We start from the raw sequence: 55728 nt of genomic DNA on the forward strand, positions 1-55728 counted from the left end.
TCTTTTCGACCTTGATGCCGGGCGTGTCGAGCGGAACCAGGATCTGCGACTGCTGCTGATGCTTCGCGGCCTTCGGATCGGTCTTGCCCATCAGGATCGCGATCTTGCAGCGGGGATCGCCGACGCCCGACGACCACCATTTGCGGCCGTTGATGACGTAATGGTCGCCGTCCTTCTCGATCCGCGTCTCGATATTGGTCGCGTCCGACGAAGCCACGGCAGGTTCCGTCATCAGGAAGGCGGAGCGGATCTCGCCGTCCATCAGCGGACGCAGCCATTTCTTCTTCTGCTCCTTGGAGCCGTAGCGGATGAATACTTCCATGTTGCCGGTATCGGGTGCGGAGCAGTTGAAGACCTCCGATGCCCAGGAGATGCGACCCATCTCCTCCGACAGCAGCGCATATTCGAGGTTGGTCAATCCCGCGCCGTGGAATTCGTCGTCCTCGTGCGAGGACGGCGGCATGAACATGTTCCAGAGGCCTTCGGCCTTTGCCTTCTTTTTCAGCTCTTCGAGGATCGGGATCACCTTCCAGCGCGGCCCCTCTGCATCCTGCTTGTCGTAGATCGGCACCGCGGGACGGACGTGCGTCTTCATGAACGCCTGCACGCGCTCGAGCCATTCTTTCTGGCGGTCTGACATATTGAAGTCCATGGGACGCTCCTCACCTTCGGCTTCTGAATTGTTGGGCCGCACTGTCCGCCCGCCGCGCAGGCCCGGCAAGATGTTTTGCGGGTTCGCGGCTGACAGGCCGTCACGGGTTGAGCCGGAAACGCGGCACGCTCGCAAACGTGCATTGACTTTTCCGGCCCTTCAAACGATAGTTTCATACACACGTTTGAAATGCAACTCCCCAAACGGGGGCCAGATATGCCGAGCGATCAAACCCGATCCGCCATCCTCGCCGCCGCCGAACGGCTCTATGCCGACCGCGGCTTCGGCGACGTGACGCTGCGCGACATTGTTGCCGAAGCGAACGTCAACCTCGCGGCGGTGAATTATCATTTCGGCTCCAAGGACGAACTGATCGCCGAACTGTTCGTCACCCGCAGCCTTGCCACCAACCGCGAGCGACTGAACGAGTTGAAGGCCGCCGAGGAAAACGGCGGCGGCCGCGCGCCGATCGACCAGATCTTTCGCGCGCTGGTCGGGCCGACCTTACGCGGCTGCCTCGGTCCCGACCGCGAAGGCTCGACCGCGGCGCGGTTCATGATCCGCGCCTCGATCGAATCGGTGCCGCCGATCCGCCGCATCAAGAACCGCGAGGTCGATCATTTGCGGAAATTCATCGCCGCGATGCGCCGCGCGATGCCCGGCCGCGACGACGTCGACCTCTACTGGGGCCTGAATTTCGCGCTGGCGATGTCGCACCACACCATCCGCGAAAAAGAGCGGCTGACCAAACTGTCGGAGGGGCAATGCGACCTCAACGACGTCGCCGGGATTATCGACCGCGTGGTTTCGGTCTCGGTGATGGCGCTGGCGGCAAGCGAGACGCCGGCGAAGAAGGCGGCGGGGAAAGTGGCAGCGCGGTAGGTTCTGTCGTCCCGGCCTTGAGCCGGGACCCATAACCACAAATGTCGGTTGTTGAAAAAAGCCGTCGACCATCCAGCTAGACAATCTCGGCCGCGGCGTATGGGTCCCGGCTCAAGGCCGGGACGACGCAAGTTTATTTGCCCGTCGGGCCATTTCGCTCAGATCTCTTCCGGATCATGCCGCAGGCGGCATCTTGTCGAATTTTGGCAAGCCCGGATCGATGTGGTCCCAGGCGTCGCCGCGCCCGGCGTACGTCACCACCTGCGGCCGGTATCGGGTGGGATCGTCGAGGCTGGCGGCATGCACGGTGAAAATATCGGGCATGGCCGCAAACGTCAGATAGACCGGCGACCCGCAGGTCGGGCAGAAGGCGTGCGTCTTGACGTTGCCGCTGTCGCCGACGATGTCCCACTGTTTCGCGTCGCCGCTGAGTTTCACATCGTCGCGCGGCGCGAAGGTCAGATAGGATCCGTGCCCGGTGCCGCTGTTGCGCTGGCAATCGCGGCACTGGCAGTGATTCATGAAAACAGGTTCGGAAGGAATGGCATAACGGATCGCGCCGCAGGCGCAGCCGCCGGTATAGGCTTTACTCATGTATCGTTCCCTTCGAGAAATTTCGCAAAGCCTTCGCCATCAGCCGCAGCCAGGGCGCCGAGTGAAAGGCGCTCATCAGCAAATACATCGGGATCATGCCGCCCAGCGACGACGCGCCCGCGGCCGAACACAAAACATCGGGCGCGCCACCACCGGGCATCGCCGTCAGCAGCGCCATGGCGGCGAAGGTCGGCGCGGCCGCCAGCGACAGCCAGCGGTCCGCGCTTGCTTTGGGCCATTGCCGGCGCGGACCCATATCAGTCACGTCCTGCTGAAGACTCATGGCCGCACCTCTCCACACTAGCCGGCGCGTTTCCGGAACGCGGTCACGCCGGCGTCGGAGACCTCGACCCAGCGCTGGTCGGGCGCGGCGCCGGGAGTGTAGCTGTCGTGCCAGTTCCACCACTTGTACGGCGGGGTCTGCGGGTAACCCTCGGGCGATTCCTCCCACACTTCCTGGCGGCCGAGCGCGGTCATGTCGAGATAGCTCCAGGTGCTCCCCAACGCTTCATCGCCGCGGCTCTTGATGAAGTAGGTGCGGAAGACGCGGTCGCCGTCGCGGAAAAACGCGTTGGTGCCGTGCCACTCGCCGACGCCGAAGTCGGTGTCGAAACTATCGGTGACGGTGTACCACGGCATCTCCCAACCCATCCGCGCCTTGAGGCGCGCGATGTCCGTCTGCGGCGCGCGCGAGACGAAGGCGAGCGTGGTGTCGCGCGCGTTCAGATGCGCGAGGTGGGCCACCTGGTCGGCGACCATGGAGCAGCCGCGGCAGGCCTGCTCGGGCCAGCCGTGCACGCCGGGCTCGAAGAAGGCGCGGTAGACGATCAACTGGCGGCGGCCTTCGAACAGATCCCGCAAGCTCGCTTTGCCGCCAGGTCCATCGAACGCATAACTTTTTTCCACTTCCATCCACGGCATCCGCCGGCGCTCGGCGGCCATGGCGTCACGGGCACGGGTCAGGGCTTTCTCCTTCACCAGCAGTTCCTGGCGCGCAGCTTCCCACTGGTCCGCAGATACGACATTCAGCTTCATGACTAACCTCTTCGTTGCTTGGTTGATTGCAGACACGGATCGGCATTTGCCGAACCGGCATTCGCGTGTTGGCCCCTGCCCGCCAGAAATTGCGTCGGTCTTGGTAGCGGCGTCAGTCCTGCTCGCCGGCGATCTCGCCGACGCGTGGGACAACCTTCTTCCAGCCACCGCTCATGTTCTTGTAGGCGCCGTCGTTTCGCGGCAGCACGAAGCCGGAATGGACCATGCGAAGGCGCGTCCCCCGTTCGATCCGTTGGAGTGTCCAGGTCACGACGGTGTCGAGCAGCGAACCGTAGCCGACGTTGGACTCGTGCCCACCCTTCCAGGAGTAGACCAGGCGCTGGTGCGGAACGGCTTCGAGCACCTGGCAACGAATGACGCCATCCCAGGCGCCGGCCGCGGTGGTCTGATAGGTAAACTGCTTGCCCTGCACCGCTTCGAATCCGGTCGGCGTCATCTGCAGCCAGCGGCCGATCAGTTCGCCGGTCGTCAGCGCTTTCCAGATCGCCTCCGGCGCATGTGGGAGGTTCGCCTCGACCACGATCTCTTGAGCGGCGGACTCTTGGGTGTCGGACTGCAACGCGACGTTATTCATGGATCGATCTCCTTCAGAAGCGTGCGCAGGTTGGCGAACCGCTCGTGCCAGAACAGCGCATAGTGGCTCATCCAGTCGGCCAGCGGGGCGAGCCCCTCCGGCGCGGCGCGGTAATAAACGTTGCGGCCCTCGGGTCGTTCGGCGACGAGGCCGGCCTGCTTCAACGACTTGAGGTGCTGCGAGATCGCGCCCTGCGTCACGCCGCTGCCCTTTGTCAGTTCCGCCACGGTGATTTCATGCGCTCCGGCGACGCGCTCGAACAGCGCGCGCCGGGTCGGATCGGCAAGCGCACGCATGACGGCATTGATGGGAGCGGCTTCGATCATGGACAACCATTAGCCCGCGCTAATCCATTAGTCAACGCTAATTTATATCACGACTTCGTGGCTTTCGCGATTTCTTGGCCCTCGCCGGCGCATTCGCTCGCGAAACGAAAGAGTGTCTGACGAACGACGGATATTCGCGCGCAGGTCGAAGCAATCTAGTTTTGGGTCACACGAACCGGCAGCGCGGGGCCTTAAGGTGTTGGCCCGCTCAGACATCAAGACAGCATTACGGAGAGAGCCATGAGTGATCTCAAGGATGGAACCGGCACAACGGCTACCCCGAACCGGACGAGCGTCGACATGAAGCTCGAAGTCGTCGTCATCCCCGTCTCCGACGTCGATCGCGCAAAAGCGTTCTACGCCAAGCTCGGCTGGCGGCTGGACGCCGACTTTGCTTCCGGTGACGGCTGGCGCGTGATCCAGTTCACGCCGCCCGGCTCGAATACCTCGGTCATCTTCGGCAACAACGTCACGCCGGCGGCGCCCGGCTCCGCGCAGGGCCTGTACCTGATCGTGTCCGACATCGAAGCCGCCCGCAACGAACTGCGCGCCCGGGGTGTCGAGGTCGGCGACGTCTTTCATGGCGGAGGCGACGTGCACGCCGGCACCGACGAACCCTATATCGCCGGGCGACGCCGGGTCAGCGGCCGCGATCCCGCGCGCGGCAGCTACGGCTCCTACGCCTCGTTCCGCGATCCCGACGGCAACGGCTGGCTGTTCCAGGAAATCACGACCCGCCTGCCCGGCCGCGTCGAGGCAGACACCACCTTCAGTTCGTCGGCCGATCTTGCCGGTGCGCTCCGCCGCGCCGCCGCCGCGCATGGCGAGCACGAGAAGCGCAACGGTGGCGTGCACGACGGGAACTGGCCGGACTGGTACGCCGATTATATCGTCAAGGAGCAAGCCGGCGAGCCATTGCCGCAGTGAGCAGCGGCAGGACGCACCGGTACCGTTCGGAAACCAAGGGGAGTCGACATGAGCGATATGTTGATGAAGACGGCGCGGGTTCTGGCGATCGCGGCGCTGATGCTGGGCAGCGCTTCGGCGCTCGACGGCGCGCGGGCCCAGCCGGCGGGGATCACACGAACCGACCTGCAGCGGCATGATCTCAGCGTTCCCGGCCGCGAGGCGTTCCAGGTCCGCGTCGACTTTGCGCCGGGCGCAGCGTTCGGCCGCCACACCCATCCCGGCGAAGAGATTATCTACGTCCTCGAAGGCTCGCTGGAATACGAGATCGAGGGAAAGCCGCCGGCAACGCTCAGAGCTGGCGACGTTCTTTTCATCCCCGCGGGAACGATCCATGCGGCGAAAAACGTCGGCAGCGTCAAGGCCAGCGAGCTTGCGACCTATGTCCTCGAGAAGGGCAAGCCGGCGCTGACGCTCGTGAAGTGATCGCATCACGCCGGCACCGGCGCGGGCGATAGCTTCGGCACCGGGCGGAATGTCAGCGCGATGAAGAACGCGCCGAGGCCCATGATCCAGGAGCCGACATAAAGCCAAGTGTAGCTCGCAAAGGTGTCATAGATCAGCCCGCCGGCCAGCGGACCCATCGCCATGCCGAGGCTGCCGGCCATCGCGGTGCCGCCGATCACGGTGCCCATCATCCGCAGCGGAAAGTTTTCGCGGGCGAGCGCGGCATAGAGCGGCATGGTGCCGGCATAGATGAAGCCGAACAATGCTGCGACCGCGTAGAACGCCGCGAGCTCGCGCACGAAGACATAACCGAGTGCGCCGAACGCCTGCGCCAGCAAGCCCAGCACGAGCACGCGCTTGGCGCCGAAGCGATCCCCTAACAGGCCGAAGGCGATGCGGCCTCCCAGCCCGGCAAAACCCTCCAGGCTGTAAATGGTGACGGCCGCTACCAACGGAATGCCGCAACTGATGGCGTAGCTGACGGTGTGAATGATCGGACCCGAATGGGTGGCGCAGCAGAAGAAGTTGGTCAGCAGCAGGATGACGAATTGCGGCGAGCGCAGCGCCTGGCCGAGCGTCATCTCCGCCTGTGCCGGATCGTCTGACGGCACGGACGCCGCATGCGCAAGCGCCGGCGCGCGGCGCACCAGGAGCGAGACCGGGATCATGATGAGCGCGACGACCAGCGCCACGAGCTGCATCGAGGTGCGCCAGTCATGCTGCGAGACCAGCCAGGCGGCGAACGGCGCCATCGTCATCGGCGCCATGCCCATGCCGGCCGAGACCAGCGATACGGCAAGGCTGCGATGGGTATCGAACCAGCCGGTGACGGTCGCCATCATCGGCGCGAAGATCGCCGCACAGGAGACGCCGACCATCAGCCCGAAGATGAACTGAAACGCGGCCAGCGAGGTCGCCAGGCTAGCGAGCCCGAGGCTCGCGGCCAGCATCACCGAGCCTGATAACACCACCGGCAGCGGCCCGAACCGGTCGGACAAGGTGCCCCAGATCATGCTGGTGCAGGCCATCGCCAGAAAGCCGATCGTCATGGCGCTGGATACGCCGGTGACGGACCAGCCGGTATCCCGCGCGATCGGCTGCAAGAACACCGGCAGCGAGAACATGCCGCCGATCGCGACACAGCCGAGCAAGCCGCCGGCCGCGACGATCACCCAGCGATAGCGAGAGATGGTCATTCCTGGTCTCCATGCATCGTTCTGAATGCAAGACGAACGGGATCTGGTGGAACCGACAGGTCGAGGGCCGCGTAGCTCACTTTTTTTGCGGGCGGGCGCCGCTTTGTTTTGTGGGGCGACTTTTCCGGCCGCAGCGGCGATCGACAACGATTGACCGAATTTCAGGCGCGGGGCGCGGCAAGGACCAAATCCGCGCCCTCCAGAATGTAACCCGCATAACGGAAGTCGCGAATCCGGACAATGCGAGAGTCGCGCCATTCCACCTTCATCAGGTAGCTGGGCTGGGCATCGTCGGCCCGCGCGAAAACCGCCATCACCTCGCCGCCGTGTCCGCCATCAAGGTATGCCGGGACGAGGTGAAACTCCGGTATTTCCGCGTAAATTGTGAAGAACATACCCACGTCGGACCGCCCCTTGCGATCGGGATGCGTGGCCTGCGTCAGATGAACATCTTCGGCCAACAGAGCGCGCAAGCCGTCCCAGTCGCGCTGATTGAACAGCGCGGAAAACTGCGCGGAGCCCGCTGACGCGGGCTTCGCCAGGCGCGGCTTACCTGGCGCTGCGTTGAGCTCCGTCAGTCGGGTCCTGCCACGGCTGAGTGTCGCCTTCACCGAATTGACGCTGAGGTCGAGAAGTCCGGAGATTTCCTCGAGCGAGTGACCCAGCACATCTTTCAGGATCACCGCGCTGCGCTGGGCGATCGGCAGTTGGGTGAAGCGGGAGAGCGCGGTGGCAACCGCCTCCTGACGCATAAGGGCCTCGGCTGGATCCAATGTCAGGTCGTCCGCAACCTGGACCGCGGCTTCGATCGGTTCGCTCCGTCTCACGGCTTGGCTCCTGAGGTGATCGAGCGCGCGATTGTGAGCGATCCGAAACAGCCACGGCTTTAGTGGCGTCTCGGGGTCCAGGCCATCGGCGGCGACAAGCGCGCGGACAAGAACATCCTGCACGATGTCGTCGCCATCGAAGACGGAGCCCGCCAGCCGTGCGCAATAGCGGTGAAGCTCGGGGCGCAGCTCGGCCATGACCGCCTGAAGCCGCGCCCGACCGTCAACAGGCGAGATAGACATGTCGGACTTGTCTGCCTTCAATGTGTACTCCTGGGCGTACCTCATTCAAACAGCGGCCCCCTCAAGGATCGAGATGCCGGTGCCCCCCTTGAGGCCGAAGGCCAAGTCGGCCTCATACAAGGGGTTCGTCAACAGCGTGACGACGTACTCGCCGAATTGGCGCGGCGGCATCGGCGCGCCAAAGCGTGTGAAATATTGTTCGAGCGTGACGTTCGACTTGGCGCTATACGCCGCCGCCGCCGCGTCTCCCACGCCCGTTCCGGCGATGATCTGGCGCGGAACGACCGTCTGGAAGCGGATGCCGAGCTTGTTCTCCGTCGACACGCCGTTCGCGTAGTTCGCCATCAACCATAGCATGCGTTTCGCGCCCGCATAGCTGCCCGACAACGGCGAGCCCAACACTGCCGCGCCGCTCGATCCGACCAAGACACGGCTTCCCGGAGGGAGTGGCGTCGCCAACGCAGCCTGCAGCCAATGGAAGCCGGCCTTGACGTCGGTGTTCCAGGTTTTGCTGAACGTCTCCCATGACAGTTTGTCGAGAGCAGCCATCCTTGGCGGGGCTCCGGCGTTGAGAACCAGGATCGTCGGCCGCAACTCGGCAAGGATCCGGCCCGCTTCCCCGCGATCGGTGACGTCGGCGGCAATGGTTCCGACCCCAAGGCGCCTTGCGACGCTTTCAAGATCGCCGGCGGTGCGCGCGACGACGGTCACCCTGGCTCCGCGGTCGACGAGGGCTTCGACGATACCAAGGCCCAATCCGCGGCTGCCACCGGTCACGATAGCGGTTTGATTCTGCAAATCCATGATCGCACTCCCTGATCCGTTCTCAGCTAAGACGTTTGAGGGTTTCGAAAAGAGTCGCGGTCGGACCAAAAAAATCGCGCTTGAACGCGACTCTTTTCGCGAACCTCGAACGTCTTGATTGCAGCTCAAGGCGTGGCGGGCTTGGACAAGCCCTACAACAAAGGAAGTCCCATGAAACTCACTAAACGTACCGTCCTCATAACCGGCGGTTCCGCAGGCATCGGCCTTGCCTTCGCTCTCAAGTTCGCCGAACTCGGAAACGAAGTTATCGTGACCGGCCGGCGCCAGCCCGTGCTCGACCAGGTGAAGGCAAAGCACCCAAAGCTCCATACGATCCGGAGTGATGTCGCGGACTCCGCGCAGATTGCCGCCCTCGCTGCGAGGGTGAAGTCGGATTTCCCCGGGCTCGACGTGCTGGTGAACAACGCCGGCATCAGCCGTTACAGGAATCTCAAGGCCTCCACTGCCGACCTCTCCGAACTGATGGTCGAGATGGATGTCAACGTCGGCGGTGTGCTTCGCATGACCTCGGCATTCACTGACATGCTGACAGCCAACAAGGGCACCCTGATCAACATTTCCTCAGGCCTCGCCTTTGTGCCGCTGCCGTGCCTGCCCATCTACTGCGCGACCAAGGCCGCGATCCACTCCTACACCCAGTCACTCCGGTTCCAGTTTGAGGATTCGGGTGTGGAGATCATCGAGATCATGCCGCCCGCGGTGAAGACCGATATGACGGCGGATCTTTCCGAAGGCGATGGCATCACCCTGATCACGACCGACGAGTTGGTGAAGCTCTCGTTTGCGTCCCTCAGAACCGGTGCCCTCGAAATCCATCCGGGCCAATCCAGGCAGCTTGCATTGATGCGCCGCGTCGCCCCCGATTTCATCAATCGCCAGCTTTGGAAAGTCTCCAGGAAACTGGTGCCCGTCGAGGTGGGACAACGGGGATGACCACGATTGGCCGTTCCTTCGTGACAACGATCACGTCGGTCCCCCGGCAATGGCGCGCAGGATGATCGCGCGCGCCTCTCGGCCTTCCGGCGTCGGCATCCCCGCATAATTATGCGGCTGGCCCTGTCGCAGATGAAACTCGACCGGCACACCTGCCGCGCGCGCCTTTGCGGCCAGGTCGACGCTGTCGGGATAGAGAAGATCGAGCGTGCCGGAGAACACGATCATCGGCGCGAGGCCGCGGAAATCGCCGTTCAATGGACTGACATAGGGATGGGTGATATCGAGATCGCCCGCATAGAAATGCCCTGCTTCTTTGATACCCGGAATATCCTACCACGCCGACATGCTCTCGGATGAAGCGGTTGGAACCCTCGTCGACGAGGCCACGCGCCTCGTGGTCGGATATCTGCAATAGTCCCCCGGCGACAGAGACCATGACCATCCGCCCCATCGTCCGATATCCCGACCCCCGGCTTGCAGTTCCGGCGCAGCCCGTGACCGCGTTCGACGCCGCGCTGCGCGAGCTGGCGGCCGACCTGCTCGAGACCATGCACGCCGCGCCCGGCATCGGCATCACAGCGCCGCATATCGGCGTTTCGCTGCGGGTCGTGGTGCTCGACCTCGATCCCGTCAGCGGCGCAAGGACCTATGTCAATCCGGAGATCGTCTGGGCCTCGCCGGAGATGATCACGCATCAGGAAGGCAGCGTCTCGATGCCCGGCGTCAACGACGACATCCTGCGCCATGCCCGCGTCCGGATCAGCTATCGCGACATCGACGGCAACTTGCAGACAGAAGAATCGCAGGGCCTGCGCGCGGTGTGCCACCAGCACGAGATCGATCAGCTCAACGGGATGTTCTGGATCAAGCGGCTGTCGCGGCTGAAGCGCGAGCGGCTGATCAAGCGGTTCGAGAAGCTGTCGCGAGGATGAGGTGGTTGCCTGCCCAATCCGATCTCAAGACGCCGCGGCCTCTCCCGTGAAGACTCGCCCCACCTGGGCCCGAGAGCGCATCAACAGATAGAAGGCGGCGACGTGCGTGATCATCAGCACCGGCACGAAGATGATCGGGATCGCGTAGGCGGCGCCCAACTCCCCGGCCTTCGCCGGGAGGCCGACCTGGACCGCGTGGTAATAGTCGAGGATCAGGTCGACAAACCCGACGAGATTGAAGGCGACGACGAACAGCCAGAACAGCGGACGGATCCTGACCGTGAGAAGCGCCAGCATGGCCAGCACGCCGGTTGCAAAATCCCAGATGGCGGCGAACGCGGCGAAGCTGCCCGGCAGATTGGGGCCGACCACGCCCGGAAGCATGAAGACGAGCCCGAAGAAGCGGAAGCTGTGCAATGTAGCGATCGCACGTTGTGCTTCGAAATGGTCCATCGCCTTGAGCCGGGGCCAGATGTACGCGCCAAAGCAAAGCAGCCACGTGACATATCCGAAGACGAGATGGGTCTGGAACAGGATTTCGGTAGACATGTCAGCTCCTATCGCAGGATGATTCACGCGGCCTCGAACACCGCGGTCAGGATGCCAATCCGGCCTTCCATCAGATTTCGTCCGAGGTTGGCGGAAAGCTGTGCGAAGTCGGGCCCCATCACCACGCCAAGATTTGGCGAAGGCGGCGGCCCGGATGCGCGCAACCGTACGATCCAGGCCTTGGCTGCCTCGGAGTCGTCCTGCCATGCCAGCGCGCGGAAACCGGCCGGTTCGATCGCCTGGCGCGTCGCGGCGGCGGTCAGGAGGAAACTCGTTGCGGGCGTCCGCGCCCACGGCACGGGATAATGCGGCTCAGCGCCGTTGGATACGACGTCGTAAGTCGCGAACCTGCCACCCGTCTTCAACACGCGACGGATCTCGCGGTAGAGCCGCGCCCGGTCGGAGATGTTCATCGCCACATGCTGCAGCAACACCGCATCAAAGCGGCCGTCGTCAAATGGAAGCTCCAGCGCGCTGGCGGTCTGGAACGACACCTGCCCGCTCAGGTCTGCGCGCTCGGTCAGATAGCGCGCGGCATCAACAAACGGTTCGCTGAGGTCGACGCCCGTCACCCGGCAGCCATAGGTCGCAGCCAGAAAGCGCGCGGGTCCGCCGACGCCCGAGCCGACATCAAGAACCGACATGTCGGCGGTGATCCCGGCCAACTTCGCAAGCTCGGTGGTCGCAGCGAGCCCACGGGTGTGAAACTGGTCGAGGGCGCCCAGCTGCTCGGGCGTGAGCCGCCGATCCTCCGGTCCGAAGGCCATCAGCGCCGCTTTCAGCCGTTCGGTCAGGCCGGTCGCGCGATAGTGGTCGCGCACGCCATCAAGGACATCGGTCATTGCAAGGTTCCTCCTGGCCTTCAGGCTGTTGTCGCGGATCCTGAGCCCGACAACGGCCTGATTCCCTGTTGCGAGTTAGCTGTACGCCCGCTTCCCGCGATCGACTATTCGCGATAATGTCGATGGGTTATGAAGCAGAACTTCACAGTCAGGCAAGGCGCGCTCGACGGCGTCGAGGCGTTCCTGAGCGTTGCCCGGCACCGCAGTTTTCGCAAAGCGGCTGCGGAGCTCGGGGTAACGCCGTCGGCGATCAGCCAGGCGGTCCGCACGCTTGAGGCGCGCGTCGGCACAGCGCTCTTCATCCGCACGACGCGCAGTGTCGGGCTGAGCGAAGCCGGCGAACGATTTCTTTCACGCGCAAAACCCGCTTTCGAGGAGCTTGTCGCCGCAAGCGAGGTCGCGCGCGACCTTGGGCAGCGGCCGGCCGGACTGCTGCGCCTGACGGTGCCGCGAGCGGTGGTGCCGATCCTGCTGGAGCCGCTGATCGCAACCTTCTGCCAGGCCTATCCCGAAATCGAGGTGGAGATCGCCGCAAGCGCGGAGCTGGTCGACCTTGCGGCCGGAGGGTTCGATGCCGGCGTCCGGCTGGGCCAGTTCATCGCCGCGGACATGGTTGCGGTCCGGCTCTCGCCGCCCTTCCCTTTCGTGGTCGTCAGCAGCCCCGAATATCTGCGCCGGCGGGGAACGCCCGAGCGTATCGACGATCTGCGTCAGCATGCCTGCCTGCGCATGCGCCGCTCGAACGGGTCGATCGCGCCCTGGTCCTTTGTCAACGGCAACAAGCCGATCGAGGCGATGGTTTCGGGACCGCTGATCGCCCACGATTTTCCCACCATTCTTGCCGCCGCCGCGGAAGGAATGGGGCTTGCACAAGTGCCTGGACCGATCGCGGCCGGGTTGGTGGAAGCCGGCAAACTCGTGCGCGTGCTGGAGCCGTTCGCACCGACCGGACCGGGCGTATTTCTCTACTATCCCAGCCGCCATCAAACGATGCCGAAACTGCGGGCCTTCATCGATCATGTGAAGGGCCGCGCGGGCGCTGCCAACAAAACCCGAAGTCGCATGGATGACAAGCGAACACGCGGGACGAAAATGCGCTGACGTGTCGGGCGCGCCACCGCCCGTTCGTCCTTTGTGAAGGCGCACGCCGACCAGCTGGCGCATTTTGCCGCAGCAGACTGAACAACACCGGCGCCAAAACAAAGGAGAGCAACGATGAACAAGAACACGATCTGCCTGTGGTACAACCATGACGCCGAACAAGCCGCGCAGTTTTACGCCAGAACCTTCCCCGACAGCACCGTCGGCGCGGTGTTCCGAGCGCCATCCGATTTTCCGGGCGGCAAGGCGGGCAGCGTGCTGACGGTCGAGTTCACGGTGTGCGGCGTGCCGTGCATCGGGCTCAACGGCGGCGACATGTTCAAGCACAGCGAGGCGTTCTCGTTCCAGATCGCTACCGGCAACCAGGAAGAGACCGACCGCTACTGGAACGCGATCGTCGGTAACGGCGGCGCGGAGAGCGCGTGCGGCTGGTGCAAGGACAAATGGGGCCTGTCGTGGCAGATCACCCCGCGCGTGCTGACCGATGCGATGGCCAAGGGCGGCGACGTGGCGAAGCGCGCATTCGCAGCGATGCTGACGATGCGGAAGATCGACGTCGCGAAGATCGAGGCGGCGGTGCGTGGCTAGGCCTTGCTCCGAAATCAACCGTCATGCCCGGCCTTGTGCCGGGCATCCACGTCTTTACGGTCGCGGACAAATGAAGACGTGGATGGCCGGGACGAGCCCGGCCATGACGGAGAGATGGAGCTTCGCGCCGACCTGGGGCCAATCCACAAGCTAAGGCTGCCCCGCCGCCTTCAGGATCAAATTCGCGATCGTGTCCGGCTGCGAGATCAAGGCAAGGTGGCTGGCCTTCACCTCGATGGTGGTCGCGCCCATGCGCTTGGCCATGAAGCGCTCGAGATCCGGATTGATGGTGCGGTCGTCGGTGGAGACGGCATACCAGCTCGGCTTCGATCGCCAGGCCGCCTGCGTGGTCTTGCCTGACAGCAGCGCTTTCTGAAACGGCTGCTGGACCGCATACAAAACCTTCGCCTTGGCTTCCGGCAGATCGCCGGCGAAATCGCGCAAGAATGCCGCCTCGCTCAGGCGCCCCTCATCGCCGTCGAAGATGATCCCCGCCGTCGCGGGCGGCGTCGGAAAGGTCTTGGCCAGTGCCGTGTAATCCTCGCCGGCATCCGGCGCCCGCGCGGCCACATATACCAGCGCCGACACATTCGGATGCACCCCCGCCTCGGTGACGATCATCCCGGAAAAGGAATGCCCGACCAACACAGTCGGCCCGTCCTGCCGCGCCAGTACCCGCTCTGCCGCGGCCACCGCCTCAGGCAATGTCGTCAGCGGATTCTGCACGGCGGTGGCGTTGAGCCCCGCCGCCTGCAGGCGCGCGATCACCTCGGACCAGCATGACCCGTCGGCAAAGAGACCATGGACGAGGACGACGTTTCGCGCCTTCGGCGCGGACTGCGCCACGGCGCTGCGCAGGAACAGCGTGCTTGCGGCCGTCGCGGCTGCGATGCCCACGAAGGCGCGTCGGTTCATGGGATGCATCAGCGGGGAATCGTTGTTGCCGTCCATGAAATTCTCCTTTGTCGTGTCGAAGTGGATTACCCGCAAGGTTTGAGGTCGCAAGACAAGATGGCGGATTTTGGCTTTGCAAAACACAGGCGGCAGCATCTGCAGCACTTTACCGTGAGCGCCCCCCCAGTCCAAGGAATCACAAGACCTGCGCGCGGTCTGCCGGGAGGTACCAGGGGAGAAGCGCAGAGGGACCGCCTGCGCCGCATCTTGTAACTCCCCTTCGCGATCAGATGAGATGACTCATAGGGCGTACTCGGTCCACTCATCTCAGTCCAACGCAAAAGGCCAACACCACGTGGAGTGCGGCTATCACCAACCCAGCGATCTTGGGATCGAGCCCAAATCCCGCGACGCCACTCACAAATGCAATTCCCAATAAGACGCTCTCTTCAATACGCTGCTTCATGTTCATAGGTCCTTATGTTGGACCCGGCCGGGTTGTATGTTTTTCTGTGCACGCCCACAATATGCGCCATTTAAACTCCGAGCGCGTTCCCGTATCGTTGCCGAAAGTTACCGAAAGTTACGGAAATGGAAAGCTTTGGCGCCTTATTCGGAAGGCTTGTCCGCAACAAGCGCGGGGTCGAAGGACTATCGCAAGACGCCCTTGCCGGAATGGCCAACCTTACGAAGGCGCGCATCTCGGATATAGAGAACGGAAAAATAGATAAGCCACAAATCAAAACGATAGACGCGCTCTGTGTCGCACTGAATATCACCACAGAAGAGAGAAACGCTTGTCGCGTCAATGCAAGCCCCGACTTGCCACCTCGCCTACTAGAGAATCTAGCGTTACGATTTGGCCATACAAATCCTGACGCTTCCGAAGACGAACTAGAAGCATTTCTGAAAGAAAAGGCTATCGAATTTCGGGAACTGCAAAATCGACTAGCCCAAATCGAAGCTGCCGACAGTCGAATTGCCGAATTCCTTACCGCCGCGAACGCAGCACTTGAGGAAGGCGACTTTCAACTCGCCGACAAGCGACTTGCGGAAGCCGAGGAGATTCAGCTTACATCCATCACGCTCCCAGCTTTAGAGCGACAGCATAGACTCCGATTCGAACGAGGGCACACAGCACTGCTAGGTGGAGAGATTCAGGATGCAGCTCAGCACTGGGAGCGATCGGCAAATTATTTTCACTTTGTGAATGAGGATGCCGAAGCAGAGAAACGATTCGAATACTGCACCCGGTTACGAGAATACGGCTACAGATATCGAAGCGCCGAAGCTCTACAGACAGCGAGAAACGCCCTCGAAAAAAACCTAAACATTTGGACAAAAGCCGGAAATCTACAAAACTGGTGCAGAGTCACAAATGCCCTTGGAGCGACAAGTTGGAGATTATCCCAATTTGATGACCCGAAAAACTTTCTCAAGCACATGATCGCGGCGAAATCTCTCTACGAAAGCGTGCACGAGAGCTGCTCTGGTGCAGAACTTCCATTTTATTATGCAGCATCTAGCACAAACCTCGCGAGCATCTATTCCGATCGAGAATTTTCGAAATCTGACGAAGAATATTACGCCAACTTGATACTCAGCTTAGACCTACAGAGCGCTGCTTTAGAATTGACGTCCAAACTAGATCGTCCTGTCGAGTGGGGCATTCAGCAACACAACATAGGACTTACCTACACGAAGATTTTTCGTGAACAAGCTGACAAGCATCTGTCGATGACATTCATCGACAAAGCAATTCATCACCTTGAACTATCTTTTGATGTACGGGACCCGGGCGAAATGCTCCAGTACTGGATTGCATCCTGCCGATCTTTGGGAGAAGCGCTAGTCGAGCGCTCTATGCATCAACCAAACTCCCAAGCAAAGACTGATCTGCAACGAGCCAAAGACCTTCTCAGCGAGGCGGCCTCAAAGATAACTGAGGCCGAGCATCCAAACCAATGGGCAGAAATTCAGCGGCAGTTAGAGAGATGCACAAACTAACGATTTAGCCTCTCTCAAGGTTCGCTGGCCGCAACATCCTACTCCCACTCAATCGTCCCCGGCGGCTTAGACGTCACGTCATAAACCACCCGGTTCACGCCCTTGACCTCGTTGATGATCCGCGTCGCGGTCTCGCCGAGAAACTTCATGTCGAAGGCGTAGAAGTCGGCGGTCATGCCGTCGGTGGAGGTTACGGCGCGCAGGCCGACGACGTATTCGTAGGTGCGGCCGTCGCCCATCACGCCGACGGTTTTCACCGGCAGCAGCACGGCGAAGGCCTGCCAGATCTGGTCGTAGAGGCCGGCTTTTCGAATTTGGTCGATATAGACGGCGTCAGCGTTGCGGAGGATGTCGAGCTTCTCGCTTGTGATCTCGCCGGGGCAGCGGATGGCGAGGCCGGGGCCCGGGAACGGATGGCGGCCGACGAAGATTTCGGGCAGGCCGAGTTCGCGCCCCAACACGCGGACTTCGTCCTTGAACAGTTCGCGCAACGGTTCGACCAGCTTCATGTTCATGCGATCAGGAAGGCCGCCGACATTGTGGTGCGACTTGATGGTCACCGACGGGCCGCCGGTGAAGGAGACGCTTTCGATCACGTCGGGATACAGCGTGCCCTGCGCCAAAAAGTCCGCGCCGCCGATTTTCTTCGCTTCAACGTCGAACACGTCGATGAACAGGCGCCCGATGGTCTTGCGCTTGATTTCGGGGTCGGTGACCCCAGCGAGTTCGCCGAGGAATTGCTTGGACGCGTCCACATGCACCAGCGGAATGTTGTAGTGATGCCGGAACAGGTCGACGACGGTCTTGGCCTCGTCCAGCCGCAGCATGCCGTGATCGACGAACACGCAGGTGAGCTGGTCGCCGATGGCTTCGTGGATCAGCACCGCGGCGACCGCGGAATCGACGCCACCGGAAAGGCCGCAGATCACCCTGCCCGAGCCTACCTGGGCGCGGATCTTTTCGATCGCTTCCTCGCGGAACGCGCGCATGGTCCAGTCGCCGGTGAGGCCGGCGACCTTGCGGACGAAGTTGCGGATCAGTTTGGCGCCGTCGGGCGTGTGCACCACTTCGGGGTGGAACATCAGACCGTAATATCTGCGCTTCTCGTCCTGGATCACCGCGAACGGCGCGTTCGGCGACACGCCCGCCACCGTGAAGCCTGGCGGCATCCTGGTGATGCGGTCGCCATGGCTCATCCACACCGGATGCTTTTCGCCGATTCCCCAGGTGGATTCGAACAGGTTGCTGGCGGCCTTGACCTCGACATCGGCGCGGCCGAATTCGCGGTGATGGCCGCCCTGAACCTCGCCGCCGAGCTGGGCGGCCATGGTCATCTGGCCGTAGCAGATGCCGAGCACGGGCACGCCGGAATCGAAGATCGCCTGCGGCGCGCGCGGCGAGCCGGCTTCATGAACCGACTCCGGACCGCCGGAGAGGATCACGGCTTTCGGCTTCATTTCCTTGAAGGCTTGCTCCGCCTTCTGGAACGGCACGATCTCGGAATAGACGCCCTCCTCGCGCACCCGGCGCGCGATCAGTTGCGTCACCTGACTGCCGAAATCGACGATCAGAATCTTGTCATGCGCCGAGGCCAGGGTTGGCGTCGACTCGCGGGCGGGCTTGGCTGCTGTCATGGACAGGAATTACGCGACGGGGGCGCCCCTCGCAACTGCGGCAAACGGGCGGCCCACATTCTTCTGCGGGGTATGGACAGATCAAATTAGGTAAGTATTATTGACCTAATTTGTCCCAGAGGCAGAATGGAGGAACCCATGCCGTCGTCGCACCATGAACCCGCCCACCTCGCCGCGCTCGGGCGGGACTGGATCGCTGCCTGGAACTCGCACGACCTGGAGCGCGTGCTGGCGCTGTATGCCGAAGATACCGAAATGACCTCGGACCGGATTCCGGCCCTCGGCTTCGATGCGTCAGGCACGGTGCGCGGCAAGCCGACCTTGCGCGCCTACTGGAGCAAGGCGCTCTCGATGATTCCGAACCTGCATTTCGAGCTGATCGACACCTATGTGAGCCCCGACAGCGTCGTGGTGTTTTACCAGAACGAACGGGGCAAGAAGATCTGCGAGTATTTGCGGCTCGATGCCGAGGGGAAGATCCGGCAGGGTTCGGCGAACCATTTGGTGTAGCCGTCATTCCGGGGCGCGTCGAAGACGCGAACCCGGAATCTCGAACTTCCGGGTTCGATGCTTCGCATCGCCCCGGAACGACGGCGATACTCAAGCCTTCTTCAGTACGCTCACAAAGAACCCGTCCGTGCCCGTCCGGCGCGGCGTCATCAGCCAGCCCTCCGGTGACTCCAGCGCGGCAGCGGCAAACGCCTCGGCCTTGTCCCAGAGCACGCTCGCGGTCTGCTCGGGCGGCACCACCGAGAACTCCGAGTGACGGCCGACGAAGCCGCGAATCTGGTCGCCGTTTTCGGCAGGGAGTACCGAACAGGTGACATAGGCGATGCGCCCGCCCGGCTTCACCAAGGCCGCCGCGCGATCAAGCACTTCGGACTGATCCTTCAACCGCACTTCCAGCGCGCCCGGGCGCATGCGCCATTTGGCGTCGGGATTGCGGCGCCAGGTACCGGTACCGGTACAGGGCGCGTCGATCAGCACGAGATCGGCGGAGGCCCTGATGTCGGCGAGCGGATCGGCGTCGCCCTTCGGGGCGCGCACATCGGCGTTATGGATGCCGGCGCGCGACAGCCGCTCGTAGATCGGCGCGAGCTGGCGCTTGTCGTGGTCGGTCGCGATCAGGCGGCCCTTGCCCTGCATCATGGCGGCCAACGCCAATGTCTTGCCGCCGGCGCCGGCGCAGAGATCGATCACCTGCTCGCCGGGTTTTGCGCCGGAGAGCAAGGCCGCCAACTGCGAACCCTCGTCCTGCACTTCGATCGCGCCCTTGATAAAGTCCTCCTCGGCATGGATGCCGGGGTTGCGGGCGTCGGCCCCGAGCTCGATGCGCAGGCCGATCGACGACCACGGCGTCGGCTCCGTGCCGAGATGCAAAAGCCGCGGCAACACCTTGTCGCGACTGGACTTCAGCGTGTTGACACGGAGGTCGAGCGGCGCCCGGCTCGCCATTGCGGTGGCTTCCGCCACCCGATCGTCGCCAAACACCTTTGCCAGATGCGGATCCAGCCATTCGGGATAATCGCCGGCAATGTGCGGCGGCGCTTCATCCAGCGTGCGCGACGTCAGGGCGGCGCGCTCGGCCGCGCTCAGCGGCTCCGGCGCAAAGCGTTCGCCATGGCACAGGTTGGCGATCGCGTCCGCGTCCATGCCGCGCTCGAGCTTGAGCATGCCGAGCAGGCGCGCGCGTGGCGTGTCCGCATCCATGATCCAGGCGCTCGAGGCCCGCCGGCGCAGCACGTCCCAGATCAGGCCGGCGATCGCGGCACGGTCACCGGATCCGGCAAAGCGGTGCGCGGTGCCCCACTCCTTCAGCGCCTTCGCCGCGGGAACGCGCTGGGCGTCGATGGTTTCGATCAGTTCGATGGCTGCGGACAGCCGGGCGGCGGGGGTCATTCAGGACTTTCAGATCAGAAGCAAAATTCTCAAGGCGAAGTAGATCCACATCGCCAGCAGCACCAGCACGCCGGAAAACCACACCAGTCCGCGCTGCCGCACATTGTTCGTGGTCACGAAGATCCCGGCATGGATGAACCGCAGCACCACGAACACCCAGGACATCAGTACGATGAACAGGTCGGCATGGCGCAGCGGCAGCGCCAGCGCGATCAGGATGTAGAACAGCACCGGTATTTCGAACTGGTTGGAGAAGCAATCGCCGATTTGCGCCGTGCGGGTCGGCCATTTCGCCTGGCCAAGCGCGACGTCCTTGAGGCTGGTTTCCCGGCCCTTCAGCGCTTGGCCGCGGGCCGTCGCCATCCACAGCAGCAGGAAGAAAGCGAGCCCGACCAGCACGAAGACCGGCAGCAAGACCCATTGAACCGACATGAAAACCTCCCCCTCACGACCGCGCCAGCCCAAGCTCATAGCGGTCGGGCGCTCCCCTGACAAATAAGCCTTGTCGGGAGCCCTTTGTTGACGCGTTTTCTTCACGCAAACCGGTTCCCGCTTTGCTCGAAAACGCTTTGGCCATGAACCACAATCCCGGCTCAAGTGACCAATTATCGAAAATTTCAAAGGTTCTGGTCGCCAAACGGCCCTGAGGCGACCCTCGCGAGATGGCACGATGAACATCACCTCCCCGATCCTGGCAAGTGCTGGCCGTGTCGCCGAACTGCCCGGCGATTCCGCGGCCTCGTGGCTGAAAATCGTAGGCTTTGGAACCGGCCTGTTCGACGACAGCCCCGATGGCGGGCTTGGCATGATCATATCGGCGCTATCAGGCGTCGCCGCGGCGCTGGCGGTTGCGATTCTGCTGTCGATCTGTTTCCACAGCGGCTACCGCAGCCGGCGCGATCTCATCAAGCACGGCCTCGCCGCCTCCGCCGTGCTGGTTCTGCTCGCCTTCGTGATCTCGGACATGCGGCACGCCGCGCTCGCCTATCTCGGCATCAATTCGGCAAAGCCTGCGGTCGAGTTCGAAATCCGGCTGCCGAAGGCAGCCCTCTCGGCGGTCGCCGATACGCCGGAAAGCCGCGACGCCTTTGTGATCCGCTATCGCGCGCTGTGAGATTTCAGAAGCATCGCGGCTGGACGCCGAAGCCGTTGCAGATTATCCCTGACATCAAAGGCCGTATTCAAGCGGCTGCCATGACGGGAGAAAACGCTGTGCGGTTTCGCGATCAGGACCTCGTCTTTGCGCATAGCAGCAAGGGACAGAATCTCGACATTCCCTCGGCCAATCCGATCAACTACTTCGACGTCGTCAGCCACGCCGCCGGCCTGCCCGAGCTGACCATCGACGGCAAGCTGTTCCTGCCTTCCAACACGCAGCGCAAGCGCGGCGGAAAATTCCCGCTGGTCATGGTGGTACCGGGCAGCCTCGGGGTCGCGCCCTCGCATCTCGCCCATGCCGAGACGCTGACGGGTGACGGCTTTGCAGCGTTCGTGCTCGACAGTTTCGGCGCACGCGATGTGACCTCGACGGTCGCCAACCAGACCCAGTTTTCATTCGCATCCAGCGCCTACGACGTGCTGGCGGCGTGGAAGGTCTTGGCAAGCCATCCGCAGATCGATGCCACGCGCATCGGCGCGCAGGGCCACAGCCGCGGCGGATCCGCTGTGATGACCGCCGCCGCGCGCCGCTTTGCCGATGCGGTGCTGGGCCAAGGTGCCGGACTGAAGGCGGTGCTCGCCGCCTATCCCTGGAGCGGCCACCAGTTTCTCGACCCGCGGGTCGGTGAAACCGAAATTCGCGTCGTCATGGGCGATGCCGACGAATGGTGCTCGCCGATGCAGGTGCAGGGCCATTGCCAGGCGATCCGTCTTGCCGGCGGCACGGTCGCGATGCGGCTGATCGGCGGCGCGCAGCACAGTTTTGACCGCGGCACCGATATCGTCAATGTCGCGGAAGCCTCGGTATCCCCCGCCGCGCCGACGGTGTACCTCGATCATAGCGGCGCGTTCATTCATCCGCTTCGCGATGTCGCCGACAGCAAGCTCACCGACCGCGACCTGATGGTCTACGCGCTGAAGGCCGGTTACGGCCGCAAGGGCGCAAAGATCGGCAGCCGCGACGGCGAGAGCGAATTGTTTCGCGCCGACATGCTGGCGTTCTGGCGGAGGACGCTAGGCTGAGCCCTTGCCAAGCGCGTTTGTCACCTTTTCGACGCGTCGTGCCGGTAGGATCGGCGCGGTAAGGAATGTTCCATGACTGAATTTCGTCTGACGCAAATTTCGGATACCCACCTCGCCCGCCGATTGCCAAAACTCACCGATAATTTCGATCGCGTGCGCGCGCATATCGACGCGACGCGGCCGGACCTCGTCGTCAACAGCGGCGACCTCTCCTTCGACGGCCCGACCAGCCGCAGCGATCTCGAATTCGCCAAGTCGCTGCATGAGGCGCTGCCGGTGCCCTGCCGCTATTTGCCCGGCAATCACGATCTCGGCGACAATCCCACCGCAATCGGCCCGGTGCCGCCGCAGCCGGCGACCGAACCGTTGCGGCAACATTTCATCGACGTGATCGGCGAGGACCGCTGGCGCTTCGAGGAAGCCGGCTGGTGCTTTATCGGCCTGAACTCGCTGATCATGAACACCGGGATCGAGAGCGAAGCCGAGCAATTCGACTGGCTCGCGGAACAGCTCACACGCGTGAACGGCAAGCCGGTGGCGCTGTTCATCCACAAGCCGCTTTATCTCAACACGCCCGGCGATCCCGAGCTGGAGTCTTCCGCCATCCGCTACGTGCCTCAGCCCCGGCGCAAGCAACTGGTCGAGATGTTCGGCAAGGTCGACCTGCGGCTGGTCGCCTCAGGCCATGTCCACCAGCGCCGCGACTTTACCTTTGGCCATACCCGCCACGTCTGGGCGCCGTCGGCCGGCTTCATCATTCCCGACCGGATGCAGGAAGTGATCGGCATCAAGGAAGTTGGGCTGGTCGAATATCGCTTTGCGCCCGACAGTTTTGAGGTCCGTCACGTCAGGGCGCCAGGCCAGGTCGATATCGAATTGGACGAGTTGCTCGGCCCGGCGTCGAAAAGCTGAGGGTCGGAGCTACATCGTTATCAGCGAAGAGCGCGTGAGGGCCGCCCGCGCGAATTTCCTGGCGTTCAACGGCTTGCCGAACAGGAAACCCTGGACCTGGTCAAACCCCATCTCGTGGACCGTGCGGAAATCAGCACGGGTTTCGACACCCTTCGCGACAGTCCGCACGCCATGGTATTCCGCGAGATCGAGAATTCCACGACACACCACCTGTTTCAGCCGGTCATCCGCGCAGCCGCTGATGAATTGCCGATCGACCTTGAGTTCAACGAAGGGGAAGATATCGAGCGCCGCCAGGGCCGGCCATTCGGCGCCAACGTCGTCAATCGAGATCGCGATGTTTCGAAACCTCAGTCGTTGCGCAATTTCCAGCACCAGATCATGATGACGCAAGACCTCTTCGCAGTTGATTTCGATGAGCAATCCGCCGAACGCCGGATGCTTCGGCATTTTCAGGCACATGTCTGCGACCGCCGACTGATCGTTCAGGAAGGCGATCGGCAAGTTGATCGAGATTCCGACGGGGCCTTGCTGCCCGAGAAAATAGTGCCAATCCTCCAGGGCGCGGGTGATCACCAGTTCCGAAAATCTGCGGAAGCTCGGATCCCTGCTATCGGGGATGAAATGTGCGGGCGAAACAATTCCCCAAGCGGGATGACGCATCCGAACAAGCGCCTCGGCGCCGCTCGGAACCAGCGAATGGGCATCGATCTTGTGTTGATACCACAATTCGAGCCAGTCCAGCTTTAGCGCTTCGGCTACGTCGACGGCCGGGCTGGGTCTAGCGTCCTGAGGAAGAAACATCGAGAGGCTGTCGCGCAGCGCTTCGGCGCTGAAGGGCGTCGGCAGCGTCGGCAGCATCGCAATGCCCAGCTCATTGCCGAGTTGCCGCACAGCGGCCAGAAGGATCGAGTCCCGGGGACCGATGGAAAGCACCCACCCGCCGAACTCGTTTGCCGCAAGCATCCCTAAAATTTTGTCGATCTCGATGCCATCACCGGACATTCCGAGAACGATAATATCCGGTGCGGTGTCAAGTACGGCAGTCAGCTCGGCGGGAGACGCGCATTCGCTGGAAATGAAGCCCAGTTCTTCGAGAATTTCGATGAGAAAGGTACGACTGTGATTTTTTCCATCGACAACCAAAACGCGCGGCGCGATTTTTCGTTGCCCAAATATGGGACGTTTGGTTCCTGGTTCCGAATGCTGAGTGTTCATGCGCGACGTTGAGGGTCCCAAGCGGCGGTTGTTCTGATCGAGGTACTTTAGTTTGGTCGGTTGGCGCAGCAATAAGCCGGACGCCGTCTTTCCGTTTAAAGATTCGCCGATGCCGAAGTGCAACATCGATCGTCAACAATATGCCGCTACATCCCGATCATCCTCGGCATATCACGCCTGTTCATGATCATCTTTATCCCCGGGATCGAAGCTGATGCTCTCTCCGTTTTTGGTACAGTAACAGGTCAGCCGTACGCGGCCTTGCGGCCGCAAACAGCCGTGACCTCCCTTGCAAGTGAGGCATCAGCAACCAGCGCCGAAAGAGACGTCATCAGATCGGAAATAAGGCTTTGGTCGGGCATTTTTGCGTTATAGCCCGCAGTCCTCGAGGAGCGCGCGCATCCCGCCTCAGGCGGCGCAGTATCCGCCGTCGATCACATGCGCGGCGCCGGTCATGAACGAGGCCTTGTCGGAACACATCCAGGCCACGGCTTCCGCGATCTCGCCGGGAACGCCCATCCGCCGCATCGGCACCTTTGCGAGGATTTCGTCGCCGCGCTCTTCGACGGTCTCTTTGGTCATCGGCGTGGTGATGTAGCCGGGATTGACGCAGTTCACGCGGATGCCGTCCTGAGCATATTCGATCGCCGCACTCCTGGTCAGCCCGACCACGCCGTGCTTGGCCGCGACATAGTGCGACGAAGTGGCAAGGCCGATCAGGCCGGCGATCGAGGCGGTGTTGACGATCGCGCCGCCGCGGCCCTGCGACAGCATCTGGGCTACTTCGTATTTGAGGCAGAGGAACACGCCGGTCAGGTTGACCGCCAGCATGCTGTCGAACGCGTCCCGACTGAGTTCGTGGATGCGCTGGCCGGCGGGGCCGACGGCGCGCGGCGCGATGCCGGCATTGTTGAAGGCGCAATCGATCCGCCCGAAGGCCGCGACCGTGCGCGCCACCATCACCGCGACATCCGCTTCGCGCGTCACGTCGCCGCCGATCGCAATCGCCTGGCCGCCCGCGGCATTGATCAACGCCACCGTCGCCGCGGCATCCGCCTCGGCGCGATCAGCGACCGCCACAACGGCGCCCTCGCGCGCCATCACCACAGCGGTCGCCTGGCCAATTCCCGACGCGCCGCCGGTCACGAGCGCTACCTTGCCTTCAAGAATGCCCGCCATGGTTCATCTTCTCCGAGATGTTTTGCAGCTTCACGCCTTGTCGGGCCCGACCCGCACCAGTTGCTTGCCGAAGTTCGCGCCCTTCAACAGGCCCATGAACGCCGTGGGCGCGCTGTCGAGCCCTTCGGTGACGAACTCCTTGTGCTTGACCTTGCCCTCGCGGACCCAGCCCGACATGTCGCGCAGGAAGTCGGCATGACGCGCGGCAAAATCGCTGACAATGAAGCCGCGGATAGTCAGACGCTTGACCAATACCGCGCGCATCATCGCGCCGGCCCATTTCGGACTGGTTTCGCCGAAGTTGTTGTATTCGGAGATCAGGCCGCAGACCGGAATGCGCGCGAACGCATTCAGCAGCGGAAACACCGCCTCGAACACCGCGCCGCCGACGTTCTCGAAATAGACGTCGATGCCTCCAGGACAAGCCGATTTCAGCTTTGCCGCCAAATTCGGATCGCGGTGATCGATGCAATCGTCGAACCCGAGCTCCTTCTTCACGTAGTCGCACTTGTCCTTGCCGCCGGCGATGCCGACCGCCCGCGCGCCCTTGATGCGCGCGATCTGGCCGACCGCCGAACCGACCGCGCCGGAGGCCGCCGCCACCACGACGGTCTCGCCGGACTTCGGTTGGCCGATATCGAGCAGGCCGGTATACGCCGTCATGCCGGGCATACCGAGCACGCCGACCGCGGTCGAGACCGGCGCGATCTTCGGATCGACCTTCGTCAGTCCCTTGCCGTCCGAAATCGCATGCGTCTGCCAGCCGACGCGCGACAGCACGATGTCGCCCTTGGCAAAACCGGGATTGTTGGACGCGATCACCTCGGCGACGGTGCCGCCTTCCATCACGCCGCCGACCGGCACCGGCGTCGCATAGGACGGACCGTCGCTCATGCGTCCGCGCATATAGGGATCGAGCGACAGCCAGATGGTGCGCAGCAGGACTTCACCGGCGCCGGGCGTCGGCACCGCGAGATCCTCGAGCCGGAAGTCGGATGGCTTCGGCTCGCCATTGGGGCGAGCGGCGAGAACGATGCGTTTGCCGTTAGATTTGCCTTGGGACATGGCTGTTTCCTCTGGTTATTATTTATTTCGTCATTGCGAGCGTAGCGAAGCAATCCATGCCTCCGCAAGCGGTGGTATGGATTGCTTCGTCGCTTGGCTCCCTTGCACAAACGCTTCGCGTTTGTTGCAGGCAATGACGGCGAAAAATTCCGCCAGCCGGATTACACCCCGCCCGGATAGTTCGGGCTTTCGCGCGTGATCGTCACGTCGTGGACGTGGCTTTCGCGCAGGCCGGCGCCGGTGATGCGGACGAACTGGGCCTTCTCGTGGAATTCGGCGAGGTTGCGCGCGCCGACATAGCCCATCGCCGCACGAAGACCGCCGGCGAGCTGGTGCATGACGTTGCCGACCGGTCCCTTGTAAGGCACCTGGCCCTCGATGCCCTCGGGCACCAGTTTCAGCGTGTCCTTGATGTCCTGCTGGAAGTAGCGGTCGGCCGAGCCGCGCGCCATCGCGCCGACCGAACCCATGCCGCGATAGGCCTTGTAGGAACGGCCCTGCCACAGAAACACTTCGCCCGGCGTCTCGTCGGTGCCGGCGAGCAGCGAGCCGACCATGGCGATGTCGGCGCCGGCGGCGAGCGCCTTGGCAAGATCGCCGGAATATTTGATGCCGCCGTCGGCGATCACGGGGATATCGGACTTCTTCGCGGCTTCGACCGCATCCATGATCGCGGTGAGCTGCGGCACGCCGACGCCGGCGACGATGCGCGTGGTGCAGATCGAGCCCGGGCCGATGCCGACCTTGATCGCATCCGCGCCCGCATCGATCAGCGCCTGCGCGCCTTCCTTGGTGGCGATATTGCCGGCGATCACCTGCACGGCGTTGGAGAGCCGCTTGATGCGATTGACCGCTTCCAGCACATGCGACGAATGTCCATGCGAGGTATCGACGACAACCAGATCGACGCCGGCATCGATCAGCAATTCGGTGCGTTCAAAGCCGCCGTCGCCGACCGTGGTGGCGGCGGCGACGCGCAAGCGGCCTTGCGCATCCTTGCAGGCCAGGGGATGCGCGACCGCCTTTTCCATGTCCTTGACGGTGATCAGGCCGACGCAGCGATACTGGTCGTCGACCACCAGCAGCTTTTCGATGCGATGCTGGTGCAGCATCCGCTTGGCCTCGTCCTGGCTGACGCCTTCGCGTACCGTGACGAGGTTTTCATGCGTCATCAGTTCCGAGATTTTCTGCTTGGGATCGGTGGCGAAGCGCACGTCGCGGTTGGTGAGGATGCCGACCAGCTTGCCGGGAACGCCCTTGCTCCCTCCGGTCACCACCGGAATGCCGGAAAATCCGTGGTCACGCATCAGCGCCGTCGCGTCCGAAAGCATGGCGTCCGGACTGATGGTAAGGGGATTCACCACCATGCCGGATTCGTATTTCTTGACCTGCCGCACCTGGGCAGCCTGCCCCTGCGGATCGAAATTGCGGTGGATGACGCCAACGCCGCCGGCCTGCGCCATCGCGATCGCCATGCGCGCTTCGGTGACGGTGTCCATCGCGGACGCGATGATCGGAATGTTGAGCGGAATCTCGCGGGTGGCGCGTGAACGAATATCGACTTGGCCTGGCAGAACGTCCGAGGGACCTGGCTTCAGCAGCACGTCGTCAAACGTGAATGCTTCGCGGATATCCTGAAGTCCTTGCGCCATTGCCAACTCCTTTCGGCGGCCTTCCGCCGCGATATTATTCGGGATGAACGCCGCCTTCGGCGATGCTACCGGCATCGCCGTCGAATCGAAGCCCATCGGTGGGGTTGACGGTGGTCGATAGCATGGCAATTCGCCGAATCAAAGCGTTTGCCAGCTATGCACAGGCTTTTCGAGAAAGGCCCCGGTTTTAAAGGCCTTAGCGCTGATACCCCGGCGGCGGCCCGTGCTGGCGGATGGCTTCCACCACTTCCCGATGCCGGCGGTCTTCCCGCCGCATGTGAACAGCTAGAAGCGCATGCGCCGACGGCACCAGCAGCAGGACGTGGAAAATCAGGCCGAAAACCAGGCAAAACACGATCAGAATCACGTTGAAAATCGCCGAAAACGGCTGCCCGTTCAGGAGCAGGCCGATCGGCGGCAGCAAGGCAGCGAGGACATAGATCATGGCGCAATCTCCGGCGGCGTCGCACAGGATTTAGGTGGTATGCCCGGTTCCGCAATAGCTTGCGCGACACGGGGATGATACAGCGCCTCACCCGCCTCCTTTAAAGTCCTTTGCGAATCCTGATGGACAAACAACGCCTGATCCCGCTGATCGTCGCCACCGCCCTGTTTATGGAGAACATGGACTCGACGGTGATTGCGACCTCGCTTCCGGCGATCGCAGCGGATATCGGCACCAGCCCGCTGACGCTCAAGCTCGCGATCACCTCCTATTTGCTGTCGCTCGCAGTGTTCATTCCCGCCAGCGGCTGGACCGCCGACCGGTTCGGCGCCCGCATGGTGTTCTCGATCGCCATCGCCGTCTTCATGGTGGGGTCGATCGGCTGCGCGCTGTCGCAATCCGTCACCCATTTCGTGATCGCCCGCATCCTGCAGGGCATGGGCGGCGCGATGATGACGCCGGTCGGGCGGCTGGTGCTGCTGCGGACCATCGACAAGAGCAAGCTCGTCAGTGCGATGACCTGGGTGACGACGCCGGCGCTGATCGGGCCGGTGATCGGCCCGCCGCTCGGCGGCTTCATCACCACCTATTTCTCCTGGCACTGGATCTTCCTGATCAACATCCCGATCGGATTGCTCGGCATCTTCCTGGCGCTGAAATACATCGACCCGATCAAGAGCGAGGATCCGGAGCGTTTCGATCTCTACGGCCTGGTGCTGGCCGGTATCGGGCTGGCAGGCATCGCCTTCGGCCTCTCGGTCGCCGGCCTCAATTTGCTGCCGTGGCCGATCATTGCGGGCCTGGTCGCGATCGGCTCGATTTCGATGACGCTGTACGTGATGCATGCGCGGCGAACCGGATCGCCGGTACTGGATTTCTCGCTGTTGCGGCTGTCGACGATGCGGGCCGCCATCATCGGCGGTTTCCTGTTCCGGCTCGGCATCGGCGCGCTGCCATTCCTGCTGCCGCTGTTGATGCAGGTCGGCTTCGGCCTGTCGCCGTTCCGCTCCGGTCTCGTGACATTCTCCTCCGCGGTCGGCGCTATGGGCATGAAGACGCTGGCCCCGCGCATCATCCGCACCTTCGGCTTCCGCAACATGATGGCGGTCAATGCCGTCATCAGCGCGGTGTTTCTCGCCGCCTGCGCGCTGTTCACGGTGACGACGCCCTTGATGCTGATCTTCATCATCCTGGTGGTCGGCGGCTTCTTCCGCTCGCTGGAATTCACCGCGATCAACACTGTCGCCTATGCCGAGGTCGAACCGTCGCAAATGAGCCGCGCGACCACGCTGGTCAGCGTCAACCAGCAACTGGCGGTTTCCGCCGGTGTCGCCGTCGGCGCGTTTTCGGTGGAATCCACCATGCTCTACCACCACGTCACCGAACTCGACGCCAACATGTTCGGCCCGGCCTTCCTGGTGGTCGCGCTCATCTCCGCGGTCTCGGGCTATTTCTTCTGGCAGATGCCCGACGATGCCGGTCACGAGCTTTCCGGCCGCAAGGCGCTCGAGATTTCCAGCCGCAAGGGCGCGGCCCAGGCGGCGACAAAGGCCGCGAGCGAAGAAACCCAGAACGCGCGCGATCAGCGGCTGGGGTAAACGAATCAGTTCTTTCCAGGTCCTTGCCGGCTCGCAAGGCGCCCTTGGAAAAATTTTCGGCGGGAAGGCGCAAGTCGGCTGGTCAAATCCTGCTGACGTATCGCTTGATACAGGCTAAAGCATCGAAGCGGTCACGCTGTCGTGACGGCTCTCTACCTTTATGGAGAGAGTAAGCCCTCGGTGACGACGGCTGCCAGTGTGACCGCGCTTACTTCGCCGCGCCGCGAAACCCCGTCGCCAGCACGTAACGTTCCGAGGAGTCTGCCCGGCTCGAGGCCGGCTTGACGTGGCGGACGGTGGCGAAGTCGCGCTTCAATTGCGCCAGCAACTCGCCTTCGGCGCCGCTTTGGAACACCTTTGCCAAAAACGTTCCACCGGGATTGAGCACGTCGCAGGCAAAGGCGGCCGCGCTCTCGACCAGGCCGATGATGCGAAGCTGATCGGTCTTGCGGTGACCCGTGGTGTTGGCCGCCATGTCGGACATGACAACGTCGGCGCGGGTGCCCATCACCGCGATCAGCTTTTCCGGCGCGCCGTCGGCCAGAAAGTCGAGTTGCGCAAACTCGACGCCGGGGACTTCGGGCATTTCCAACAGATCAATCGCGACGATCTTGCCCTTGCCATTGGCCCGGCCGATGCGCTTGGCCGCGACCTGGCTCCAGCCGCCGGGCGCGGCGCCGAGGTCGACCACCGAAATGCCCTGCTTGAGAAAGTGATACTTGTCGTCGATCTCGATCAGCTTGTAGGCCGCGCGCGAGCGCAATCCGTCGCGCTTGGCCTGCGCCACATAGGGGTCGTTGAGCTGGCGTTCCAGCCAGAGTTTTGAGGACAGCTTGCGCTTGCCACCGCTCTTGACCGTGACGTGCAGCCGTCCGGTATCGTCTTTTGCCATGTTGGTCCTTAGCGTCATTCCGGGATGCGCCGCAAGGCGCAGACCCGGAATCTCGAGATTCCGGGTTCACCGCTGCGCGGCGCCCCGGAATGACTTCAACAAGCCCTGAGCGCGCCGTCCTCGCGCATCATTTCGACCAGCATGCCCTCGCGCAGGCCGCGGTCGGCGACCCGGAGCCGCGGCAGCGGAAAGGCGTCGCGGATGGCGTCGAGAATGGCGCAACCCGCCAGCACCAGATCGGCGCGCTCGACGCTGATGCAGTTGTTGTTGGCACGTTCCTGAAAGCTCATGCCGAGCAGCCTAGTGATAACAGCCGTGACGTCCGAATTGTTCATCCAGACGCCATCGATCCGCCTGCGGTCGTAGCGCGTCAGGTTGAGATGGACGCCGGCCAGCGTCGTGACCGTGCCCGAGGTGCCCAGCATATGCATGTCGCGCAGGTCGGTGGCATTCTCGGCCGCGAACGGCGCGACATATTGCGCCACTTCGGCCACCATGCGCGCATAGGCTTCCGCCGTCACATCCCTGCCGCCGAAATGCTCTGCCAGCGTGACGACGCCGAGCGGGATCGACATCCAGGCCTTGATCCGCGGCGGCGCGTTCGCTTCGGGATCGCGCTCGATCCGCACCAGTTCCGTCGAGCCGCCGCCGATGTCGAACAGGATGGCGCCGCGCCCTTTGGGGTCGAGCAGCGGCGAGCAGCCAATCACCGCCAGCGTCGCCTCAGTCTCGCGGTCGATCACCTCGAGCCGGATCCCGGTCTCGCTGGCCACCCGGGCCCGAAAGCTCTCGGCATTGTCGGCCGCACGGCAGGCTTCGGTCGCGATCAGCCGCAGGCGTTTGGCCTTGCGATAGCGGATCTTGTCGCTGCAGATGCCGAGCGCCACGATGGCACGGTCGATCGCCGCCTCGCTGATGGAACCGGTCGCCGCGACGCCCTCGCCCAACCGGATGATGCGCGAGAACGAGTCGACCACGCGAAAGCCGTCGCCCGCGGGACTGGCGATCAGGAGCCGGCAATTGTTGGTGCCAAGGTCGAGCGCGGCGTAAACGCCGTTTTCGGCGCCCGCCACAGCCGACCCTGACGGGCTTCGGGCCGTAAGGCCTTCGCGAAGCCGCGTATCCTCGTTCATCAAAATGTCTTTCCACGGCCGAAAGAGCAGCCGCCGAAGAATTACCGTTCACGGAAACTTTAGCAGCGCCAAGGGGGTAAGCAACAACCCATCACATAGGACCATGCCCAATCAGGCGTTGTCGCTGACGACGCGGTGCGTTATTTGAGCGGGAGCCCGCGAAATTCGCGAAAATCCAAGCATTTCAGGTGTTTTTCGATGCAAGATCAACCATCGCCGTCAGCTCTCGAAAACGCTATTGCACTGCAAAAATACGGTGTCGGCCAGCCAGTGCGCCGCAAGGAAGACGACACGCTGGTCCGCGGCAAGGGCAAATACACCGACGACTTCTCGCTTCCCGGCCAGGCCTATTGCTGGATGGTCCGCTCCAGCCACGCCCACGGCGTCATCCGCGGCGTCGACACCACGGCTGCGAGAGCGATGCCCGGCGTGCTCGGCGCCTGGACCGGCGCCGACCTCGCGGCCGCGGGCTATAACCCCTTTACCTGCGGCCTGCCGCTGAAGAGCCGCGACGGCTCGCCGCTGCTGCAGACCAACCGCCCGGCGCTGGCGACCGACAAGGTGCGCTTCGTCGGCGATCCCGTTGCCTTCGTGGTGGCGGAAACGCTGGCGCAGGCGCGCGACGCCGCCGAAGCCGTCGAACTCGACATCGAGCCGCTTGCCGCCGTGACCGACGCCGCCGAAGCCGCCAAGCCCGGCGCGCCGCAGCTCTACGACCACATCCCCAACAACGTTGCGCTCGACTATCACTATGGCGACGCCGCCAAGATCGATGCGGCGTTCGCGAGCGCCGCGCATGTCACCAAGCTCGATATCGTCAATACCCGCGTCGCCGTGGTGTCGATGGAGCCGCGCGTGGCACTGGCCGCCTATGACAAGGCCAGCGAGCGCTTCACTCTACAGGTGCCGACCCAGGGCGTGGCCGGCAACAAGGCCGGCTTTGCCAAAATCCTGAACGTGCCGACCGACAAGGTCCGCATTCTCACCGCCAATGTCGGCGGCTCGTTCGGCATGAAGAACATGAACTATCCCGAATACACCTGCATCGCGCACGCCGCGCGGGCGCTCGGCCGACCGGTGAAGTGGACCGACGAACGCTCGACCAGCTTCCTGTCCGACAGCCAGGGCCGCGCGCAGCTCATGCACGCCGAACTCGCGCTCGACGCCGAAGGCAAGTTCCTCGCGGTGCGCCTGCAAGGCTACGGCAATCTCGGCGCCTACATCACCGGCGTTGCGCCGGGTCCGTTGTCGCTCAACACCGGCAAGAACCTCGCCAGCGTCTACCGCACGCCGCTGCTCAGCGTCGACATCAAGACGGTTTTGACCAACACCACGCTGATGGGCGCCTATCGCGGCGCCGGCCGGCCCGAGGCCAATTACTACATGGAACGGCTGATCGACCGCGCCGCCGACGAGATGGGCATCAACCGCCTCACCTTGCGCAAGCGCAACTTCATCAAGCCGACGCAACTTCCGTTCGCGGCCGCCTCCGGCGTCACCTATGATAGCGGCGACTTCGCCGGCGTGTTCAACAAGGCGCTGGAGATTTCCGACCACGCCAACTTTGCCAAGCGGAAGAAGGAAAGCAAAAAGAACGGCAAGCTGCGCGGCATCGCGGTCGGCTCCTATCTGGAAGTCACCGCACCGCCAAGCGGCGAGCTCGGCAAGATCACCTTCGAGCCGGACGGTTCGGTCAAGCTGACCACCGGCACGCTGGATTACGGCCAGGGCCACGCCACGCCGTTCGCACAGGTGCTGTCGGCGCAGCTTGGCGTGCCGTTCGAGAAGATCACGCTCGAACAGGGCGACAGCGATCTCGTCCGCTTCGGCAACGGCACCGGCGGCTCGCGCTCGATCACCGCGACCGGACAAGCGATCGTCGAATCCTCGGCGCTGGTGGTCGAAAAGGGCAAGCAGGCCGCAGCCCACCTGATGGAAGCATCCGAAGGCGACATCGAGTTCGCCAACGGCCGCTTCACCATCGCCGGCACCGACCGCTCGATCGGCATCATGGAACTGGCGCAGCGGCTGCGCGACGGCAAGATGCCGGAGGGCACGCCGTCATCGCTCGACGTCGACCATGCCAGCAAGGAAACGGCTTCGACCTTCCCGAACGGTTGCCACGTTGCCGAAGTCGAGATCGATCCCGACACCGGCGTGACCCGGATCCTGCGTTACTTCGCGGTCAATGATTTCGGCACCGTCGTCAATCCGATGATCGTCGCCGGCCAGTTGCATGGCGGCGTGGCGCAAGGCATCGGCCAGGCGCTGATGGAGGAAGTCAGCTACGACGAAAGCGGCCAGCCGATCACCGGCTCGTTCATGGACTACGCCATGCCGCGCGCCGAGGATATTCCCCTGATGGAAGTCGGCGACCACCCCTCGCCCGCCAAAACCAATCCGCTGGGCACCAAGGGTTGCGGCGAAGCCGGCTGCGCCGGCAGCCTGGTCTGCATCGTCAATGCGGTGATCGATGCGCTGTCGGAGTACGGCATCACACAGATCGAGATGCCGCTGACGCCGGAGCGGGTCTGGCGCGCGATCCAGGACGCGAAGGCTAAGGCGGCGTAACGACGGCGAAGTGCGCGCTCGATCCTCGTCAGATCCCGGGCGCATCTTCACGATGTGAATGGGATCGCCGTTACGCCGCCATCTTCAAAGCGCGGTCCAGCAACTCCAGCCGGTCCTGGCCCCAGAAGATTTCGCCCGACGGCAGCACATAGCTCGGCGCACCGAACACGCCGGCCTTCAGCGCCTCCTGGGTATATTGCTCAAGCAGCGCATCGAGCTCCGCATCCGACGGGCCACCGGCGCGCAACGCCGCAGCATCCAGACCGGCGCGCTCGGCCGCGGATGCGAGGGTGGCGGGATCGGCCAAGGTCTCCTCGCGCTCCCACAACGCGCGGCCCAGTTCCAGCGACAGCCTGTGGGCGTCCTTGCCCTGCAGTTTGGCCGCGATCACCAGCCGCGTCGCAGGAAGGTCGTTGCAGGGGAAATATCTGGGCTCGAGATTGAGCGGCCGTTCCCTCACCTCGCGCCAGCGCTTCAAATCCATCAGGCGGTAGGCCTGCCGTTGCGGCGAGCGTTTTGGCAGCGGCAGTCCGCCGGTTTGTTCGAAGATCGGCCCGAATTTGGCCGGCTTGATGTTGACGGTCGCGCCATGGCGCCGCGCGATCTCGGCGAACGGCGCGCTGCCGAGATAGGTCCAGGGCGAGTTCAGGCTCGCGTAATAATCGATGGTAATGGCCATGAGACTACGCCGCCGCCACTTCGCGCGGCTGGTAGATCGCGATGTGGTGGCAATGCGCCAGCGCCGTCTTGCCGTTGGCGACGACCAGCGCGTCGAGCTCGACGAAACGGTGGCCCTTCTTGTCGTAATTGCCGGTCACTTTCGCGCGCGCCGTAATGACGTCGCCAGCCTTCGCGACCGACAGGAGCTGCATCTTGCTGCCGACGTGAATCCACGGGCCCAGGATGGCGTTGTCGACCAGCACCTTGTTCATCACCCGCTGCAACAGGCCGGGATGGCCGAGGCCTTCGCGTGCGTAGATCGGATCGGTTTCCCGGATATCGGCGAGATATTCGCGTGCCGCATCGCCGGCCCAGTCGCGCGGCAGCGTGCCGAGCCATTTGCCGACTTCGTACGAGCCGGCATTGACCGGATGGCGCTCGGAAACGGCCGCGACTTCCCTGAAGTCGGCAACGGAGAACGCCGGCGCGGAAGACGGCAGGGATGCGGTGCCGGTGGCGCAGAGCCCGTCGCGGCTATGGACCTCGATCGACAGGATGCCGCCGGCTTCGCTGCCGGTGAGCTCGGCGACCTCGCCGTCATAGACCGGCTTGACGAAGCGCGCGTCCATCAGCCCGCGTTCGAGAAAGGCGCGGCCCCATTTTTCGACCGGCAGATGGGTCATGTAGGCGAAAACGTCGACGCCGGGGACGAGGCCGCCGGAAAAGCCGAACCGGCGCGCCACGGTATCGTCGTGGATCTTGTTTTCGGATTGTTTCGAGGTGTTGTGGGCGGTGACGCGGTAGCTGGTCATGTCCTCAGGTTTCCTCTGATTTTGTTGTTATTTCCATGGGTTATCGTACGCAAAGAAACCGTCATGGCAAGCATGTTCCCGCCCCTGTTTCCCTCGCAATTCCCGACCCGATGGAGTACCACCCGCGAAACGGAATATGGATCGAATCCACCTCTATGCCGCCTGACGCGAACCTGACCCGCATCTATGTCGATGCCGACGCCTGCCCCGTGAAGGACGAGATCTATCGCGTCGCGATCCGGCACGGCCTGCCGGTCAGCGTGGTCGCGGGCAATTTCATCCGCGTACCGCAGGATCCCTTGATCGAGCGCATCGCCGCCGGTTCCGGCATGGATGCCGCCGACGACTGGATCGCGGAGCGTGCGCACCAGGGCGACATCGTCATCACCTCCGACATCCCGCTCGCCAGCCGCTGCGTGAAGGCAGGTGCCGAGGTGATCGCGCCGAACGGCAAGCCGTTCACGGAACAATCGATCGGCATGACGCTGGCGGTGCGCAACCTGATGACCGACCTGCGCTCGTCCGGCGAAGTCACCGGCGGCCCGAAATCCTATTCACCCCGCGACCGTTCGGCCTTCCTGTCGACGCTCGACCAGACCATTCGCCGGATCCAGCGCCAGCGCGCCGAACAGCCCGTGCCGAACCAGAATTGAAGTGAGAGCATGGCGCCGCCGCTGATCCAGTTGAAAGATATCCGTCTGACCTTCGGCGGCACGCCGCTGTTGTCGGGCGTCGAGTTGTCGGTGTCGTCGGGCGAGCGGGTCTGCCTGATCGGCCGCAACGGCTCCGGTAAGTCGACGCTCTTGAAGATCGCCGCCGGTCTCGTCGAACCCGACGGCGGCAGCCGCTTCGTGCAACCCGGCGCCACCATCCGCTATCTGCCGCAGGAGCCGGATTTCGGCGACCACAAGACGACGCTGGCCTATGTCGAGTCCGGGCTTGGCCCTGGCGACGACCATTATCAAGCGCGCTACCTGGTCGAGCAGCTCGGGCTCACCGGCGAAGAGGATCCCGCGCATGTCTCCGGCGGCGAGGCCCGCCGCGCAGCGCTGGCGCGAGTGCTGGCGCCCTCGCCCGACATCCTGCTGCTGGACGAGCCGACCAACCATCTGGACCTTCCGACCATCGAATGGCTGGAAGGCGAACTGGAAAGCCGCCGCTGCGCGCTGGTCATCATCAGCCATGACCGCCGCTTCCTCTCCAACCTCTCGCGCCAGACCGCCTGGCTCGATCGCGGCCAGATCCGACAGATCGACCGCGGTTTTTCCGCGTTCGAGTCCTGGCGCGACGAGGTGCTGGCCGAGGAAGAGCGTGACCAGCACAAGCTCGACCGCAAGATCGTCAACGAGGAGCACTGGCTGCGCTACGGCGTCTCCGGCCGCCGCAAGCGCAACGTCAAGCGGCTCGGCAACCTGCATGAACTGCGCGACCAACGCCGCACCTATCGCGGCGCCACCGGGAATGCCAGCCTCGCCGCCGCCGAAGCCGACAAATCCGGCAAGCTGGTGATCGAAGCGAAGAACATCAGCAAGGCCTATGGCGAGCGCAAGATCGTCGACAATTTCTCCATTCGAGTTCAGCGCGGCGACCGCATCGGCATTGTCGGCCCGAACGGCGCCGGCAAGACCACGCTGATCGAGATGCTGACCGGCGGCAGCGAGCCCGACTCGGGCACCATTCGGCTCGGTGCCAACATTGAAATGGCGACGCTGGACCAGCACCGCGAAAGCCTCGATCCCAAATCGACACTGGCGGAAGCCCTGACCGGCGGCCGCGGCGACCATGTCATGGTCGGCGGCAAGCCGAAGCATGTCGTCAGCTACATGAAAGACTTTCTGTTCGCGCAGGAACAGATGCGGACGCCGCTGGAAGTGCTCTCGGGCGGTGAGCGCGGCCGGGTGATGCTGGCGCGTTCGCTGGCGAAGCCATCCAACCTCCTGGTGCTGGACGAACCGACCAACGACCTCGATCTCGAAACCCTCGACGTGCTCGAGGAAATGCTCGGCGATTACGAGGGCACCGTAATCCTGATCAGCCATGACCGCGACTTCCTCGACCGCGTCGTCACCTCCGTGATCGTGCCCGAGGGCCAGGGCCGCTGGATCGAATATGCCGGCGGCTACACCGACATGCTGGCGCAGCGCCGCGCCGACCTGAAACGCGAGACCGTGGTCGCGGCATCGGCCGAGGACAGCAAGAAGCCGAAGGGCACCTCGTCGTCAGGCACTTCCAAGCGCCGTCTCAACTTCAACGACAAGCACGCGCTGGAGACGTTGCCAAAGACGATTGCCAAGCTGCAGGCCGAAATTGCCAAACTGCAGCGCTTCCTTGACGATCCGAATCTTTACTCCAAGGATCGCAAGAAGTTCGACGCGACTTCGGCTGCGATCGGCAAGGCGCAGAAAGACATGGAAGAAGCCGAAAACCGCTGGCTGGAACTTGAAGTGTTGCGTGAAGAGATCGAGCAGGCCTGAGGCGGCCGGACGTTTCGGCCGTCATTGCCTGCAACAAACGCGAAGCGTTTGTGCAAGGAAGCGCAGCGACGAAGCAATCCATTCTTCTTCGCGTGGGGCGAAATGGATTGCTTCGCTTCGCTCGCAATGACGGTGTTGCACAATGGGAGCCGACTGAATGACCACACCCCTCGCCGCCAAAATCGCCCGGGAATACGGCACGCCCGCCGCCGTGATCGACATGGACCGGGTCGAGCGCAACATCGCGCGCATCCAGGCGGCCTGCGATGCAGCCGGGGTCGCCAACCGTCCGCATATCAAGACCCATAAGAGCCCGCTGCTGGCTCAGATGCAGGTCAAGGCCGGCGCCAAAGGCATCACCTGCCAGAAACTCGGCGAGGCCGAGATCATGGCAGACGCTGGCATCGACGACATCCTGATCAGCTACAATCTGATCGGCGAGGAAAAAATGGCCCGGCTCGGCGCGCTGCAAGCCAAGGCCAACATGACGGTGGCCGCCGACAATTCGACCGTGATCGCGGGCCTGCCGCAGGCCGCCGCCGCTTCCGGCCGTCCCCTGTCCGTGGTGGTCGAATGCGACACCGGGCGCAAGCGCGCCGGCGTCGAAACACCCACTGAAGCCGTCGCGCTCGCGCGAGAGATCGCAGCGTCCAAGGGATTGATATTCGCGGGCTTCATGCTGTACCCGACCGAGACCGGCTGGGCCGACGCACAAAAGTTCTTCGACGAGGCGCTGGCCGGCGTCCGCGCCCACGGCCTCGACGCGTCAATCGTCTCCACCGGTGGCACACCGAACCTGAAGAACGTCGGTAAACTCAAGGGCGCGACCGAGCACCGGCCCGGCACCTATATCTACAACGACCGCATGCAGGTCGCGGCCGGCGTCGCCAGTTGGGACGATTGCGCGCTCAACATCTATTCCACCGTCGTCAGCCGCGCCGGCCCCGATCGCGGCATTCTCGACGCCGGCTCCAAGACGCTCACATCTGACACCGGCGGCGGCCTCGACGGCCATGGCCTCATTCTGGAGCACCCGGAAGCCAAGATCGCGCGCTTCGCCGAGGAGCACGGCTTTCTCGATCTCGCCCGCAGCAACACAAGGCCCGTGGTCGGCGACGTCGTGCGGATCGTGCCCAATCATGTCTGCGTCGTCGTCAACATGATGGATGAGGTGGTGATGGTGCGGGGAGACGAGATTATCGGCATCCTGCCGGTCGCGGCGCGGGGGAAGTTAAGGTAGGCGAATAGCGACGACTTGTCCGCCGTAGCTCAACGAGCGAAGGCGGAAGCAATCCATACTTTTCTTGGTTAGATGGATTGCTTCGCTACGCTCGCAATGACGTGGTTAGAGCTTTCGATTTAGCCAACTGAGAGCCCCCCTGCCCGCCGCCGCCCCCGTCGCAAACGACGCCTGCAAGAGATAGCCGCCGGTCGGGGCTTCCCAATCCAGCATCTCGCCGGCCGCGAAGATGCCGGGCAGACGGCGCAGCATGAAATCCGCATCGAGTTCGTCGAACGCGATCCCGCCCGAGGTCGAGATCGCGCGTGCGATCGGCGCGGTGCCGGAGAGCTCGACGGGAACGGCGTTGATCAGGCGAGCAAGATCGGCCGGCGACAGCGACGCTAACGAAACGCCGGAGGCCTTGGCCGCCTCCTGCAGCAATCCAATCGCAACCGGCGAGAGGCTCACAGCCTTACGCAGGAAATTGGACAGCGATTGTTTGCCCTTCGGCGCCGAAAGCTTCGCGATCAGATCGTTCGCTTCGAGGTCGGGCCGCAAAGCGATTTGCAGGGTTGCCCGCCCCGAGCTGTCGATCGCCTCGCGCAGATCGGCTGACAACGCGTAGATCGCGCCACCCTCGATGCCGGTGCGGGTAACGATGCATTCGCCGCGTATGGTGTTCTGACCCGATGTCAGCGCCACACCCTTCAGTGGCTGCCCCTCGAAGCGATCGCGAAAGATCTCCGACCAGGCGACGGTGAAGCCGGAATTGGCCGGCCGGAGCCTGGATATGTTGACGCCTTTGGCGGCGAGCGCTTCCACCCACGATCCATCCGATCCAAGCCGCGGCCAGCTTGCGCCGCCGAGTGCCAGCACGGTCGCACCGGCTTCGACATCGCGCGCTCCGTCCGGCGTTTGAAAACGGAGATGGCCATCTTCGTCCCAACCGGTCCAGCGATGACGCAGCATCAGCCGCACACCCAGCGAGTCCAGCCGCCGTAGCCATGCGCGCAGCAACGGCGATGCCTTGAAGGCCTTTGGAAACACCCGGCCGCTGGAGCCGATGAAGGTTTCCTGCCCCAGCGCTTCGCTCCAGTCGCGCAACGCGTTTGGCGGAAATGCGTCGATAGCAGCTTGAAGATGCGGCGCAGCCTCACGGTAGCGTGTGAGGAATTGCGGCAGCGGTTCGCTGTGCGTCAGGTTGAGCCCACCTCGCCCGGCCATCAGGAACTTGCGGCCGGCGGAAGGCATCGAATCGTAGACGGTGACGTTGGCGCCCCCTTGCGCCAGCACTTCGGCCGCCATCAGGCCGGCGGGGCCGGCGCCGATGATCGCGACGTTTTTGGAGGGCGGTGACATGGAAATAGGTCTACGTCATTCCGGGGCACGCGTCTTCGCGTGAACCCGGAATCTCGAGATTCCGGATTCGATGCTTCGCATCGCTCCGGAATGACGGGGTCAGAGCTTTATCCCCGCCCTCGCCGCGGCCTGCGCCACATACTTCTGCGTCTGCTCGAACGCGCCCTGCAGCGCTTTCGCCTTCGACGTGTCGCTGATCTCGGCGAAATGCGCCGCCACCGCATCCGGCGTCCAGTCGGACTGGGCGAGATTGACGCCTTCGGTCTCGATGATCTTGATCACCGCGAACGAGCCGGCGCCGGCACCCATGATGGTGCGGGTCGGCGCGTCCTCGCTCAGCAAAAATTCCACCGCCGGGGTAATCGCCTCCGGGCGCATCAGCGCCAGCGCCTGCGGCGGCAGCAACTCTTCCGTCATGCGGGTTGCGGCGGTCGGCGAGATGGTGTTGACGCGGATGTTGTTCTTGCGGCCTTCCTCGGCCAGCACGTTCATCAGGCCGACCATGCCGGCCTTGGCCGCCCCGTAATTGGCCTGGCCGAAATTGCCGAATAGGCCCGATGACGACGTCGTCAGCACGATACGGCCGTAATTGCGCTCGCGCATGCCGTCCCATACCGCCTTACAACAGTAGAACGTGCCGACGAGATGGACATCGAGCACCTTGGCGAAGTCGGCGACGTCCATTTTCGCAAACGACTTGTCGCGCAGGATACCAGCATTGGCGCACAACATATCGACGCTGCCCCACTCCTTGGTAACGCGCTCCACCATCGCGGTGACTTGTGCGAACTTCGAGACGTCGGCGCCGTCGGCCATCGCGGTGCCGCCGGCTTTCCGGATCTCCTCGACCACGGCCTCGGCCGGGCTCAGCGATCCGCCGGTGCCATCGCGCGCGCCGCCGAAATCGTTGACGACCACCTTGGCGCCGCGGCTGGCCAGCCCCAGCGCGTGCGCTCGTCCCAGACCATTGCCCGCGCCGGTTACGATAGCGACGCGTCCGTCAAACCTGATTGCCATGTTTATTTCCCGGATACTTGTCATGCCCGGGCTTGACCCGGGCATCCATCAAAACAAAGCGTTTTGAGCAGCGATGGATTGCCGGGTCAAGCCCGGCAATGACAGCGGCGGACGCGTTGCGCGATCCGCCCCTCACTCGAAATAGATCAGCCCGATCCAGTCGGCGACCAGCGCCGGCTTGTCCTCGCCCTCGATCTCGACGGTGACGTTGGTCCGCGACTGCAGCTCTTTCGGCTTGCGCAGCTTGGCTTCCGCGAGCGTAAACCGGCCGCGGACGCGCGAGCCGGCGCGCACCGGCGAGAGGAAGCGCAGCTTGTCGAAGCCGTAATTGACGCCCATCGCGGTGCCTTCGATGACCGGCATCACCTCGTAGGACATGACTGACATCAGCGACATCGTCAGAAAGCCGTGCGCGATGGTGTTGCCGAACGCGGTTTCCTTTTTGGCGCGCTCGGGATCGACATGGATGAACTGATGATCCTCGATCACGTCGGCATAGACGTTGATCCTGGCCTGATCGAGCAGATGCCACGACGACACCCCGATCTCCTTGCCGACCATGGCCTGATAGGCCTCAAACGAGACCGGCGGCTTCTTCCAGACTTCATTCATTCTCTAATTCTCCGACCCGGCCGTCCGCACCTTCTGCAGCTCCGGAAATTCCTCTTCACGGAACTCCTGCCCGCGTAGCGCATCATCACGGTTATTGTCATGTTCGAGCCGGCGCAACTGCACGCGGCGGATTTTTCCCGAAATCGTCTTCGGCAGTTCCGTCACCAGCTCGATCCGGCGGATGCGCTTGAACGGCGCCAGCCGCGTGTGCAGGTGCTGGAAGATCGATAGCGCGGTGGCCGGCGACCGCGCCACGCCTGACACCAGCAACACATAGGCCTTCGGGATCGCGAGCCGTATCGGATCCGGACTTGGAACGACAGCGGCCTCCGCAACCGCCTCATGTTCGAGCAGCACGCTCTCCAGTTCGAACGGACTGATGCGGTAGTCGGACGACTTGAACACGTCGTCGGAACGGCCGACAAAGGTAAGGTACCCCTCCTCGTCGGCAAACACCACGTCGCCGCTGCGGTAGAGATCGCCGTCGGCGCCGCTCAGTTTGCCGTCGTCGCCCTGATAGCCCTGCATCAAGCCCGCCGGCCGGTCGGCGCCAAGCAGCAGCGTCACCTCGCCTTCCCTGGTGAGGTGGCCGTCATTATCGGTGATCTGCACGCGGTAACCCGGCAGCGGCCGGCCCATCGAACCGACCTTGACCTTCTGGCCCGGCGAATTGCCGGCCAGTGCGGTGGTTTCGGTCTGGCCGTAACCGTCGCGGATCGTCAGCCCCCACGCCGCCTGCACCTGATCGATCACTTCGGGATTGAGCGGTTCGCCGGCGCCGCAGACTTCGCGCAACGACACCTTGAAATCCGCCAGCCGCTCCTGGATGAACAGCCGCCACACCGTCGGCGGCGCGCACAGCGTGGTAACGCCGCAACGGCCGACGGTCGCGAGCAGCGCCTTGGCATCGAAGCGCGGCTGATTGACCACGAACACGGTGGCTCCCGCATTCCACGGCGCAAAGAAACAGCTCCAGGCGTGCTTGGCCCAACCCGGCGAGGAAATGTTCAGGTGCACGTCGCCGGGCTGCAAGCCCAGCCAGAACATCGTCGACAGCCCGCCAACGGGATAACTGCGCTGGCTGTGCCGCACCAGTTTCGGTTTGGCCGTGGTGCCCGAGGTGAAATAGAGCAGCATCGGATCTTCGGCGTTGGTCGACCCGTCGGCTGCAAAGCTTTCCGACGCGCCCGATGCGTCCTCGAACGGCAGCCAGCCGTCATGCTTTGAGGATGCGTCGACCACGATGCGAATGAGTTTGTCGCCGCCGAGGCCGGCGAACTTCGCGACCTGGTCCTGCGAGGCCACCACCACCTTGGCGCGGCCGCGATCGAGCCGGTCGCGCAATTCGTCGGGCGTCAGCAGCGTCGTCGCGGGGATCACGACGACGCCGAGCTTCATCGCCGCCAGCATGGTCTCCCACAGCGGCACGACATTGCCGAGCAGCAGCAACAGGTGATCGCCGCGCTTCAGTCCCTGCGCGCGCAGGAAATTTGCCACCTGATTGGAACGGCGCGACAGCGCCGAGAACGACAGCCTGGTCTGCTTGTCGCTGCCGGCATCGACGATCCACAGCGCGGTGCGATCCCGGCTGTCGGCATTGCGGGCCAGTTCGGCATCGAACCAGTCCAGCGCCCAGTTGAACGGAACCGGATCGGGCCAGCGAAATCCCTTCACGGCCGCATCGTAATCGGTGCGGTGCTTGAGCAGAAACGCGCGCGCTTCCTGGAAGGTCGTCATCAGGTCTCCCTGTGGTTTCTTATTTCCCGGCGAGACTCCGAACGTGCTGGATAATCCCGGAAAAATCTACCCCGCCGTTTCCGGCGGCGTCGAACGCCTTATAGATTTCCTGGGCGTGCTTGCCCAGCGGCGTCACGGCGCCCGCGGCGTTGGCCGCATCCTGCGCCAAGGTCAGGTCCTTGACCATCAGGTTGGAGGCGAAGCCCGGCTTGTAGCCGTTGTTGGCGGGCGACGTCGGCACCGGGCCCGGCACCGGGCAATAGGAGGTCAGCGCCCAGCACTGCCCCGACGAGGTCGAGGCCACATCGAACAGGGCCTGATGTGACAGCCCTAGTTTTTCGGCGAGCGCAAAGGCTTCGCCGACCCCGATCATGGAGATTCCCAAAATCATGTTGTTACAGATCTTGGCCGCCTGCCCGGCACCGGCGCCGCCGCAATGCACGATCTTCTTGCCCATGTTTTCCAGCACGGGTTTAGCCGCCGCGAACGACTTGTCGTCGCCGCCGCACATGAAGGTCAGCGTCGCGCCCTTGGCGCCGCCGGTTCCGCCCGACACCGGCGCGTCGACCGAGAGCATGCCATGCTTGGCCGCCAGCACATGCGCCTGCTTGGCGCTTTCGACGTCGATAGTCGAGCAATCGATGATCAGCGTACCCTTGGCCATCGCCGGGATCACTTCGCCCCAGACCGACAGCACATGCTTGCCGGCCGGCAACATCGTAACGACGACATCGGCGCCCCTGACCGAGCCCACCGAGCTTTCGCCGATCGCAGCACCATCGGCCTTGGCTTGATCGCGTGAAGCGGCGACCAGATCGAACGCGGTCACCTTGTGGCCGGCCTTGACCAGATTGGCCGCCATCGGACCGCCCATGTTGCCGAGGCCAATGAATGCGATATGAGCCATCTCGAATCCTCCGCTTGGAACGTTTCTGTTTTGATCAGCTAAACTTGAGTTCGTCGTCGCCGATTTCGGCGAAGTATGGCGCCACCATGTCAGGCGTGACGTCTTCGATGCGTGGCGGCGACCATGTTGGGTTGCGGTCCTTGTCGATGACAGCGGCGCGCACGCCTTCGCGGAAATCGTCGCTGGCGAACACTTCCAGCGCGGCGCGATATTCCCGCACCAGGCATTCTTCCAGCGTGCGCGAGGTGCGCGCCAGCCGCAGCAGCTTCAGCGTCACCACCATGCCGCGCGGCGATTTCTCGTTCAGCGTCTTCAAGGTCGCCAGCGCCAGTTCAGAACCATCGCTGCGAAGCGCCGCGACGATATCTTCCATCCGGTCGTGCGCGAACCAGCCGTCGATTTTTGCCTGCATCGCCGCCACCGGGCCGGCGGTGGCGCCGGTCGCAAAGCCGTCGATCAGGGCGGTGATATCAGCTGCCGTGACCCCGGCGCGAACTTTGGTCAGCGCCTCGCGCAATTCGGGCAGTTTGGCCGAAGGCACCACCGCATCGGCAAAGCGCGCATGGATCGCATCGGGGCCGTTCATGGTCGTGCCGGTCAATCCGAAGTAGGTGCCGATCTCTCCCGGTGAATGCGACAGCAGCCAGGTTCCGCCGACATCGGGAAAAAAGCCGAGACCGACTTCGGGCATGGCGAGCTTGGTCTTCTCGGTCACGACGCGATGGCTTGAGTGCGCCGATAGACCGACGCCGCCGCCCATCACGATGCCGTCCATGAAGGACACGTAGGGCTTTGGGAATTTCTTGATGCGGGCGTTGAGGATGTATTCCTCGCGCCACAGGATCTTGCCGAGATCGCCCTTGACCTTCGAGCTCTCCCAGAGCGCGCGGATGTCGCCGCCGGCGCATAGGCCGCGTTCGCCGGCACCTTCCAGCAGGATCACGCTGACCGCGGGATCGGCCTCGAACGCATCGAGCGCCTTGTCGATGTCGCGAAACATCTCCAGCGTCACGGCATTGATCGCCTTCGGCCGGTTGAGACGAATGACGCCGCAGGCGCCTTCGCGCCGCGCGATCAGATCGCCTTCCATGGGCGCAACGGTGGCGGTCGCCGTCATCGGGCGCCCTCGATCAACTTGCGCGAAACGATCAGCCGCATGATTTCGTTGGTTCCTTCCAGGATCTGATGCACGCGCAGATCGCGCACGATCTTCTCGATGCCGTATTCGCTGAGGTAGCCGTAACCGCCGTGAAGCTGCAGCGCCTGGTTGGCGACCTCGAAGCCGACGTCGGTGCCGAAGCGTTTGGCCATCGCGCACAGCATGGTCGCGTCCGCATCCTTGCGGTCGAGGGCTGCCGCCGCGCGCCACACAAATGTCCGCGCCGCTTCCAGCTCGGTCGCCATGTCGGCGAGACGGAACTGCAGCGCCTGGAATTCGTCGAGCCGCTTGCCGAACGCCTTGCGCTCCTTCATGTAGGCCAGCGATTTTTCCAGCGCGCATTGCGCGCCGCCGAGCGAGCACGCGGCGATGTTGATGCGGCCGCCGTCGAGGCCGGCCATCGCGATCTTGAAGCCGATGCCCTCCTCGCCGAGGCGATTTTCGACGGGTACGCGGGCATTCTCGAAAATCACGGCGCGGGTCGGCTGCGCGTTCCAGCCCATCTTGCGTTCGTTGGCGCCGAGCGAGACGCCGGGCGTATCCGCCGGGACTACCAAGGTCGAGATGCCGCCGGGGCCGTCGGCGCCGGTCCGCACCATCACGACATAGAGGTCGCCGCCACCGGCGCCGGAGATGAACTGCTTCTGGCCGTTGAGCACGTAGTGATCGCCGTCGCGCACCGCGCGGCTGCGCAGCGCCGCCGCATCCGAGCCGGAGCCCGGCTCGGTCAGGCAATAGCTCGCCAGATACTCCATGGTGCAGAGCTTTGGCAGCCACTTCTGGCGCTGGGTGTCATTGCCGAAGGCGTCGATCATCCACGATGCCATGTTGTGGATCGAGATGAACGCCGACACCGTCGGACAGCCCTGCGCCAGCGCCTCGAAGATCAGCGCGGCGTCGAACCGCGTCATCCCCGAGCCGCCGACGTCGTCGCGGATATAGATGCCGCCCATGCCGAGCTTGGCGGCTTCCCGCATCACGTCGACGGGGAAATGCTTCTCCTCGTCCCAGCGCAGCGCATGCGGCGCGATTTTTTCCGCGGCGAATTCCCGCGCCATATCGCGAACCGCAACCTGGTCCTCGTTGAGAGCGAACATCACGTTGACGACTAGTTCATCGTCGGGATCGAGAACTCCGCGCCTTCCTTGACGCCGGACGGCCAGCGCGAGGTGATGGTCTTGGTCTTGGTGTAGAAGCGGATCGAATCCGGGCCGTGCTGGTTGAGATCGCCGAAGCCCGACTTCTTCCAGCCGCCGAAGGTGTAATACGCAATCGGCACCGGGATCGGCACGTTGATGCCGACCATGCCGACATTGACCTTGGCGGCGAAATCGCGCGCGGCGTCGCCGTCGCGGGTGAAGATCGCAACGCCGTTGCCATAGTCGTGGTCCGACGGCAGCGCCAGCGCTTCATTGTAATCGTGGGCGCGCACCACCGAGAGCACGGGCCCAAAAATCTCTTCCTTGTAGATCCGCATGTCCTTGGTGACGTTGTCGAACAGGCAGCCGCCCATGTAGAAGCCGTTCTCGTAGCCCTGCATCTTGAAGCCGCGGCCGTCGACCGCGAGCGTGGCGCCTTCCTTGATGCCGATGTCGACATAGTTCCTGACGCGGTTGAGCGCCTCCTTCGTCACCAGCGGGCCGTAATCAGCGGACGGATCGATCGAGGTGCCGATCTTCAAGGACTCGACGCGCGGGATCAGCTTTTCCATCAGCCGGTCGGCGGTGGTCTTGCCGACGGGCACCGCGACCGAGATCGCCATGCAGCGTTCGCCGGCCGAGCCGTAGCCGGCGCCGATCAGCGCGTCCACGGTCTGGTCCATGTCGGCATCCGGCATGATGACGGCGTGGTTCTTGGCGCCGCCAAAACACTGCGCACGTTTGCCGGTCGCGGCGGCGCGCTCATAGATGTATTGCGCGATCGGCGAGGAACCGACGAAGCCGACCGCCTTGATATCGGGATCGTCGAGGATGGCGTCGACCGCTTCCTTGTCGCCGTTGACGACGTTGAGGATGCCGGGCGGCAGGCCCGCCTCGATCATCAGCGCGGCCAGCATCATCGGCACACCGGGATCGCGCTCGCTGGGCTTGAGGATGAACGCGTTGCCGCAGGCGATTGCGGGCGCGAATTTCCACATCGGGATCATCGCCGGGAAATTGAACGGGGTGATGCCGGCGACGACGCCGAGCGGTTGCCGCATCGAATAGATGTCGATGCCGGGGCCGGCGCCTTCGGTGTATTCGCCTTTCATCAAATGCGGGATGCCGCAAGCGAACTCGACCACTTCGAGGCCGCGCTGGATGTCGCCCTTGGCGTCGGGAACGGTCTTGCCGTGTTCGCGCGCCAGGCAATCGGCGAGCTTGTCGTAGTCGCGCTGCGCCAGTTCGAGGAACCTCATCATGACGCGGGCGCGGCGCTGCGGATTGGTGTTGGCCCACTCGACCTGCGCCGCCTTGGCGTTCTCGACCGCGGCGCGAAGCTCGGCCTTCGACGCCAGCGCCACCTTGGCCTGAACGTCGCCGGTCATCGGTTCGAAAACGTCGGCCGTGCGGCCCGACGTGCCCTTAACTTCCTTGCCGCCGATGAAATGCCCGATGGAACGCATGAAATCCTCCCTGGAATCCGATTGGATCGCTTTAGCGACCCTTTTTGACCCGCATTTCTTAGGATACAAGTCCGATAAATTGCACCATAGATGTGCGGAAATGCTGGATCAAGGCGGCAAGACCCAAGGCACTAATACCCTCGACTGGGACGACTTCCGTTTCGTGCTCGCCATCGTGCGCGGCGGATCGGTCTCGGCTGCCGCAAAACAGCTCGGGGTCGATCATGCCACAGTGATCCGGCGTGTCGACCGGCTGGAACGGCATCTCTCGGCAAAACTGTTTGATCGGCGCAAGACCGGCTATCTCCTGACCGAAGCCGGCCAGCGCGTCGCGGACAGCGCGGAAGCAATGGAATCGACCATCGTTGCCAACCAGGAGGCGGTCGGCGGCTCGCGCGCGCATCTGACCGGCACGGTCCGGATTGGCGCTCCCGACGGTTTTGGCAGCCACTTCCTGGCCTCGCGGCTGCTGAAATTCACCGAACGGTATCCCGATCTCGATCTTCAACTGGTCGCGACCGCACGGCTGTTCAGCCTCTCGAAGCGCGAGGCCGATATTGCGATCAGCCTGACCATGCCGAAGGAAGGCCGGATCGTCGGGCGCAAGCTGCTCGATTACAGCCTCGGGCTCTATGCCGCCCCCGCCTATCTCGACCGCGCGCCCGCGATCAAAAGCCGGAGCGACCTGCCCGGGCATCGCTTCGTCGGCTATATCGACGAACTGCTGTTCACGCCGGAACTGGACTACCTGCCGCAGGTCTCGCCGAAGATCTCCGCCAAGTTCCGCAGCGCCAACCTGATCGCACAGCTCAACGCCACCATCGCGGGCTTCGGCATCGCGGTGCTGCCGCACTTCATGGCGACGGCGCATCCCGAACTGCGGCCGGTGCTGCCGGATGAGATCACGATCTCGCGCACGTTCTGGCTCTTGATGCACGCCGACAGCAAGGATCTGGCCCGCATTCGTGCGGTCGCGGATTACATCTACGAGACGGTGGAAGCCGAACGGGCGCTGTTCAGCGGCAAGTAGGGTGGGCAAAGGCGCGCTTGCGCCGTGCCCACCATCTCTTCACGGCTTGAATGGTGGGCACGCGGAGCCTGTCATCGGGCGCGCATTCGCGCGACCCGGTGGCTTTGCCCACCCTACGGATCAATGCGCCTTCGCGCGCGCCTTCTTCGCCACCGGCTTGGCAGAGGCTGCGCGGTCTAGCACCGCTTCGCGTCCCGACGTCAAAATCTCGTCGGAAAACTCGCCTGTGCCTGCAATGCGCGACAGCACCAGCGTGCCCATCATGGTGGCCAGTGCCGCCATCGCCTGCTTGCGCGCGGTCTTGCGCGGCACGTCGAGAATCTGATCGGCCATCATGTCGATCATCTGTTCCAGCTTGCCGGCAAAGGCCTTGCGCGTCTTCGGGCTCTCGCGCGCGATCTCGGCGCCGAGCGTCGGCACCGCGCAGCCATGGCCGGGGTCGTCGCGGTGAACGGTTGTCAGATAGCTCTCGACGATGGTGGCGAGACGCTTTTCCGGCGGCGTCTGTTCGGCGACCTTGCGCCAGCGCTCGTTGGCGCGGTCCATCGCATAGGTAAAGGCCTCGATCACCAGCGCCTCGCGCGAGTCGAAATGCGCGTAGAAGCCGCCATGGGTCAGGCCGGCCTCCTTCATCAGGTCGGCGACGCCGATGCCATGCGCGCCCTTTTCGCGAAGCCGCACCGAGGCCTTCTTCACGATCCGGGCGTGGGTCTCCTGCTTGTGCTCTTTCGAATAGCGCATCGGCCGTCCTATTGGATGTTTCCAGTCATATAATAACAGTTGCGAGCCGAAAAAGCTGCATTTATTTCACTTTTCCACCCCACCGATCATGGAAAAGGTTGCGGTTGCGTGCACCGCAAGATTCCCGGAACCGTCGCGGACGAAGCCTTCGGTGTAGCTGGTCTGGCGGCCGAGCTTGATCACCTTGCCTTCGGCCGAGATGGTGCCCGAACGTACCGACAATGGCCGCAGATAGGTCAGCTTGAGGTCGAGCGTAACCGCACCTTGCCCCGCCGGCAGCATGGTCGAGATCGCACAACCCATGGTGGTATCCAGCAGCGCCGCCGCGGTCGCCCCGTGCAACAGTCCGATGGTATTTTCCAAGCTCTCATGCGGCTCGAGTTCCATCACGATCCGGCCCGGTTCGGCGACGCGCATCTGGAAATCCACCAACCGGGCCATCGGCGGCGGCGGGAGCAGGCCGTCGCGGATCGCGCACATCGCCTCCAGGCCCGACATTCCGGCTGCAGCCTTCGCCACCGGTCCCGGCGCCTGCCAGTCCACTATCCGCTCCCGGCGCTTGTCGGGCGAGAACAGATCGGCTGAAACGGTTGCAGTCATGATGGCTCCTTTTAAATGACGATCATAATATTACACGCGCGACGGCGCCTCGCAACACCGGCATCCCACCCTCCCTTGACAAGGCGGCGCAATGTCCGGGAAGTGGCACCAACCGTCCCAACAAAGTCAGAGAAAACCAGATGGAAGTGCTCAATCCCCATTGCGGCGTCCACCGCGACGCCAGAGGCGTCGTTCGCCTGACGATTTGCAACGCCGGCTCGCTCAACATTCTCTCCTCCGCCGTCACCAATGGCGTGCGTGAAGGGTTCGAGAAGCTCGCCAAGGACCCCGATATCCGTGCCGTGATCCTGGCCGGCCAGAGCGAAAAGAGCATGATCGGCGGCGCCGACATCAAGGAAATGGCGAAGCTCGACCAGAAATCCGCCGAAGCCTTCATCACCCAGCTGCGCGATCTCTGCGAAGCCGTGCGCAAGTTCCCCGCGCCAGTGATCGCCCGCCTGCCCGGCTGGTGCCTCGGCGGTGGGTTGGAAGTCGCCGCCGCCTGCGATTTCCGGATCGCGGCGCACGACGCCATGTTCGGGATGCCGGAAGTACGTGTCGGCATCCCCTCGGTGATCCACGCCGCCCTGCTGCCGCGGCTGATCGGCTGGGGCCGCGCCCGCTGGCTGGTGATGACGGCGGAAAATATCGACGCGCCGACCGCGCTCGCCTGGGGGCTGGTCGACAAGGTCGCGCCGCAAGGCGGCCTCGATGCCGCGGTCGAGCACACGGTCAAGGCGCTGCTCGAATGCGGCCCGCAGGCGCTGCGATCGCAGAAGGCGCTGCTGCGGCAATGGGAAGAGCTGCCGCTGACGGAATCTGTCAATCTGAGCGTCGGCGTGTTCGGGCAATCCTACCTGACCGGCGAGCCGCAGCGGCTGATGCAGGGATTTTTGGACCGCAAGCGGTGACGGTTGTCATGCCTACGAAGGCGGGCATCCAGTAACCACCGGCGATTGCTGGATCATCCGCTTTCGCGGATGATGACAGTGCCGATCGCTTCGCCGGCCTGCCCATCTCACAACAATTTATGCGGATGGTCCCGTTGCAATTTTTGCAGCGCATCATATGATGATTATAATCTAATTCTCATGCCTCCGGGAGATTCACCATGACCACCACTTCCGATCCCGTCGTCATCCTTTCCGCCGCCCGCACGCCTTTGGGCCGCTTCATGGGCGATCTCGCGCCGCTCAGCGCCCACAAGCTCGGTTCCCACGTCATTGGTGCCGCACTGGAGCGGGCCAAACTGGCCCCCGAGCGGATCGACGAGGTCTTTATGGGCAACGTGCTGCCGGCCGGACAGGGCCAGGCGCCGGCCCGACAGGCGGCGCGCGGCGCCAAATTGCCGGATGCCACCGGCGCCACCACCATCAACAAGGTCTGCGGCTCCGGCATGAAGGCGACGATGCTGGCCCACGACATCATCAACGCGGGTTCTGCCAACATCGTGGTGTCCGGCGGCATGGAGAGCATGTCGAATGCGCCCTATCTGCTGGCGAAGGCGCGATCGGGCTACCGCGCCGGTCACGATCGCATCATCGACCACATGATGATGGACGGGCTGGAGGACGCCTATGAGACTGGCCGCTCGATGGGCGATTTCGGCGAAGCCACCGCGGAGGCCTATCAGTTCACCCGTGCGGACCAGGACGCCTATGCGATGGAAACGCTGACCCGGGCGCGCAAGGCGGTCGAGGGCGGGGCGTTCCGGGCCGAGATCGTGCCGATCACGCTCACCGAAAAGGCCGGGCCGCGCATCATCGCCAATGACGAGCATCCGCTGAAGGTCGACCCCGCCAAGATTCCGGGGTTGAAGGCGGCGTTCCGGGCTAACGGCACGATTACGCCGGCCGCGTCCTCCGCCAATGCCGACGGCGCCGCCGCGCTGATCCTCGCAAAACGCTCGCTGGTCGATCGCGAGGGCCTGCCGGCATTGGCCGCAATCAAGGGCCACGCCACCCACAGCCAGGAACCTCAGTGGTTCACCACCGCGCCGATCCCGGCGATCCGCAAGCTGCTCGACAAGGTCGGCTGGAACGTCGGCGACGTCGATCTGTTCGAGATCAACGAGGCCTTCGCCGTGGTGGCGATGGCGGCGCAGAAGGATCTCGGCATTCCCAGGGAGAAGCTGAACGTCAATGGCGGCGCCTGTGCGCTCGGCCACCCCATCGGCGCCACCGGTGCCCGCCTGATCGTGACACTGCTGCATGCGCTGGAAGCACAGAACCTGAAGCGCGGCGTCGCCGCGCTCTGTATCGGCGGTGGCGAGGCGACCGCGATTGCGGTTGAGCGGATCGTACACTGACTGCGGAATGTCCTGAAATGAGGGAAGTATGGCATTTCAGCCGTACTTCCCTTGCGCCATACTGTGCCGCTCAGGCCAAATCAGCAAGAACTCCCAAGAAAATCACAAGCAAACCTTGAAGATGCGTCCCGGGAAAGCTGCCAGGAAGCTGACAGCAAGGCTCCCGGATAAAACCAGCGAACCCCACTGAGGCTCAATGATCTCGAACTGGCTGTCAGCCGCCCTCGCCCGCCGCAATATCCATTACGGCTGGGCGATGGTGGCCGTGACCTTCCTCACCGCCCTGATCACCGCGGGCACCGTCGGCGCGCCCGGCGTGTTCATCGTGCCGCTGCAGAAGGAATTCGGCTGGAGCACCGCGGAGATTTCCTCGGCGCTGTCGATCCGCTTCATCCTGTTCGGCCTGATGGCGCCGTTCGCCGCGGCGTTGCTGAACCGCTACGGCCTGCGCAACGTCACGCTGTCGGCGTTGCTGGTCGTGGTCTCCGGCCTCGTCGCCTCGCTGGCGATGACCAAGGTCTGGCACCTGATGCTGCTGTGGGGGGTGGTGATTGGTATCGGCACCGGCATGACCGCTTTGGTGCTGGGCGCCACGATCGCCGCGCGCTGGTTCGTGGCGCGGCGTGGCCTTGTGGTCGGCATTCTCACCGCCAGCGTCGCGACCGGGCAACTGGCGTTCCTGCCGCTGCTGGCGACACTCACCGATCATTATGGCTGGCGGATTGCACTCGGACTGGTCTGCGTCATGCTGGGCGTGGCGGCATTCGCCGTGCTCATGATCATGCGCGACCGGCCGAGCGATCTCGGCCTGCGGCCGTTTGGCGATGAAGGCACCGAGCCACTGCCGGCGCCACCGCCCAACAACGCACCGATCGTGGCGGCGGCCCTCGGCACGCTGCGCGATGCTTCGAAGTCGAGCGTGTTCTGGGTCCTGTTTGCGACGTTCTTCATTTGCGGCGCCAGCACCAACGGCCTGATCCAGGTCCATCTGATTCCGATGTGCCTCGACTACGGGATTCCGCAGGTGCAGGCGGCGAGCCTGCTCGCCGCGATGGGCATCTTCGATTTCTTCGGCACCATCGTCTCGGGCTGGCTGTCGGATCGCTACGACAACCGCTATCTGCTGTTCTGGTATTACGGCCTGCGCGGACTTTCGCTGCTGTTCCTGCCCTTCACCGATTTCTCGTTCTACGGACTGTCGGTGTTCGCGATGTTCTACGGTCTGGACTGGATCGCCACGGTGCCGCCGACGGTGCGGCTCACCGCACAGCGGTTCGGGCCCGAACGCGCCAACATGGTGTTCGGCTGGATTTTTGCGGGCCACCAGTTGGGCGCAGGCACTGCGGCCTTCGGCGCCGGGCTGTCGCGAACGCTGCTTGCGAGCTACGTGCCGGCCTTCTTCGTGGCCGGCGCGCTCTGCATCGTCGCCTCGCTGCTGGTGGTTACGGTTTCCCGGCCGGCGCCGGCGCCGGCGCCGAAACCGGCGTGAGGTAGCGAGTGAGTGGCGAATAGCGAATAGGGCACTTTCTACTCGCTACTCGCCATTCGCCTCTACGGCCGGATCGTCATGCTGGTCGAAGGCCCCGCCGTGCGGATCGGCTCGGCGAGCCGCGCGAATTCGCACAGCAGCGAGCGCGTCTTGCGGGGATCGATCACTTCCTCGACCCAG

The 55728-nt window shown here is 63.6% G+C and carries 57 protein-coding genes (2 of these 57 only partly in view); 21 read left to right on the forward strand and 36 right to left on the reverse strand.

Annotation, left to right across the window (positions count from 1 at the left end; translation table 11 throughout):
- Positions 1-652 carry the 5' portion of an acyl-CoA dehydrogenase family protein gene (locus tag BLR13_RS01420; protein ID WP_074828402.1) on the reverse strand. Its footprint begins 572 nt before the window's first position, so 652 of the gene's 1224 nt are visible here — the first part of the coding sequence; the start codon lies at positions 650-652; the stop codon falls past the left edge of the window.
- Between the two features lie 216 nt (positions 653-868).
- Here BLR13_RS01420 and BLR13_RS01425 point away from each other — a divergent pair, with 216 nt between their 5' ends.
- Entirely contained in the window at positions 869-1534 is a 666-nt protein-coding gene (locus tag BLR13_RS01425; protein WP_074828400.1) for a TetR/AcrR family transcriptional regulator, read from the forward strand.
- 174 nt (positions 1535-1708) lie between these two features.
- On the opposite strand, the gene BLR13_RS01430 is transcribed toward BLR13_RS01425, so the two are convergent.
- The 5 genes from BLR13_RS01430 to BLR13_RS01450 form a co-directional block, all read right to left on the reverse strand.
- Positions 1709-2128 carry a GFA family protein gene (locus tag BLR13_RS01430; RefSeq protein ID WP_074828398.1) on the reverse strand — a complete coding sequence of 140 codons (420 nt, stop codon included), beginning with the start codon at positions 2126-2128 and terminating at the stop codon, positions 1709-1711.
- Positions 2121-2384 (reverse strand): hypothetical protein, encoded by a 264-nt coding sequence (locus BLR13_RS01435; RefSeq protein WP_074832138.1) that lies wholly within the window; start codon positions 2382-2384, stop codon positions 2121-2123. The genes BLR13_RS01430 and BLR13_RS01435 overlap by 8 nt, the downstream gene beginning before the upstream one ends.
- 44 nt (positions 2385-2428) lie before the next feature.
- Positions 2429-3163: a DUF899 domain-containing protein gene (locus BLR13_RS01440; RefSeq protein ID WP_074828396.1), complete on the reverse strand. Its 735-nt coding sequence runs from the start codon at positions 3161-3163 to the stop codon at positions 2429-2431.
- Between the two features lie 112 nt (positions 3164-3275).
- On the reverse strand, positions 3276-3758 hold the full coding sequence (locus BLR13_RS01445; RefSeq protein ID WP_074828393.1) for an SRPBCC family protein: 483 nt from the start codon (positions 3756-3758) through the stop codon (positions 3276-3278).
- A complete protein-coding gene (locus tag BLR13_RS01450; protein WP_074828390.1) occupies positions 3755-4084 on the reverse strand; it encodes an ArsR/SmtB family transcription factor in 330 nt (109 codons plus the stop codon). Before BLR13_RS01450 ends, BLR13_RS01445 begins: the two co-directional genes overlap by 4 nt.
- Before the next feature lie 240 nt (positions 4085-4324).
- Here BLR13_RS01450 and BLR13_RS01455 point away from each other — a divergent pair, with 240 nt between their 5' ends.
- Together BLR13_RS01455 and BLR13_RS01460 are read left to right on the forward strand one after the other, a co-directional pair.
- Positions 4325-5011 carry a VOC family protein gene (locus BLR13_RS01455; RefSeq protein WP_074828385.1) on the forward strand — a complete coding sequence of 229 codons (687 nt, stop codon included), beginning with the start codon at positions 4325-4327 and terminating at the stop codon, positions 5009-5011.
- A gap of 63 nt (positions 5012-5074) precedes the next feature.
- The gene (locus BLR13_RS01460) at positions 5075-5476 is read left to right on the forward strand and encodes a cupin domain-containing protein (RefSeq protein WP_074832134.1); all 402 of its coding nucleotides are present in this window, start codon (positions 5075-5077) and stop codon (positions 5474-5476) included.
- A 5-nt stretch (positions 5477-5481) separates the two neighbouring features.
- Here the strand turns inward: BLR13_RS01460 and BLR13_RS01465 are convergent, their stop codons facing one another.
- The 3 genes from BLR13_RS01465 to BLR13_RS01475 form a co-directional block, all read right to left on the reverse strand.
- A complete protein-coding gene (locus BLR13_RS01465; protein ID WP_074828381.1) occupies positions 5482-6693 on the reverse strand; it encodes an MFS transporter in 1212 nt (403 codons plus the stop codon).
- Between the two features lie 161 nt (positions 6694-6854).
- Entirely contained in the window at positions 6855-7763 is a 909-nt protein-coding gene (locus tag BLR13_RS01470; protein WP_074832131.1) for a sigma-70 family RNA polymerase sigma factor, read from the reverse strand.
- A 45-nt stretch (positions 7764-7808) separates the two neighbouring features.
- Entirely contained in the window at positions 7809-8567 is a 759-nt protein-coding gene (locus BLR13_RS01475; protein WP_074828378.1) for an SDR family NAD(P)-dependent oxidoreductase, read from the reverse strand.
- A 141-nt stretch (positions 8568-8708) separates the two neighbouring features.
- Between BLR13_RS01475 and BLR13_RS01480 the strand changes: the two genes are divergently transcribed.
- Complete coding sequence (locus BLR13_RS01480; RefSeq protein ID WP_244525049.1) at positions 8709-9521, forward strand: SDR family oxidoreductase; 813 nt, start codon at positions 8709-8711, stop codon at positions 9519-9521.
- Between the two features lie 30 nt (positions 9522-9551).
- Here the strand turns inward: BLR13_RS01480 and BLR13_RS01485 are convergent, their stop codons facing one another.
- Positions 9552-9851 (reverse strand): alpha/beta hydrolase, encoded by a 300-nt coding sequence (locus BLR13_RS01485; RefSeq protein ID WP_083387658.1) that lies wholly within the window; start codon positions 9849-9851, stop codon positions 9552-9554.
- Positions 9852-9958: 107 nt separating this feature from the next.
- Between BLR13_RS01485 and BLR13_RS01490 the strand changes: the two genes are divergently transcribed.
- Positions 9959-10456 (forward strand): peptide deformylase, encoded by a 498-nt coding sequence (locus tag BLR13_RS01490; RefSeq protein ID WP_074828374.1) that lies wholly within the window; start codon positions 9959-9961, stop codon positions 10454-10456.
- Positions 10457-10480: 24 nt separating this feature from the next.
- On the opposite strand, the gene BLR13_RS01495 is transcribed toward BLR13_RS01490, so the two are convergent.
- Together BLR13_RS01495 and BLR13_RS01500 are read right to left on the reverse strand one after the other, a co-directional pair.
- Positions 10481-11005 carry a hypothetical protein gene (locus tag BLR13_RS01495; RefSeq protein WP_074828371.1) on the reverse strand — a complete coding sequence of 175 codons (525 nt, stop codon included), beginning with the start codon at positions 11003-11005 and terminating at the stop codon, positions 10481-10483.
- Between the two features lie 23 nt (positions 11006-11028).
- Entirely contained in the window at positions 11029-11847 is an 819-nt protein-coding gene (locus tag BLR13_RS01500; RefSeq protein WP_074828368.1) for a class I SAM-dependent methyltransferase, read from the reverse strand.
- A 129-nt stretch (positions 11848-11976) separates the two neighbouring features.
- Between BLR13_RS01500 and BLR13_RS01505 the strand changes: the two genes are divergently transcribed.
- Positions 11977-12948 (forward strand): LysR family transcriptional regulator, encoded by a 972-nt coding sequence (locus BLR13_RS01505; protein WP_074828366.1) that lies wholly within the window; start codon positions 11977-11979, stop codon positions 12946-12948.
- A 114-nt stretch (positions 12949-13062) separates the two neighbouring features.
- Positions 13063-13536 (forward strand): VOC family protein, encoded by a 474-nt coding sequence (locus BLR13_RS01510; protein ID WP_074828364.1) that lies wholly within the window; start codon positions 13063-13065, stop codon positions 13534-13536.
- Between the two features lie 150 nt (positions 13537-13686).
- Here the strand turns inward: BLR13_RS01510 and BLR13_RS01515 are convergent, their stop codons facing one another.
- A complete protein-coding gene (locus BLR13_RS01515; protein ID WP_074832128.1) occupies positions 13687-14451 on the reverse strand; it encodes an alpha/beta hydrolase in 765 nt (254 codons plus the stop codon).
- 570 nt (positions 14452-15021) lie between these two features.
- Between BLR13_RS01515 and BLR13_RS01520 the strand changes: the two genes are divergently transcribed.
- Positions 15022-16437 carry a helix-turn-helix domain-containing protein gene (locus BLR13_RS01520; RefSeq protein WP_074828361.1) on the forward strand — a complete coding sequence of 472 codons (1416 nt, stop codon included), beginning with the start codon at positions 15022-15024 and terminating at the stop codon, positions 16435-16437.
- Positions 16438-16475: 38 nt separating this feature from the next.
- Here the strand turns inward: BLR13_RS01520 and guaA are convergent, their stop codons facing one another.
- A complete protein-coding gene (guaA, locus tag BLR13_RS01525; RefSeq protein WP_074828359.1) occupies positions 16476-18071 on the reverse strand; it encodes a glutamine-hydrolyzing GMP synthase in 1596 nt (531 codons plus the stop codon).
- 138 nt (positions 18072-18209) lie between these two features.
- Here guaA and BLR13_RS01530 point away from each other — a divergent pair, with 138 nt between their 5' ends.
- Positions 18210-18581 (forward strand): nuclear transport factor 2 family protein, encoded by a 372-nt coding sequence (locus BLR13_RS01530; RefSeq protein ID WP_074828357.1) that lies wholly within the window; start codon positions 18210-18212, stop codon positions 18579-18581.
- Between the two features lie 90 nt (positions 18582-18671).
- Here the strand turns inward: BLR13_RS01530 and BLR13_RS01535 are convergent, their stop codons facing one another.
- The gene (locus BLR13_RS01535; RefSeq protein WP_074828354.1) at positions 18672-19970 is read right to left on the reverse strand and encodes an RsmB/NOP family class I SAM-dependent RNA methyltransferase; all 1299 of its coding nucleotides are present in this window, start codon (positions 19968-19970) and stop codon (positions 18672-18674) included.
- Positions 19971-19979: 9 nt separating this feature from the next.
- Positions 19980-20402, reverse strand: a complete 423-nt coding sequence (locus BLR13_RS01540; RefSeq protein ID WP_074832126.1) for an MAPEG family protein — start codon at positions 20400-20402, stop codon at positions 19980-19982.
- Between the two features lie 238 nt (positions 20403-20640).
- On the opposite strand from BLR13_RS01540, the gene BLR13_RS01545 reads away from it, so the two are divergent.
- The 3 genes from BLR13_RS01545 to BLR13_RS01555 all read left to right on the forward strand — a co-directional run bounded on the left by BLR13_RS01545 (position 20641) and on the right by BLR13_RS01555 (position 23063).
- Positions 20641-21084: a hypothetical protein gene (locus BLR13_RS01545; RefSeq protein WP_074828351.1), complete on the forward strand. Its 444-nt coding sequence runs from the start codon at positions 20641-20643 to the stop codon at positions 21082-21084.
- Between the two features lie 98 nt (positions 21085-21182).
- Positions 21183-22151: a dienelactone hydrolase family protein gene (locus BLR13_RS01550; RefSeq protein WP_157793669.1), complete on the forward strand. Its 969-nt coding sequence runs from the start codon at positions 21183-21185 to the stop codon at positions 22149-22151.
- A gap of 72 nt (positions 22152-22223) precedes the next feature.
- Entirely contained in the window at positions 22224-23063 is an 840-nt protein-coding gene (locus BLR13_RS01555) for a metallophosphoesterase family protein (protein ID WP_074828346.1), read from the forward strand.
- A 9-nt stretch (positions 23064-23072) separates the two neighbouring features.
- Here BLR13_RS01555 and BLR13_RS01560 read toward each other — a convergent pair whose 3' ends face one another.
- The 5 genes from BLR13_RS01560 to BLR13_RS01580 all read right to left on the reverse strand — a co-directional run bounded on the left by BLR13_RS01560 (position 23073) and on the right by BLR13_RS01580 (position 28622).
- Positions 23073-24281: an EAL domain-containing protein gene (locus tag BLR13_RS01560; protein WP_074832123.1), complete on the reverse strand. Its 1209-nt coding sequence runs from the start codon at positions 24279-24281 to the stop codon at positions 23073-23075.
- Between the two features lie 408 nt (positions 24282-24689).
- Positions 24690-25460 carry an SDR family NAD(P)-dependent oxidoreductase gene (locus BLR13_RS01565; protein ID WP_074828344.1) on the reverse strand — a complete coding sequence of 257 codons (771 nt, stop codon included), beginning with the start codon at positions 25458-25460 and terminating at the stop codon, positions 24690-24692.
- 30 nt (positions 25461-25490) lie between these two features.
- Positions 25491-26525 carry an NADP-dependent oxidoreductase gene (locus BLR13_RS01570; RefSeq protein WP_074828342.1) on the reverse strand — a complete coding sequence of 345 codons (1035 nt, stop codon included), beginning with the start codon at positions 26523-26525 and terminating at the stop codon, positions 25491-25493.
- A gap of 161 nt (positions 26526-26686) precedes the next feature.
- The gene (gene guaB / locus BLR13_RS01575) at positions 26687-28177 is read right to left on the reverse strand and encodes an IMP dehydrogenase (protein ID WP_074832120.1); all 1491 of its coding nucleotides are present in this window, start codon (positions 28175-28177) and stop codon (positions 26687-26689) included.
- Positions 28178-28373: 196 nt separating this feature from the next.
- Complete coding sequence (locus tag BLR13_RS01580) at positions 28374-28622, reverse strand: hypothetical protein (protein ID WP_074828339.1); 249 nt, start codon at positions 28620-28622, stop codon at positions 28374-28376.
- Between the two features lie 122 nt (positions 28623-28744).
- On the opposite strand from BLR13_RS01580, the gene BLR13_RS01585 reads away from it, so the two are divergent.
- The gene (locus BLR13_RS01585) at positions 28745-30220 is read left to right on the forward strand and encodes a DHA2 family efflux MFS transporter permease subunit (protein WP_074828337.1); all 1476 of its coding nucleotides are present in this window, start codon (positions 28745-28747) and stop codon (positions 30218-30220) included.
- 208 nt (positions 30221-30428) lie between these two features.
- Here BLR13_RS01585 and BLR13_RS01590 read toward each other — a convergent pair whose 3' ends face one another.
- Positions 30429-31112 carry an RlmE family RNA methyltransferase gene (locus tag BLR13_RS01590; protein ID WP_074828334.1) on the reverse strand — a complete coding sequence of 228 codons (684 nt, stop codon included), beginning with the start codon at positions 31110-31112 and terminating at the stop codon, positions 30429-30431.
- Positions 31113-31207: 95 nt separating this feature from the next.
- Positions 31208-32245 (reverse strand): Ppx/GppA phosphatase family protein, encoded by a 1038-nt coding sequence (locus BLR13_RS01595; protein WP_074828331.1) that lies wholly within the window; start codon positions 32243-32245, stop codon positions 31208-31210.
- 198 nt (positions 32246-32443) lie between these two features.
- Between BLR13_RS01595 and BLR13_RS01600 the strand changes: the two genes are divergently transcribed.
- Positions 32444-34816, forward strand: a complete 2373-nt coding sequence (locus BLR13_RS01600; RefSeq protein WP_074828327.1) for a xanthine dehydrogenase family protein molybdopterin-binding subunit — start codon at positions 32444-32446, stop codon at positions 34814-34816.
- Between the two features lie 70 nt (positions 34817-34886).
- Here the strand turns inward: BLR13_RS01600 and BLR13_RS01605 are convergent, their stop codons facing one another.
- The gene (locus BLR13_RS01605; RefSeq protein WP_074828323.1) at positions 34887-35495 is read right to left on the reverse strand and encodes a 2-hydroxychromene-2-carboxylate isomerase; all 609 of its coding nucleotides are present in this window, start codon (positions 35493-35495) and stop codon (positions 34887-34889) included.
- A gap of 4 nt (positions 35496-35499) precedes the next feature.
- Complete coding sequence (locus BLR13_RS01610; protein ID WP_074828320.1) at positions 35500-36288, reverse strand: hypothetical protein; 789 nt, start codon at positions 36286-36288, stop codon at positions 35500-35502.
- A gap of 155 nt (positions 36289-36443) precedes the next feature.
- On the opposite strand from BLR13_RS01610, the gene BLR13_RS01615 reads away from it, so the two are divergent.
- The 3 genes from BLR13_RS01615 to BLR13_RS01625 all read left to right on the forward strand — a co-directional run bounded on the left by BLR13_RS01615 (position 36444) and on the right by BLR13_RS01625 (position 40002).
- Entirely contained in the window at positions 36444-36941 is a 498-nt protein-coding gene (locus tag BLR13_RS01615) for a YaiI/YqxD family protein (protein ID WP_074828317.1), read from the forward strand.
- 9 nt (positions 36942-36950) lie between these two features.
- The gene (locus BLR13_RS01620) at positions 36951-38762 is read left to right on the forward strand and encodes an ABC-F family ATP-binding cassette domain-containing protein (protein WP_074828314.1); all 1812 of its coding nucleotides are present in this window, start codon (positions 36951-36953) and stop codon (positions 38760-38762) included.
- A 157-nt stretch (positions 38763-38919) separates the two neighbouring features.
- Entirely contained in the window at positions 38920-40002 is a 1083-nt protein-coding gene (locus BLR13_RS01625) for a D-TA family PLP-dependent enzyme (protein ID WP_074828312.1), read from the forward strand.
- A 105-nt stretch (positions 40003-40107) separates the two neighbouring features.
- Here BLR13_RS01625 and BLR13_RS01630 read toward each other — a convergent pair whose 3' ends face one another.
- The 8 genes from BLR13_RS01630 to BLR13_RS01665 all read right to left on the reverse strand — a co-directional run bounded on the left by BLR13_RS01630 (position 40108) and on the right by BLR13_RS01665 (position 49380).
- Complete coding sequence (locus BLR13_RS01630) at positions 40108-41343, reverse strand: NAD(P)/FAD-dependent oxidoreductase (protein ID WP_074828309.1); 1236 nt, start codon at positions 41341-41343, stop codon at positions 40108-40110.
- Positions 41344-41442: 99 nt separating this feature from the next.
- Positions 41443-42360, reverse strand: coding sequence for an SDR family NAD(P)-dependent oxidoreductase (locus tag BLR13_RS01635; protein ID WP_074828306.1), 918 nt, complete (start codon positions 42358-42360; stop codon positions 41443-41445).
- Between the two features lie 132 nt (positions 42361-42492).
- Positions 42493-42972 carry a MaoC family dehydratase gene (locus BLR13_RS01640; RefSeq protein ID WP_074828303.1) on the reverse strand — a complete coding sequence of 160 codons (480 nt, stop codon included), beginning with the start codon at positions 42970-42972 and terminating at the stop codon, positions 42493-42495.
- A gap of 3 nt (positions 42973-42975) precedes the next feature.
- The gene (locus BLR13_RS01645; protein WP_074828301.1) at positions 42976-44709 is read right to left on the reverse strand and encodes an AMP-binding protein; all 1734 of its coding nucleotides are present in this window, start codon (positions 44707-44709) and stop codon (positions 42976-42978) included.
- A gap of 19 nt (positions 44710-44728) precedes the next feature.
- Complete coding sequence (gene mmsB, locus BLR13_RS01650) at positions 44729-45616, reverse strand: 3-hydroxyisobutyrate dehydrogenase (RefSeq protein ID WP_074828299.1); 888 nt, start codon at positions 45614-45616, stop codon at positions 44729-44731.
- Between the two features lie 34 nt (positions 45617-45650).
- Positions 45651-46733 carry an enoyl-CoA hydratase/isomerase family protein gene (locus BLR13_RS01655; RefSeq protein ID WP_244525052.1) on the reverse strand — a complete coding sequence of 361 codons (1083 nt, stop codon included), beginning with the start codon at positions 46731-46733 and terminating at the stop codon, positions 45651-45653.
- Positions 46730-47875, reverse strand: coding sequence for an isobutyryl-CoA dehydrogenase (locus BLR13_RS01660; protein ID WP_074828297.1), 1146 nt, complete (start codon positions 47873-47875; stop codon positions 46730-46732). The genes BLR13_RS01655 and BLR13_RS01660 overlap by 4 nt, the downstream gene beginning before the upstream one ends.
- 8 nt (positions 47876-47883) lie before the next feature.
- The gene (locus tag BLR13_RS01665) at positions 47884-49380 is read right to left on the reverse strand and encodes a CoA-acylating methylmalonate-semialdehyde dehydrogenase (RefSeq protein WP_074828296.1); all 1497 of its coding nucleotides are present in this window, start codon (positions 49378-49380) and stop codon (positions 47884-47886) included.
- A gap of 100 nt (positions 49381-49480) precedes the next feature.
- Here BLR13_RS01665 and BLR13_RS01670 point away from each other — a divergent pair, with 100 nt between their 5' ends.
- Positions 49481-50410 carry a LysR family transcriptional regulator gene (locus tag BLR13_RS01670; protein ID WP_074828293.1) on the forward strand — a complete coding sequence of 310 codons (930 nt, stop codon included), beginning with the start codon at positions 49481-49483 and terminating at the stop codon, positions 50408-50410.
- A gap of 120 nt (positions 50411-50530) precedes the next feature.
- Here BLR13_RS01670 and BLR13_RS01675 read toward each other — a convergent pair whose 3' ends face one another.
- Positions 50531-51151 carry a TetR/AcrR family transcriptional regulator gene (locus BLR13_RS01675; protein ID WP_074828290.1) on the reverse strand — a complete coding sequence of 207 codons (621 nt, stop codon included), beginning with the start codon at positions 51149-51151 and terminating at the stop codon, positions 50531-50533.
- Between the two features lie 66 nt (positions 51152-51217).
- Positions 51218-51751, reverse strand: coding sequence for a PaaI family thioesterase (locus tag BLR13_RS01680; protein ID WP_074828287.1), 534 nt, complete (start codon positions 51749-51751; stop codon positions 51218-51220).
- A gap of 140 nt (positions 51752-51891) precedes the next feature.
- Here BLR13_RS01680 and BLR13_RS01685 point away from each other — a divergent pair, with 140 nt between their 5' ends.
- The 3 genes from BLR13_RS01685 to BLR13_RS01695 all read left to right on the forward strand — a co-directional run bounded on the left by BLR13_RS01685 (position 51892) and on the right by BLR13_RS01695 (position 55548).
- A complete protein-coding gene (locus BLR13_RS01685; protein ID WP_074828284.1) occupies positions 51892-52662 on the forward strand; it encodes an enoyl-CoA hydratase in 771 nt (256 codons plus the stop codon).
- Positions 52663-52862: 200 nt separating this feature from the next.
- Entirely contained in the window at positions 52863-54059 is a 1197-nt protein-coding gene (locus tag BLR13_RS01690; protein ID WP_074828281.1) for an acetyl-CoA C-acyltransferase, read from the forward strand.
- Positions 54060-54255: 196 nt separating this feature from the next.
- Complete coding sequence (locus BLR13_RS01695) at positions 54256-55548, forward strand: MFS transporter (protein WP_074828279.1); 1293 nt, start codon at positions 54256-54258, stop codon at positions 55546-55548.
- 62 nt (positions 55549-55610) lie between these two features.
- Here the strand turns inward: BLR13_RS01695 and BLR13_RS01700 are convergent, their stop codons facing one another.
- On the reverse strand, positions 55611-55728 hold the end of the coding sequence (locus tag BLR13_RS01700) for an acyl-CoA carboxylase subunit beta (RefSeq protein ID WP_074828273.1). Its footprint extends 1442 nt past the window's final position; 118 of the gene's 1560 nt are visible here — the last part of the coding sequence; the start codon falls outside the window, past its right edge; the stop codon is at positions 55611-55613.

This window comes from Bradyrhizobium ottawaense, assembly GCF_900099825.1.
Lineage (GTDB): Bacteria > Pseudomonadota > Alphaproteobacteria > Rhizobiales > Xanthobacteraceae > Bradyrhizobium > Bradyrhizobium ottawaense_A.

Bases quoted from the DNA above. Each gene is read 5' to 3' on its own strand.
- BLR13_RS01465 (WP_074828381.1), bottom strand. From the start codon at position 6,693: ATGACCATCTCTCGCTATCGCTGGGTGATCGTCGCGGCCGGCGGCTTG.
- BLR13_RS01435 (WP_074832138.1), bottom strand. From the start codon at position 2,384: ATGGGTCCGCGCCGGCAATGGCCCAAAGCAAGCGCGGACCGCTGGCTG.
- BLR13_RS01640 (WP_074828303.1), bottom strand. From the start codon at position 42,972: ATGAATGAAGTCTGGAAGAAGCCGCCGGTCTCGTTTGAGGCCTATCAG.
- BLR13_RS01590 (WP_074828334.1), bottom strand. From the start codon at position 31,112: ATGGCAAAAGACGATACCGGACGGCTGCACGTCACGGTCAAGAGCGGT.
- BLR13_RS01545 (WP_074828351.1), top strand. From the start codon at position 20,641: ATGAACATCACCTCCCCGATCCTGGCAAGTGCTGGCCGTGTCGCCGAA.
- BLR13_RS01425 (WP_074828400.1), top strand. From the start codon at position 869: ATGCCGAGCGATCAAACCCGATCCGCCATCCTCGCCGCCGCCGAACGG.
- BLR13_RS01470 (WP_074832131.1), bottom strand. From the start codon at position 7,763: ATGTCTATCTCGCCTGTTGACGGTCGGGCGCGGCTTCAGGCGGTCATG.
- BLR13_RS01665 (WP_074828296.1), bottom strand. From the start codon at position 49,380: ATGCGTTCCATCGGGCATTTCATCGGCGGCAAGGAAGTTAAGGGCACG.
- BLR13_RS01530 (WP_074828357.1), top strand. From the start codon at position 18,210: ATGCCGTCGTCGCACCATGAACCCGCCCACCTCGCCGCGCTCGGGCGG.
- BLR13_RS01625 (WP_074828312.1), top strand. From the start codon at position 38,920: ATGACCACACCCCTCGCCGCCAAAATCGCCCGGGAATACGGCACGCCC.
- BLR13_RS01580 (WP_074828339.1), bottom strand. From the start codon at position 28,622: ATGATCTATGTCCTCGCTGCCTTGCTGCCGCCGATCGGCCTGCTCCTG.
- BLR13_RS01490 (WP_074828374.1), top strand. From the start codon at position 9,959: ATGACCATCCGCCCCATCGTCCGATATCCCGACCCCCGGCTTGCAGTT.
- BLR13_RS01500 (WP_074828368.1), bottom strand. From the start codon at position 11,847: ATGACCGATGTCCTTGATGGCGTGCGCGACCACTATCGCGCGACCGGC.
- BLR13_RS01675 (WP_074828290.1), bottom strand. From the start codon at position 51,151: ATGCGCTATTCGAAAGAGCACAAGCAGGAGACCCACGCCCGGATCGTG.
- BLR13_RS01445 (WP_074828393.1), bottom strand. From the start codon at position 3,758: ATGAATAACGTCGCGTTGCAGTCCGACACCCAAGAGTCCGCCGCTCAA.
- BLR13_RS01655 (WP_244525052.1), bottom strand. From the start codon at position 46,733: ATGACGGCGACCGCCACCGTTGCGCCCATGGAAGGCGATCTGATCGCG.
- BLR13_RS01595 (WP_074828331.1), bottom strand. From the start codon at position 32,245: ATGAACGAGGATACGCGGCTTCGCGAAGGCCTTACGGCCCGAAGCCCG.
- BLR13_RS01560 (WP_074832123.1), bottom strand. From the start codon at position 24,281: ATGAACACTCAGCATTCGGAACCAGGAACCAAACGTCCCATATTTGGG.
- BLR13_RS01605 (WP_074828323.1), bottom strand. From the start codon at position 35,495: ATGGCCATTACCATCGATTATTACGCGAGCCTGAACTCGCCCTGGACC.
- BLR13_RS01615 (WP_074828317.1), top strand. From the start codon at position 36,444: ATGCCGCCTGACGCGAACCTGACCCGCATCTATGTCGATGCCGACGCC.
- guaB (WP_074832120.1), bottom strand. From the start codon at position 28,177: ATGGCGCAAGGACTTCAGGATATCCGCGAAGCATTCACGTTTGACGAC.
- BLR13_RS01540 (WP_074832126.1), bottom strand. From the start codon at position 20,402: ATGTCGGTTCAATGGGTCTTGCTGCCGGTCTTCGTGCTGGTCGGGCTC.
- BLR13_RS01645 (WP_074828301.1), bottom strand. From the start codon at position 44,709: ATGACGACCTTCCAGGAAGCGCGCGCGTTTCTGCTCAAGCACCGCACC.
- BLR13_RS01570 (WP_074828342.1), bottom strand. From the start codon at position 26,525: ATGTCCCAAGGCAAATCTAACGGCAAACGCATCGTTCTCGCCGCTCGC.
- BLR13_RS01695 (WP_074828279.1), top strand. From the start codon at position 54,256: ATGATCTCGAACTGGCTGTCAGCCGCCCTCGCCCGCCGCAATATCCAT.
- BLR13_RS01600 (WP_074828327.1), top strand. From the start codon at position 32,444: ATGCAAGATCAACCATCGCCGTCAGCTCTCGAAAACGCTATTGCACTG.
- BLR13_RS01620 (WP_074828314.1), top strand. From the start codon at position 36,951: ATGGCGCCGCCGCTGATCCAGTTGAAAGATATCCGTCTGACCTTCGGC.
- BLR13_RS01610 (WP_074828320.1), bottom strand. From the start codon at position 36,288: ATGACCAGCTACCGCGTCACCGCCCACAACACCTCGAAACAATCCGAA.
- BLR13_RS01520 (WP_074828361.1), top strand. From the start codon at position 15,022: ATGGAAAGCTTTGGCGCCTTATTCGGAAGGCTTGTCCGCAACAAGCGC.
- BLR13_RS01450 (WP_074828390.1), bottom strand. From the start codon at position 4,084: ATGATCGAAGCCGCTCCCATCAATGCCGTCATGCGTGCGCTTGCCGAT.
- mmsB (WP_074828299.1), bottom strand. From the start codon at position 45,616: ATGGCTCATATCGCATTCATTGGCCTCGGCAACATGGGCGGTCCGATG.
- BLR13_RS01685 (WP_074828284.1), top strand. From the start codon at position 51,892: ATGGAAGTGCTCAATCCCCATTGCGGCGTCCACCGCGACGCCAGAGGC.
- BLR13_RS01460 (WP_074832134.1), top strand. From the start codon at position 5,075: ATGAAGACGGCGCGGGTTCTGGCGATCGCGGCGCTGATGCTGGGCAGC.
- BLR13_RS01495 (WP_074828371.1), bottom strand. From the start codon at position 11,005: ATGTCTACCGAAATCCTGTTCCAGACCCATCTCGTCTTCGGATATGTC.
- BLR13_RS01440 (WP_074828396.1), bottom strand. From the start codon at position 3,163: ATGAAGCTGAATGTCGTATCTGCGGACCAGTGGGAAGCTGCGCGCCAG.
- BLR13_RS01430 (WP_074828398.1), bottom strand. From the start codon at position 2,128: ATGAGTAAAGCCTATACCGGCGGCTGCGCCTGCGGCGCGATCCGTTAT.
- BLR13_RS01515 (WP_074832128.1), bottom strand. From the start codon at position 14,451: ATGAACCGACGCGCCTTCGTGGGCATCGCAGCCGCGACGGCCGCAAGC.
- BLR13_RS01670 (WP_074828293.1), top strand. From the start codon at position 49,481: ATGCTGGATCAAGGCGGCAAGACCCAAGGCACTAATACCCTCGACTGG.
- BLR13_RS01680 (WP_074828287.1), bottom strand. From the start codon at position 51,751: ATGACTGCAACCGTTTCAGCCGATCTGTTCTCGCCCGACAAGCGCCGG.
- BLR13_RS01535 (WP_074828354.1), bottom strand. From the start codon at position 19,970: ATGACCCCCGCCGCCCGGCTGTCCGCAGCCATCGAACTGATCGAAACC.
- BLR13_RS01585 (WP_074828337.1), top strand. From the start codon at position 28,745: ATGGACAAACAACGCCTGATCCCGCTGATCGTCGCCACCGCCCTGTTT.
- BLR13_RS01510 (WP_074828364.1), top strand. From the start codon at position 13,063: ATGAACAAGAACACGATCTGCCTGTGGTACAACCATGACGCCGAACAA.
- BLR13_RS01635 (WP_074828306.1), bottom strand. From the start codon at position 42,360: ATGGCAATCAGGTTTGACGGACGCGTCGCTATCGTAACCGGCGCGGGC.
- BLR13_RS01505 (WP_074828366.1), top strand. From the start codon at position 11,977: ATGAAGCAGAACTTCACAGTCAGGCAAGGCGCGCTCGACGGCGTCGAG.
- BLR13_RS01630 (WP_074828309.1), bottom strand. From the start codon at position 41,343: ATGTCACCGCCCTCCAAAAACGTCGCGATCATCGGCGCCGGCCCCGCC.
- BLR13_RS01565 (WP_074828344.1), bottom strand. From the start codon at position 25,460: ATGGCGGGCATTCTTGAAGGCAAGGTAGCGCTCGTGACCGGCGGCGCG.
- BLR13_RS01475 (WP_074828378.1), bottom strand. From the start codon at position 8,567: ATGGATTTGCAGAATCAAACCGCTATCGTGACCGGTGGCAGCCGCGGA.
- BLR13_RS01455 (WP_074828385.1), top strand. From the start codon at position 4,325: ATGAGTGATCTCAAGGATGGAACCGGCACAACGGCTACCCCGAACCGG.
- BLR13_RS01555 (WP_074828346.1), top strand. From the start codon at position 22,224: ATGACTGAATTTCGTCTGACGCAAATTTCGGATACCCACCTCGCCCGC.
- BLR13_RS01690 (WP_074828281.1), top strand. From the start codon at position 52,863: ATGACCACCACTTCCGATCCCGTCGTCATCCTTTCCGCCGCCCGCACG.
- guaA (WP_074828359.1), bottom strand. From the start codon at position 18,071: ATGACAGCAGCCAAGCCCGCCCGCGAGTCGACGCCAACCCTGGCCTCG.